Here is a 42,618-nt window from a genome sequence, read left to right on the forward strand (position 1 = left end):
TCGTGCGGCGCGTGGTGGTGGAGCACGATGCTGGCTCCCATCCGGGCGAGCCGCGCGGCGACGGCGAACCCGATGCCCGCACGGCGTCCGGCACCCGTGACGAGCGCGGTCCGGCCGGACAGCGTCGATGTGCTCATCGGACCATCGTCGCAGCGGACCTGCTGAGGCTTCCCGCGATGTCCAGCAGCGCGCGGTTGAACGCCACCGGATGCGTCAGTGAGACCAGGTGCGTCGCCCGGGGGATCAGGACGAGGCGGCCGTCGCGTGCCGCCCGCAGGAACCGCCGCTCGTGGATCCGGAAGTGGTCGCGGCTGCCGTTGACGAACCAGACGGGGACGCCGATCGCGCGGATGTCCCGCTCGGTGTCCACCCCTGCCATCGCGGTCAGTCCCGGCACCATGACCTCGACGGCGACGCCGCCTGCCGTGAGGTCGACGTACCCCTCCGGCGGGAGGAGGCGGCGCGAGAGGGTGTCACTGAGGCGGGCACCGCCGTCGGGCAGCCGCGCGATGACCTCCGCCGTCCGGCGGTACAGGGCCAGGCCGACACCGCGGGGCTGGGTGCAGCAGGAGGCGGCGAGCACCCCGGCGGGCCTGGAGCTCGGCCGGGCCGCCCAGTGCAGGGTGAGGTAGCCGCCGAGCGAGATGCCGGCCACCAGGACAGGACCGTGGTCGGAGAGCTCCTCGGCGGCCCGGTCGATGACCTCCATCGCCGCGTCGACCGTGAAGTCCGTGCCGCGGCGGGTCCCGTGCCCGGGCAGGTCCGGCGCCAGGGCGGGGATGCCGGCCCGCCCCAGGGCTGCCATCTGCTGCCGCCAGATCGTCGACGCCCCGCGGATGCCGTGGACGAGGACGACGGCGCCGGACATGCGCTCAAGGGTACGTGCCGTCAGCGGCCCAGGTTCTGGAACTGCCGGACCGCCAGCGGGAGGAAGATCGCCATGATCACCGCCGGCCAGACGAGGGCGCCGCCGATCGCGTGCTCGGCGATCCAGTAGCCGCCGGCCGCGGCATCCACCCCCGGGGTGTGGAAGAGCTCGCGGATCGCGCCTGCGGTCGAGGAGACCGGGTTCCAGGCGGCCACGGCCCCCAGCCACCCGGGCATCATCTCCGGCGGGGCGAACACGGAGGAGATGAAGCCGAACGGGAAGGCGACGGCGAACAGGCTGCCCGCGGCCTCGGTGTTCTTCAGCAGCAGACCGAGGTAGATGCCGATGAAGATCAGCGCCAGACGCAGCCAGAGCAGGAGGGCGAACGCGGCGAGCGTCTCGGCCAGGGTGCCACCGGGGCGCCAGCCCACGACCAGGGCGATCGCGACGATCACCGCGAGGTCGAGCACGGCCTGGATGATGTCGGCCAGGCCCCGGCCGGTGACGACGGCGGAGGAGGACATCGGCATGGACCGGAACCGGTCCATGAAGCCCTTCTCCTTGTTGAGAGTCACCGCGAACGCGGTGTTCATGAACCCGAACGCCACGGTCATGGCGAACATGCCGGGCATGGCGTAGTCGATGTACCCCACGCCGGCGCCCATGCCGGTCACGTCCATGGCGCTGCCGAAGACGTAGACGAACATCAGCACCATGACCACGGGCATCCCGAGCTGCCAGGCGAAGGTGGACGGTTGACGCAGCAGGTGCGTGAACTCCTGGAGCACGATGGTCCAGCAGTCGCGGGCGGCCCATCGCATGCGGCTGACCAGGGTGTCGTCGTGCGGCTGTGCCAGTGCGGCGGTGGTCATCGGGTCTCCTCGGGCACGGCGGATGCTGGTGCGGCGGCAGGCGTCGGCGCCGATGTGGACGGGGGCGCCGGCTCCGGGCGTTGCCCGGTGAGCTGCAGGAAGGCCTCGTCGAGCGTGGGGCGCCGCAGCCCGATGTCGGCCACGTCCAGTCCCGAGGACCGCAGCTCGGCGGCGACCTCGGTCAGGGCACGGACGCCGTCGGGAACCGGCGCGCCGACCGTGCTCGCGGTCTCGTCCACGATCGGGTCGGCCGTGGCCACCCCCGTCACGAGCCGGGCGACCGCGCCGAGATCGGCGGGGTCCGCGACGACGATCTCGAGGCGCTCGTCCCCGATGCGGCGCTTGAGACCGGCGGGCGTGTCCTCGACGAAGTTCCGGCCGTGGTCGATGACGCTGATCCGGTCGCAGAGCTGGTCGGCCTCGTCGAGGTAGTGGGTGGTGAGCAGGACCGTGGTGCCGGCGGCGGCGAGCTCCCGGATGGCCTGCCAGACCTCGCGACGGCCGGCGGGGTCCAGGCCGGTGGTCGGCTCGTCGAGGAAGAGCACGGCAGGGGCGAGGATCATGCTGGCCGCGAGGTCGAGCCGGCGCCGCATGCCGCCGGAGAACGTCTTCGGCGCACGGTCGGCGGCGTCGGCGAGGCTGAACTGCTCGAGGAGCTCGTCGGCACGGCGCCGCGCAGCGGCCTTGTCGAGCCGGAACAGCCGGCCGAACATCGTGAGGTTCTGCCGCGCGGTGAGCAGGTCGTCGACGGTGGTCTGCTGGCCGGTCAGGCCGATGACCCGGCGCACATGGCGTGGGGCGGCGGCGACGTCGTGCCCGACGACGTGGGCGCGGCCCCCGTCTGGCCGGGTGAGCGTGGTGAGGATACGGACCGTCGTGGTCTTGCCCGCGCCGTTCGGGCCGAGCAGTCCGTGGACGGTGCCGCGGGGGACGGCGAGGTCGACGCCGTCGAGGGCGAGCTTGTCGCCGTATCGCTTGGTGAGCCCTTCAGCCTCGACGGCGAGCCCGGACGGGGTGGGGGGCACGGGAACCTCCTGGGTACGGTGTACGCACCAATCTAGCGCACACTGTACGCAGTAGGCAAGTAGCATGTGCCTGATGAGTGAGGGGAACGAGCAACCGCATCCCGGCCGCACCGTCGTGGACGCGGCGCGGCGCGGGCTTGCGCAGGACGGCGGCGAGCAGTCGGAAGCGGGCTCCCGCGAGCAGGAACGGGTCACGCGCAGTCTCGAGCTGCTGTGGTACGGGTTGCCCCAGCTGTCCAAGGGGCCGCGGCGAACGCTGACGCTCGAGCGGATCGTCGAGACCGCCATCACGATCGCGGACGCCGAAGGGCTGGACGCGCTGTCCATGCGCCGGCTCGCGCGCGACCTCGACGTGGGCACCATGTCGCTCTACCGGTACGTCCCCGACAAGGCAGTGCTGCTCGACCTCATGCTCGACCGACTCAGCGAGCCTGGCGCCGCCCGGACGGACTTCGCGGGCAAGCACTGGCGCGAGGTCCTGGAGCTGAACGCGATCGGGACACGCGAGCTGTATCTCGCCCATCCCTGGCTGATGCAGGTGAACTGGACACGGCCGGTGCTCGGCCCGAGCAGCATCGCCGGGCTGGATCTGGTCATGTCCTACCTGGCCGACCTGCCGATGAGCGACCAGGAGCGGATGATGATCGTCTCCACCGTCGACGGGTACGTCACCGGTGCGGCGCGTCAGGAGATCCAGTACAACGCCACCGCGGCGGAGGCGGGGCTGAGCGACGAGGAGTTCTGGTCCGCGCAGCTGCCCTTCCTCGAGCGAGCGATGAACTCCGGCGACTATCCGACGATGGCCGAGATGTCCGAGGACACCTTCGACGTCGGGTGGGAGCAGTCGTTCCGGTTCGGGCTGGAGTTGCTGCTGGACGGCTTGGAGCGCGAGATCGAGCGCCGCCGCGACTGATCCTGTCCCCGCGCACGCCCGCGAACGCCGGCCGCCGCGTCCCTGGCAGGCGCCGAGCTCCCGGGACGTTCGCCTGACGAGCACGAGGGCCCGGACCTGACGGTCCGGGCCCTCGGCGTTCCTCGACGCGCGATCAGCTGCGCGGCTGGGCCTCGCCCTCGTCCGAGTCGGTGGCCTGCTGCTCGTCACCGGCGTCGGTCGCCTCGGCGGACTCATCCTGGGAGTCCTGCTCGGCGGTCTGCTCGACCTCCTCGGGCGACTCGGCGGACTCCGCGGACGCCGCCGACTCCTCGGACGCGGCCGACTCCCCGGAAGCGGCCGACTCCTCGGCCTGCGCGTCCGCAGCCGGCTCGCTGGCGGCGGCGCGCTCGGCGGCCTTCTCGGCCTCCCGCACGGTCGCCTGCTTCGGGCTGACCGGCTCGAGCACGAGCTCGATGACGGCCATCGGCGCGTTGTCGCCCTTGCGCGGGCCGACCTTCGTGATGCGGGTGTAGCCGCCGTTGCGCTCGGCGAACTTCGGCGCGGTCTCCTCGAAGAGCTCGGCCACCACGTCCTTGCGACGCACGGTCGTCAGCACCTTCCGGCGGGCGGGCAGGTCACCACGCTTGGCGAGGGTGATGAGCTTCTCCGCCACCGGCTGCAGCCGCTTGGCGCGGTGCTCGGTGGTGGTGATCTTCTTGTGCTCGAACAGTGCGGTGGCCAGGTTGGCCAGCATCAGCCGCTCGTGCGCGGGGCTGCCACCGAGACGTGGCCCCTTGGCGGGCGTGGGCATGATTACTCCTGGTAGATGGGTCGGGCGAGGTCGGTGCTGGGATCAGCCGCGCTGCTCGTCGCTGAACTGGATGTCGCCGTAGGCGTCGTCCCCCTCCTCGACGCCGGTGACGGCGGCGAGGTCGAAGTCCGCGGGGCTGTCCTTCAGGCCGAGGCCGAGACCCGCCAGCTTCTCCTTGATCTCCCCGATGGACTTCGCGCCGAAGTTGCGGATGTCCAGCAGGTCGGCCTCGGATCGCGCGACCAGCTCGCCAACCGTGTGGATGCCCTCGCGCTTGAGGCAGTTGTAGGAGCGGGACAGCAGTCCGAGGTCCTCGATCGGCAGTGCCAGATCCTGGGCGAGCGCGGCGTCCGTCGGCGACGGGCCGATCTCGATGCCCTCGGCCTCGACGTTGAGCTCGCGCGCGAGCCCGAAGAGCTCGACGAGCGTCTTGCCGGCCGAGGCGAGCGCGTCACGCGGGGCGATCGCGTTCTTCGTCTCGACGTCGACGATGAGCTTGTCGAAGTCGGTGCGCTGCTCGACGCGCGTGGCCTCGACCTTGTAGGTGACCTTCAGGACCGGGGAGTAGATCGAGTCGACCGGGATCCGGCCGATCTCGGAGTCGGCGCTCTTGTTCTGCACCGCCGAGACGTAGCCGCGACCGCGCTCCACCGTCAGCTCGATCTCGAGCTTGCCCTTGTCGTTGAGGGTCGCGATCTGGTGGTCCGGGTTGTGGATCTCCACCCCCGCGGGCGGGGTGATGTCGCCGGCGGTGACGACGCCAGGGCCCTGCTTGCGCAGGTACATCACGACGGGCTCGTCGTTCTCCGAGGAGACGACGATGTCCTTGATGTTGAGGATGACCTCGGTGACGTCCTCCTTGACCCCCTCGACGGTGGAGAACTCGTGCAGCACGCCGTCGATCCGGATGGAGGTGACGGCGGCGCCGGGGATGGAGGACAGCAGCGTGCGGCGCAGCGAGTTGCCGAGGGTGTACCCGAAGCCGGGCTCGAGCGGCTCGATGACGAACCGGGAACGGTAGTCGGAGACGACCTCTTCGGTCAGTGCGGGGCGCTGGGCGATGAGCACTTGATGGATCCTTTCAGCCGACGTCCGCTATATGACGTCGTGGCGAGGACCTACCGGCCTCGGTCCGACCGGCAGGGTGGTGCGGGGTGCGACGGGGCGCGCGGCGCCGTCGGGCTCAGACGCGGCGGCGCTTGGGCGGGCGGCAGCCGTTGTGCGCCTGCGGGGTGACGTCCTGGATCGAGCCCACCTCCAGGCCCGTGGCCTGGAGCGAACGGATCGCGGTCTCGCGGCCCGAACCGGGGCCCTTGACGAAGACGTCGACCTTCTTCATGCCGTGCTCCTGCGCCCGGCGTGCGGCCGCCTCGGCAGCCAGCTGCGCGGCGAACGGGGTCGACTTGCGCGAGCCCTTGAAGCCGACCTGGCCCGAGGAGGCCCAGGCGATGACGGCGCCAGCCGGGTCGGTGATGGAGACGATCGTGTTGTTGAAGGTGCTCTTGATGTAGGCGTGGCCGTGGGAGACGTTCTTGCGCTCCTTGCGGCGCGGCCTGCGCGCCGCCGTGGTGGCCGTGCGGGTCTTGGGGGGCATGCTGGTGAACTCCTAGGTCGTCGGTCCGCTCGGTGTCTGTGCCGACCCGGTTCTTCGGGCGGCACCCAGGGCGAGGCCCTGGCGAGCGACTACTTCTTGCCGGCCTTCTTCTTGCCGGCCACGGTGCGCTTCGGGCCCTTGCGGGTGCGCGCGTTGGTCTTGGTGCGCTGCCCGTGCACGGGCAGGCCACGGCGGTGGCGCAGGCCCTGGTAGCAGCCGATCTCCACCTTGCGGCGGATGTCCGCGGCGACCTCGCGGCGGAGGTCACCCTCGACCTGGAAGTTGCCCTCGATGTAGTCGCGCAGCGCGACGAGGTCGTCGTCCGACATGTCCTTGACACGAAGGTCAGGGCTCACGCCGGTGGCGGCGAGCGCCTCGGCCGCACGGGTGCGGCCGACGCCGTAGATGTAGGTGAGTGCGACCTCGAGGCGCTTCTCGCGCGGGAGGTCGACGCCGGAAAGACGTGCCAACTTTGACTCCTGTTGTGGGTCGGAGGTCCTCCGCACCACCCTCCCTCGCGGGCCCCGGCCTCCGAACCGGGGGTGGCGACCGATGCCGGCCGCTGGTGGTACGCGGTGCCGGGGCGCTGCTCCCGGCGGGTCAGGTCTGGGCTAGTCGCTCAGCCCTGGCGCTGCTTGTGACGAAGGTTGTCGCAGATGACCATCACACGGCCGTGACGACGGATCACCTTGCACTTGTCACAGATCTTCTTGACGCTCGGCTTGACCTTCATGTTTCCTCCGCCGCCGCGTGACCCGGGCCCCGGGCGGCGGCAGTGTTCGCGTGCGGTTACTTGTAGCGGTAGACGATCCGACCTCGGGTGAGGTCGTACGGGCTCAGCTCGACGACGACCCGGTCCTCGGGGAGGATCCGGATGTAGTGCTGACGCATCTTGCCCGAGATGTGGGCAAGGACCTTGTGGCCGTTGCTCAGCTCCACGCGGAACATCGCGTTGGGCAGTGCCTCGACGACACTCCCCTCGATCTCGATGACGCCGTCCTTCTTCGCCATTACTCCCGCTCAGGTTGGTGGTTGCGACAGGTGATGGCTCACCGCGCGCAGTTCCGTCACGAGAGCCTGCGTAGGCAGATTCGGGTGCGGACGTCGAGCACGTGAGGCCATGCCCAGCGATCTATCCTACGCCATCGCCCGGCTGGGCGGTACCAGCGGGCCGGTGACGGGAGTCACCCACCCGGCAGCAGACCCAGTAGCCGGGCACGCTCCAGCGCCGCGGTCCGCGAGTGGACGCCGAGCTTCCGGTAGATGCTACGCACCTGGGTCTTGACGGTGCTCTCCGAGACGAAGAGCCGCCGCGCGACGACCGGCAGCGGGCGGTCCGACGCGAGCTCGCGGAGCACCGCCTTCTCGCGCAGGCTCAGCGGCTCGACCCTGGCGACCTCGGGGAACGGGAAGGCCGTGTGCGCGCCGTCCAGCCGCGCCAGCACGTCCGGTCCACCCGGCAGCTCACCCAGCACCTCCTCCAGGTCGTGCCGCGGGACGAGGACGAGCGGTCGCATCAGCCCCGTCCGCTCGGCCAGGCCGAGCGCGAGGTGGGCAGCCTCTCGGGAGAGCGCCCGGTCCCCCGTCCGGTGCGCCGCCACGGCCCGGACGACGGCGAGCTTGAACGCGGCCCGCGGCCGCACCGGCGCGAGGGCGAACGCCTCGCCAGTCAGCTCGAGGGACCCGGCGTCGTCCCCGGTGTACAGCGCGAGGCGGGCCGTGGCGGCCCGGACCAGGTCGTGCGCGGCGTACCCCGCCCGTTCCACCGTGCGGCGGGCCCGGCTGAGCTGCTCGGTCGCGATGCACAGGTCGACGGCGGTGACCGTCAGCAGGCCGCCCGCCATGGGTGGCCAGGAACTCGCCAGGGACGCGTACTCCTCGAGCTCGGCGAGCACGTCGACGGCCACGCCGTCCGGACCGCCGAAGAGCAGCGTGCGGTTGGCACGTCCGTACACCCCGAGGGTCTCGAGCCAGCGCAGCGCATCCGGGAGCGGCGGGGCGACGACCTCGGGGACGTCCTCGAGCCGGTCCAGCGCGGCGAGCGCCGGCAGCACGCCGGTCGCGAGGGCCTCGAGCGGCCCGGGCGTGCCCTCGACCCGGGTGTCCCGCATCCGCTCCAGCCAGGCGTCGGCGGTGCGCGCGTGCCCGAGGAGCAGGGCCGCTAACGCGACCCCGGCCGTCGCCTCACGGGCCTCCTCGCCGCCCGAGGGGTGGCGGGCGGCGTCGAACCAGGCGCGGCAGGCCCGCACCGCGTCCGCCTGGCCCAGCAGCACATGGCCGAGCCGCAGCAGCATGGCCGGTGCGTCACCGCCGGCGAGAGGCCCGAGGCCAGGGGCGGCGTCGGTCGGCAGGCCGGACTGCAGAGCCTCGACGAACCAGCGCGGCGGGTCCTCGGCGGCCACGTGGCGCAGCGCGAACGTGGTGCTGCTGGTGTCGAGCGCCGTTGTGGGGATGGCCCGCAGCGCGGTCCGCAGCCTGGACCCTCCGTCCCGGACGAGGTCCGGCCACGCCCCCTCCACGACCTCGGCCACCAGATCGGTCCGCTGGGTGGCAAGCGCGTGCTCGAGCGCGTCGTCGGGCCGGCCCTGGGCGAGCGCCGCACGGGCCGCCTCGGCACTCAGCAGCCGGTATCTGCCCGGGTCCTCCTCGCGCAGGAGCAGCCGTACGGCTGCGCGCAGCAGCGCCGGCTGCGTCACCGAGCCGTCCGGCTGCCGGCGCAGCAGGCCCCATCGCACGAGACGGCCGACGGCGTGCGCGACGTGGACGGCCGAGGGTTCCAGGAGCCGCTCGACCTCCTCCGGCGTGACGCTCTCGTGCAGGGCCGTCGCGAGCAGCACGTCTCCGTGGTCGGAGGCGGCGAGCACGACGCGGAGGTACTCGGCGAGCGCCTCCACGTCCACGACGATCTCGCCGTCGACGTCCAGGCGGGCCGCCGGCAGCGCGACGCGGACCAGGGCCGGCCATCCGCCGAGGTCGTCCGCCAGGCGGGCGACGGCGTGGTCCGGGAGGGAGCTGCCGGTCGCCGCGGCGAGAGCGGCCGCCGAGGCCGGCGAGAGCGCGAGGTCGCCCGCCTCGAGCACCACGCCCTCGGGCGCGGCGGCCCGCGCGAGGCTCACCGCGGGTCTGTCCGACCGGGTCAGCAGGACGATCCGGAGCCCCTCGTGGCTTCGGGCCAGCTCGACGAGCTCCTCGTCGACGTCGAAGTCACGGACGCGGTCGTAGCCGTCGACCACCACGACGAGCGGGCGCCGGCCGGCCACCGCGTGCACGAGCTCGACCGCCTGGCCGTCCGTCCGCCCGCCCGCGCTGCTCACGCCGTCCTGGACGGCGGCACCGGCGACGGCCATCAACAGCTCGGTCCAGAACGCCTCGCTGCCGACGGAGCCGGAGAGGGAGATCCACACCACGTCGTGGTGCGGGACGTCCGGGCGCTGCAGCCAGGCGGAGACGGTGGCGGTCTTGCCGTACCCGCGCGGAGCGTGCACGACGACGAGCGAGGGCAGCCCCTGCAGGGCTGCGGCGGCACGCTCGGTGGCCGCGAACCCCGCGGGGACCCGAGGCAGCCCCTTGCCCCGCGCCATGCTGACGCGGGCCGCGCCGTTCACCTCACCCCTCCGGGTCGCCGGTGGGCGCGGCGGCGCCGTCGAGCTCGGCGGCCCGTCCGAGGGCTGCCGTCCTGTTCGTCACGCCGAGCTTGGCGTACACGCTCCGCAGGTGCGACTTGACCGTGTTGACCGACACGCCCATCGCCTCCGCGACCGGGACCGGGCCGCTGTGGTGGCGCAGCGCGCGGAGAACCTCCTGCTCACGCGGGGTGAGCAGGGTCCCGAGGGCGGTACGGGGCCGCTCCCGGACGGGACGGTGGTGCTGCGGCCAGAGCGCGAGGGTCGCGCGGTCCCCGGCCGCCAGAGCCACGAACGTGCCGTGGTCGAGCACGAGGAGGGGGCGCCGCTGCCCGGAGGCCTGCGCCACGCGGATCGCCTCGGTGAACGCCGCAACTGCGGCAGCCGGCTCGCCGAGCGCGTCGTGCGCACCCGCCAGCACCAGGCGCAGACGCATGGAGGCGCGGCGCGAGAGACCCGGTTGCCGCAGCGCGTCGCGTGCCGTCAGGACGGCCTCGCGGTGGTTGCCGACACGGAACGCCACGTGGGCGTGCGTGTCGAACGTCAGGGTGTTCCGTGGGAGCGTCCGAGCCACGTAGCGGGCCTGCTCGTCGAGCCCGCCGGCGAGCAGCACGTCCACCTCGGCGGCCTGCAGCGACATCTCGGCGAAGCGGCCGCGCGGCAGGTAGTGCCGGGCCGCGCGGAGCCGGGCCGCCCACCGGGTCGCCTCGACCGCGCCGCCCGAGACGGCGGCGTGCGAGGCCTCGAGGAGCACCGTGCAGGCCCACATCTCGTCCCGGCGGGCTCGCTCGCCCATCGCGCCGACCGCCGCGGCGGCCTCGGGTGCGAGGCGGTCGACGGCGATCATCGCCGTCACCAGCCGCTCCCACGCGTGCAGCGACTCGTCGCCCGGCAGCCGACCGTCGGGCCGCAGCGAGGGGTCGTCGAGCCACGCGCTCGCGAGGTCCAGGTCACCGGCGACGGCATGGGTGCCGACGATCGCCAGGGTCGCGAGCGCGGCCAACGGTGCGCCGTACGGATCCTGCTGCGAACGGGTGCGTGCCCGGCCGAAGGCGTAGTGCGCCGTCGGGAAGTCGCCGGTCAGCAGCGCGGCGACTCCCCACTGCATGAGGGCGTAGGTGGTCTCGTCCGTGCCCGCCCGCTCCGGGGCGAGCTCGGCCGTGATGCCCCGTAGGTCCCCGGCCGGCCAGCGCAGCTCCAGGGCACGGGCGTCAACCGGTGCGCGGGCGACCTCCTCGACGACGACGCGGGCGCGCGGGCAGCGCGCGGCGTCCCCGGCCGGCATGGTGCGGATCACCTCGACGAGAGCGTCGCGGTGCGCGGTGACGAGGTCGTCCCAGTACTCCCGGAGGACCCGCTCGACGCTCGCGAGATCACCGGCGGCGACGGCGTGGCGGAGCGCCGCGACCACGTCGCCACCGCGCAGCGCGCGGTCCATGACGATCGTGTGCGTCCGCCGCAGCTCGTCCGGCTGGTTCTCCGCGAAGAGGCGGACCAGGGCCTCGCGCATGAGCGGCGGGTAGGAGAAGACGTGCCGACCGTTCCGCAGCTCCTCGCGGAGAAGTCCCGAGGCGCGCACCTCTCGCAGGACGTGCAGCGCCGCTCCCCGGACGAGGGCCTCGGCCAGCTCGGCGTCGAAGGTCTCCGGCACCGCCGTGCGGAGCACGAACTCCTGCAACGCGGGGTCGCGCAGGTCGTTCCAGACGCTGCCGAGGTAGTCGTCGGCGACCTCGGGCGTGACGGTGCCCCCCGTGGTGCCCAGGCGGGTGAGGACGCTGCGGATCACTGCCGGCCAGCCGCCGAACCCCTCGACGAGCCGGTCGGCCTCGCCGGCGCCGAGGTCGGCACCGAGCAGTGCGGCCAGCTGCCGGACCTGGTCCGGTCGCATGCGAAGCTTCTCCGGGCACAGCAGCACCAGGTCCACGGACAGGCTGCCGGTCGTCTCGATCGGCCGCACGGTCCGGGTGGCGACCACGAGGCTGACCTGGTCGTTGCGGCGGACGAGCTCGACGAGGTCCTCGTCGGGCTCCGCCCCGGGCGCGCTACCGGCCCGGTGGAAGTCGTCGATGACGACGGTCAGCGGCGCGGTCCGCCGCGCGAGGTGGGCCAGCGCCCGGGAGCGTGAGGTACCCGGCTCCGTCGAACCGTCGCCGGTCAGGGCCTCCTCGAGCAGGAACCAGAACCGCTCGACGTCGCGGCACTGCGGGGTCAGCGCGAGGCGGACCACCTGGCCGGTGGGGCGCCGGGACTGGAGCCAGGTGTCCAGGAGGGTGGTCTTGCCGTAGCCGCGCGGTCCACGGACGACCGTGAGCGGCGCCTGCTCGGCCAGCAGGTCGACGAGTGCGTCGTTGACGACGACGGCCTGGCCGCGGCGTTGCCGGAGATCGGTGGGCACGGCTGTGGTCACGTGTCAGGGCCCCTCGCTGGTGCGGGTCCCCCTGCCCGGTCCACGCTACAAGCGCGCCGTCGCGCGCCTGGCGGTTTTGACCCGGAATCTTGCGGTCCGCGGGCTTCAGGACTCCGCGAGGGAGGCCACCGTCAGGCCTCGTTCCGCCAGGGCGCCGGCCCCGCCGTCGGGTGCCGTGAGAACCCAGACGCCGTCCTCGAGGACGGCGACCGTGTGCTCGACGTGTGCGGCGCGCGAGCCGTCCACCGTGACGACCGTCCAGTCGTCCTCGAGGACGCGGTTCTCCGGCCCGCCGGCGGCGAGCATCGGCTCGATCGCGAGGCACATCCCGGGCCGCAGCCGCGGCCCCCGATCGCGGGTCCGGTAGTTCACGACGTCCGGCGGCTGGTGCATCGCCGTGCCGATACCGTGGCCGACGTACTCGCGCACGATCGAGAACTCGCCCCGCCCCTCGGCGGCCGCGGACTCGACGACGGTCTCGACCGCGTCGCCGACCACGCCGAGCCGCTCCCCCGTCGCCACCGCCGCGACGGCCGCCCACATGGCCTCCGCGGTGACGTCCGCGAGCGCCTGGGAGGCCGCGTCGGGGGTGCCGACCACCACCGAGAACGCGGCGTCGCCGTGCCAGCCGTCGACGACGGCACCGCAGTCGAAGGAGACCAGGTCGCCGTCGGCGATCACCCGTTCCCCCGGGATGCCGTGCACGATCTCCTCGTTCACGGAGATGCACACGTGGGCGGGATAGCCGTGGTAGCCGAGGAAGTTGGACTCGGCCTCGGCCTTCCGGAGCACGCCGGCGGCGACGTCGTCGAGCTGCGCCGTGGTCATGCCCGGCTCGACGGCGGCACGCAGGGCGGCGTGGATGTCCGCGACGACCAGCCCGGCGCGCCGCATGGCGCGGACCTGGTCGGGGCTCTTGTACTCGATGCGCTCGCGGCCGAACACCGTGCGCTCAGCCCTGCTCGCGGTCCCCGCGGGAGAGGGCGCCCATGATGCGGTCGGTGACCTCGTCGGGGCTGCCGACACCGTCGACGCGGACGAGCAGGCCGCGCGTGTCGTAGGTCTGCGCGAGTGGTGCGGTCTGCTCGGCGTAGACCTCGAGCCGGCGGCGGATCACCGACTCCGTGTCGTCGCTGCGGCCCTGCTCCCGGGCCCGCTTGAGCAGACGGTCGACGACCTCGTCGGTGTCGGCCTCGATCGCGACGACGACGTCGAGCGTGGCGCCGGAGGCGGCGAGGATGTCGTCGAGCTCCGCGACCTGCTCGGCGGTGCGCGGGTAGCCGTCGAGGAGAAAGCCCTGGGCCGCGTCCGGCTGGCCGAGACGGTCCCGGACCATCGCGTTGGTGACCTCGTCCGGCACGTACTCGCCGGCGTCCATGTAGCGCTGCGCGCGCTGTCCGAGCTCGGTCTGCTCGGCGACGTTCGCGCGGAAGATGTCGCCGGTGGAGATCGCCGGGACGCCGAGCCGCTCGCTGACACGTGCGGCCTGCGTGCCCTTGCCTGCTCCCGGGGGGCCGAGGAGGACGAGGCGTGCGCTCATCTGAGGAACCCTTCGTAGTGACGCTGCTGGAGCTGGGAGTCGATCTCCTTGACGGTCTGCAGACCGACGCCCACGACGATGAGGATGGAGGTGCCGCCGAAGGCCATCATCTGCTGGGTGATGCCCATCTGGGCGAAGACCACCGTCGGGATCAGGGCCACGAGCGTCAGGTAGATCGCGCCCACCGTCGTGATGCGGGTCATCACGTACTGCAGGTACTCCGCCGTCGGGCGGCCGGCCCGGATGCCGGGAATGAACCCGCCGTAGCGCTTCATGTTGTCCGCGACCTCCTCCGGGTTGAAGGTGATCGAGGTGTAGAAGAACGCGAAGAACAGGATCATCACGGCGAACAGCGCGAGGTACAGCGGTGCCGACGGGTCGGCGACGTTCGTCAGGATCCAGCGGACCCAGCCCGAGGACTGCTCGCCGAACTGGGCGGCCAGCGTCGGCAGCGCCAGGATCGAGGACGCGAAGATCACCGGGATCACGTTCGCCATGTTGATCTTGATCGGGATGTACGTGGAGGAGCCCCCGTACATCCGGCGGCCGACCATCCGCTTGGCGTACTGCACCGGGATGCGGCGCTGGCTCTGCTCCACGAACACGATGAGCAGGGTGATCAGCAGGATGAGGCCGATCATGGCGAGGAACCGCCCGACGCCGCCGTCGGACTCGAGGATGGAGCCGAAGGCCGAGGGGAAGGAGGCGGCGATCGAGGTGAAGATCAGCAGCGACATGCCGTTGCCGACGCCGCGCTCGGTGATGAGCTCACCGAGCCACATGATCAGCGCCGTGCCGGAGGTCATCGCGATGATCGTGATGATGAGGTTCAGCGGGGACTCGTCGGGGATCGGCGGCGTGGCGCAGCCCGGGAAGAGCTGGGTGTTGGCGACCGTGACGATGACCGAGGACTGCAGGATCGCCAGGAAGATGGTCAGGTAGCGGGTGTACTGCGTGAGCTTGGACTGCCCCGACTGACCTTCTTTGTGGAGCTCGTCGAACTTCGGGATCACCACGCGCATCAGCTGCACGATGATGCTGGCGGTGATGTACGGCATGATGCCGAGCGCGAAGATGCTCAGCTGCAGCAGTGCGCCACCGCTGAACAGGTTCACCATGCCCAGCAGGTCGGCGGTCCCGCCGGCCTCGAGGCACTGCTGGACGTTGCGGTACGACACCCCGGGGGCCGGGATGAACGTGCCGAGGCGGAACAGCGCCATGATGCCCAGCGTGAAGAGCAGCTTGCGCCGCAGGTCAGGCGTCCGGAACGCCTGCACGAATGCGCCGAGCACACTTCCTCCTGCTGATCGGGCCTCTCGGTCACCGGCCGTCGGGGGCCGCACGAGAAGGACGGGCCGCCTGCGAACGGGCCGCAGGTCAGCCTACGCGATACGCAAGCGGGCGGCCCGACCCTGATCAGGTGTCGGACCGCCCGCCTGAGCTCACTCGGCGGAGATGGACCCGCCGGCGGCTTCGATCTTCTCCTTGGCCGACGCGGACCACGCGTCGACGGTGACCTCGAGCTTCACGTCGAGCTCACCGGTGCCGAGGACCTTCACCGGCTGGCCGGCGCGGACCGCGCCCTTGGCCGCGAGGTCCTCGCGGGTGACGGCGCCACCCTGCGGGTACAGCGCACCGAGCTTGTCCAGGTTGACCACCTGGTACTCGGTGCGGAACGGGTTCTTGAAGCCGCGGAGCTTCGGCAGCCGCATCTGCAGCGGCATCTGCCCGCCCTCGAACCCGGCCGGGACCTGGTACCGGGCCTTGGTGCCCTTGGTGCCGCGTCCCGCGGTCTTGCCGCGCTTGCCGCCCTCACCGCGCCCGGCGCGGATCTTGGTGGACTTCGCGCCGGGAGCCGGCCGCAGGTGGTGCACCCGCAGGGCGGGGCCCACAGCTGCGCCGTCCGAGCTCTGCTCGGCGTTCGTGGAGTCAGCCATCAGTCGACCTCCTCGACGGTGACGAGGTGCGCCACCGTCGTGATCATGCCGCGGACCTCGGGGCGGTCCTCACGCACGACCGACTGGCCGATGCGCTTCAGGCCGAGGGTGCGCAGCGTCTCGCGCTGGTTCTTCTTGCCGCCGATCGCGGACCTGGTCTGGGTGACCTTGAGCTGCGACATCACGCACCTGCCCCGACCGGAGCGGACGCGTTCGCCGCATTCTCGTTGTCCTCGCGCTCCTTGGCCTCGCCCTCGGCGCGCTGACGCAGCAGCGACGCCGGAGCCACGTGCTCGAGCGGCAGACCGCGCCGCGCGGCGACGGCCTCCGGCTGCTCGAGCTGCTTCAGGGCGGCCACGGTGGCGTGGATGATGTTGATCGCGTTCGACGACCCGAGCGACTTCGTCAGGATGTCGTGGATGCCGGCGCACTCCAGGACGGCGCGGACCGGTCCACCCGCGATCACACCGGTACCCGGCGAGGCCGGACGCAGGAAGACGATGCCTGCGGCGTCCTCGCCCTGCACGGTGTGCGGGATGGTGCGGGCGATCAACGGCACCCGGAAGAAGTTCTTCTTCGCGGCCTCCACGCCCTTGGCGATGGCGGCCGGCACCTCCTTCGCCTTGCCGTAGCCGACACCCACGGTGCCCTCGCCGTCGCCGACGACGACCAGCGCGGTGAAGCTGAAGCGACGCCCGCCCTGGTGGACCTTGGCAACACGGTTGATCGTGACGACGCGCTCGATGTACTGGTTCCGGTCATCGCCCCGGCGACCGTCGCGGCGCCCGTCCCGGCCGCCCTGGCGGCCGCCGTCACGACGGTTGCCGCCCTCGCGGTTCTCGCCGGAGCCGGCGGCCGAGCCGCCGCTCCTGCTTCGCTGCGGTGCAGCCATCAGATCTTCCTCTGCTCTCGTACGTCCTGCTTCACAGGGCCAGACCGCCCTCGCGGGCGCCCTCCGCCACGGCCGCGACGCGCCCGTGGTACTTGTTGCCGCCACGGTCGAAGACCACGGAGTCGACTCCGCCGGCCTTCGCCCGCTCGGCGACGAGCTCGCCGACCTTGCGGGCCTTGGCGACCTTGTCGCCGTCGTCCGCGCGAAGGTCGGCCTCGAGCGTGGACGCCGAGACCAGCGTGCGGCCGGTGGTGTCGTCAACGAGCTGGGCGACCATGTGGCGGGAGGAGCGGGTGACGACGAGGCGCGGCCGCTCGGCGGTGCCGGTGATGCGCTTGCGCACCCGCAGGTGACGACGGGCCCGGGCAACTCGCTTGCCCTTCCCCTGAACGGTGACAGCCATCGCTTACTTACCAGCCTTCCCGACCTTGCGCCGGATCTGCTCGCCGGCGTAGCGCACGCCCTTGCCCTTGTACGGCTCGGGCCTGCGGATCTTGCGGATGTTCGCCGCGACCTCACCGACGAGCTGCTTGTCGATGCCGGAGACGGAGAACTTCGTCGGGCCCTGCACCTGGAAGGTGATGCCCTCGGGTGCCGTGACCGAGACCGGGTGGGAGAACCCGAGCGCGAGCTCCAGGTCCTGGCCACGGGCCTGGACGCGGTATCCGGTGCCGACGATCTCCAGCTCCTTGGTGTACCCCTGGGTCACCCCGGTGACGAGGTTCTGGATCAGGGTGCGGGTGAGCCCGTGGAGGGAGCGCGACTCGCGCTCGTCGTCCGGGCGGTTCACCACGATGGCGCCGTCCTCGTCGCGGGCGACGGTGATCGGGGCCGCGACGGTGTGGGACAGGGTGCCCTTGGGGCCCTTGACGGTCACGGCCTGGCCCTCGATGGTCACGTCCACCCCGGACGGGACGGTGACGGGGAGCTTACCGATTCGAGACATCAGTCATTCTCCTTTCGTCACCAGACGTAGGCGAGGACTTCCCCGCCCACACCCTTGTTCTGTGCCTCCCGGTCGGTCAGCAGGCCGGAGGAGGTGGACAGGATCGCCACCCCCAGGCCGCCGAGGACCTTGGGCAGGTTCGTGGACTTGGCGTACACGCGCAGACCCGGCTTCGAGACGCGCCGGACGCCGGCGAGCGAACGCTCCCGGTTCGGCCCGAACTTCAGGTCGAGCGTGAGCTTCTTGCCGACCTCGGCCTCCTCGACGGACCAGCCGGCGATGTAGCCCTCGGCCTTCAGGATCTCGGCGATGTTCGCCTTGAGCTTCGAGTACGGCATGGACACCGACTCGTGGTACGCCGAGTTGGCGTTGCGCAGACGGGTCAGCATGTCTGCGATGGGATCGGTCATGGTCATCGGGCGTCAGCCCTTCCTCGCCGTGGTTTCCTCGCGGGACCTGCGGCGTAGTGGTTTACCAGCTGGACTTGGTCACGCCGGGGAGCTGGCCGGCCAGGGCCATCTCGCGCAGGCAGATGCGGCACAGGCCGAACTTCCGGTACACGGAGTGCGGGCGGCCGCAGCGCTGGCAGCGGGTGTAGGCACGCACGCCGAACTTCGGCTTCCGGTTGGCCTTCTGGATCAGAGCGGTCTTCGCCATCAGTTCTCCTTGAACGGGAAGCCCAGGCGACGCAGCAGCGAGCGCCCCTCGTCGTCGGTCGTGGCCGAGGTGACGATGGTGATGTCCATCCCGCGCACCCGGTCGATCTTGTCCTGGTCGATCTCGTGGAACATCGACTGCTCCGTGAGGCCGAACGTGTAGTTGCCGTGGCCGTCGAACTGCTTGGGCGACAGACCCCGGAAGTCGCGGATGCGGGGCAGCGCGAGCGAGAGCAGCCGGTCCAGGAACTCCCACATGCGGTCGCCACGGAGGGTGACGTGCGCGCCGATGGGCTGCCCCTCGCGCAGCTTGAACTGCGCGATGGACTTCTTGGCCTTGGTCACCGACGGCTTCTGGCCGGTGATGATGCTCAGGTCGCGGATGGCGCCCTCGATGAGCTTGGAGTCCCGAGCGGCGTCGCCCACGCCCATGTTGACCACGATCTTGGTCAGGCCGGCGACCTGGTGCACGTTGGCGTGCCCGAACTCCTCACGGAGGGCCGGGAGGACCTCGTCGCGGTACCGCTGCCTCAGGCGCGGCTTCGGAGTGGTCTCGGTGGCGGTGCTAGTCATCTCAGATGTCCTTACCGGAGCGCTTCGCCACGCGGACCCGCATGGTGCGGGTGCGTCCGTCGCGCTCGACCTGCTCGGTGCGGTAGCCGACGCGGGAGCCCTTCTTGGTCTCCGGGTCGACGACCATCACGTTGCTCACGTGGATGGGGGCCTCGACGGTCTCGATGCCACCGGTGCGGCTGCCGCGGGAGGACTGCCCCACCTTGGTGTGCTTCGTCGCCCGCTGGACACCCTCGACGACGATGCGGTCGGAGTCCTTGTGGACCTCGAGCACACGTCCCTGCTTGCCCTTGTCGCGTCCGGCGATGACGACCACGAGGTCGCCCTTCTTGATCTTCGCCATCAGAGCACCTCCGGCGCCAGAGAGATGATGCGCATGAACCTCTTGTCGCGCAGCTCGCGGCCGACCGGGCCGAAGATGCGGGTCCCGCGCGGGTCGCCGTCGCCCCGGAGGATGACGGCGGCGTTCTCGTCGAACTTGATGTACGAGCCGTCCGGGCGCCGGCGCTCCTTGGTGGTGCGCACGACGACCGCCTTGACGACGTCGCCCTTCTTGACGTTGCCGCCCGGGATGGCGTCCTTGACGGTGGCGACGATCTGGTCGCCGATGCCGGCATAGCGCCGACCGGAGCCGCCGAGCACACGGATGCAAAGGATCTCCTTCGCACCGGTGTTGTCGGCGACCTTCAGCCGCGACTCCTGCTGGATCACTGGATTCTCCTTGTCGACCTGGTTCTCGCTTCCGCGAGCCTTGGTGAACTCGTTGCTGGTTCTCGCTTCCGCGAGTCCTGATGAACTTGTCTCGGTCTCACGCGTTCGCGAGCCTTGGTGACCTTCTCTCGCCACCGACCGGCCGAGAGGCCAACCGGCTCACGACGAGAGTCGATCTCGGGACGGAACCACACATACGGACCCGTACCCGCTGGAAGTGCTACTTGGCCTTCTCGAGGATCTCGACCACGCGGTAACGCTTGGTGGCCGAGAGCGGCCGGGTCTCCATGATGCGGACGAGGTCCCCGACGCCGACCTCGTTCGACTCGTCGTGCGCCTTGACCTTCTGGGTGCGGCGGATGACCTTGCCGTACAGGGCGTGCTTGACGTGGTCCTCGACCTCGACGACGACGGTCTTGTCCATCTTGTCGCTGACCACGTAGCCGCGGCGCACCTTGCGGAAGTTCCGCTCGGTGACCTGCTCGGCGGTCGCCTCGCTGGTGGCGTTCTCGCTCACTGGTTCCTCACTCCTCGGTGCTCGGCGCGGTGCGGATGCCGAGCTCGCGCTCGCGCACGATGGTGTAGATCCGGGCGATGTCGCGGCGCACGGCCTTGAGTCGGCCGTGGTCCTCGAGCTGGCCCGTGGCAGCGGAGAACCGCAGGTTGAACAGCTCGGCCTTGGCCTTCTCCAGCTCCTGGGCGAGACGGTCGTCGTCCATCCCGTCCAGGTCGACCGGCATGAGGCCCTTGGTCCCGATGGCCATCAGCCCTCACCACCTTCACGAGCAACGAAACGAGTCTTCATCGGAAGCTTGTGCTGGGCGCGGGACATGGCCTCGCGCGCCAGCTGCTCGTCGACACCGGCCAGCTCGAACATGACCCGGCCCGGCTTGACGTTGGCGACCCACCACTCCGGGGAACCCTTGCCGGAACCCATGCGGGTCTCGGCCGGCTTCTTCGTGAGCGGACGGTCGGGGAAGATGTTGATCCAGACCTTGCCGCCTCGCTTGATGTGGCGCGTCATGGCGATACGGGCGGCCTCGATCTGCCGGTTGGTGACGTACGCGCCCTCGAGGGCCTGGATGCCGTAGTCACCGAAGTTGATCGAGGTGCCACCCTTGGCCACGCCGCGGCGCGAGGGGTGGTGCTGCTTGCGGTGCTTGGTCCGCCGGGGGATGAGCACGGCTCAGGCCTCCGTTCCGGTCTGTGCCGACGCCTCGGCGGTCGGGGCGGGGGCCCCGGCGCTCTCGGCAGGAGCGGCCTGCTGCTGGCGGGACTCGCCACCACGGCCCTCGCGGCGGGGGCCACGGCCCCGGCCACGCGGCGCACGCGAGGCGGAGTCGGCCTGCTCGCGGGCGTACTCCTTCTCGGTCACGTCACCCTTGTAGATCCAGACCTTCACGCCGATGCGACCGAAGGTCGTGCGGGCCTCGAAGAACCCGTAGTCGATGTTGGCGCGCAGGGTGTGCAGCGGGACGCGACCCTCGCGGTAGAACTCCGAGCGCGACATCTCCGCGCCGCCGAGACGGCCGGAGCACTGCACCCGGATGCCCTTGGCGCCCGCACGCTGCGCGGACTGCATGCCCTTGCGCATCGCGCGGCGGAAGGAGACGCGGCTCGCCAGCTGCTCGGCGATGCCCTGGGCGACCAGCTGGGCGTCCACCTCGGGGTTCTTCACCTCGAGGATGTTCAGCTGGACCTGCTTGCCCGTGAGCTTCTCGAGCTCGCCGCGGAGGCGGTCGGCCTCCGAGCCGCGACGCCCGATGACGATGCCGGGGCGCGCGGTGTGCAGGTCCACGCGCACACGGTCCCGGGTGCGCTCGATGTCGACCTTGGAGATCCCGGCGCGCTCGAGACCGGCGGACATCAGACGACGGATGGCCACGTCCTCGCGCACGTAGTCGCGGTAACGCTGCCCCTCCTTCGTGCTGTCGGCGAACCAGCGGGAGCGGTGATCGGTGGTGACACCGAGCCGGAACCCGGTCGGGTTGACCTTCTGACCCATCAGCGGGCCCTCCCCTTCGTTCCGGCGGCCGACTTCCCGGCCGCGCCAACGGTCTGGCGTTCACCGACGACGACGGTGATGTGGCTGGTGCGCTTGAGGATCCGGCTGGCCCGGCCCTGGGCACGCGGACGGAACCGCTTCAGGGTGGGCCCCTCGTCGACGTACGCCTCCAGCACCACGAGCCCGGACTCGTCGAACGCCTCGCTGGCCTGGTCGGCCTTCACGCGGGCGTTGGCGACGGCGCTCTCGACGACCTTGCGGACGGGCTCGGCCGCCGTCTGCGGGGCGAACCGCAGCACGGAGACGGCCTCCTCGACCCGCTTGCCGCGGACGACGTCCACGATCCGGCGCGCCTTCTGGGGCGTGACGCGCACGAATCGCGCCTGCGCCTTGGCTTCCATGTTCTCTGCCTAACTTCTCGTCTCGGGCCGCGCGCCTCAGCGGCGGCGGGCCTTACGGTCGTCCTTGTCGTGCCCGCGGTAGGTGCGGGTGGGAGCGAACTCTCCGAGCTTGTGACCGACCATCGACTCGGTGACGAAGACCGGCACGTGCTTGCGGCCGTCGTGCACCGCGAACGTGTGTCCCAGGAAGTCGGGCGTGATGACCGACCGGCGGGACCAGGTCTTGATGACGTTCTTCGAGCCCTTCTCGTTCTGAGCGTCCACCTTCTTCTGCAGGTGGTCGTCGACGAAGGGGCCCTTCTTCAGACTGCGCGGCATGACTCTCCTCAGCGCTTCTTGCCGGTCCGGCGACGGCGCACGATGAGCTGGTCGCTGGGCTTGTTCGGACGACGGGTACGACCCTCGGGCTTGCCCCAGGGGCTCACCGGGTGACGGCCGCCGGAGGTCTTGCCCTCGCCGCCGCCGTGCGGGTGGTCCACGGGGTTCATGACGACACCCCGGACGGTCGGACGCTTGCCCTTCCACCGCATGCGGCCGGCCTTGCCCCAGCTGATGTTCGACTGCTCGGCGTTGCCGACCTCGCCGACCGAGGCGCGGCAGCGAGCGTCGACGTTGCGGATCTCGCCGGAGGGCATCCGCAGCTGGGCGAACCTGCCTTCCTTCGCGACCAGCTGGACCGACGCGCCGGCCGAGCGGGCGATCTTGGCGCCGCCGCCCGGGCGCAGCTCGATGGCGTGCACCACGGTGCCGACCGGGATGTTGCGCAGCGGCAGGTTGTTGCCGGGCTTGATGTCGGCACCGGGGCCGTTCTCGATCCGGTCGCCCTGCTTGAGGCGGTTCGGCGCGAGGATGTACCGCTTCTCGCCGTCGGCGTAGTGCAGCAGCGCGATCCGGGCGGTGCGGTTCGGGTCGTACTCGATGTGCGCGACCTTCGCCGGCACGCCGTCCTTGTCGTGACGACGGAAGTCGATCACGCGGTACGCGCGCTTGTGGCCACCGCCCTTGTGCCGGGTGGTGATCTTGCCGGAGGAGTTGCGGCCCCCGGACTTCGAGAGCGGACGGACCAGCGACTTCTCCGGGGTGGTCCGGGTGACCTCGACGAAGTCGGCCACGGACGAGCCACGGCGGCCCGGCGTCGTCGGCTTGTACTTACGGATTCCCATGGATCTCGATCCTTGATCTCGCGGCGCCGGCGTCAGCCGGCGACCTCGCCGAAGATGTCGATGGAGCCCTCGCGCAGCGTGACGATCGCGCGCTTGGTGTCCTTGCGCTTACCGATGCCGAACCGCGTGCGACGGGCCTTGCCCTTGCGGTTCGCGGTGTTCACCGAGGCGACCTTGACGTCGAAGATCTTCTCGATCGCGTTCTTGATCTCGGTCTTGTTCGAGCGGGGGTCGACCTCGAAGGTGTACTTGCCCTCGTCGATCAGGCCGTAGCTCTTCTCGGAGACGATCGGCTTGACGATGATGTCCCGGGGGTTCTTGGACGCCTCGACGCTCACTTCTCCTCCTCCTCGACCGTCTCGGCCGACACGGTCTTGCGCCCCTCGAGGAACGCCTGCAGCGCACCGGAGGTGAACACGACGTCGTCGTTGACCAGCACGTCGTACGTGTTGAGCTGGTCGGCCCAGAGCAGGTGCACGCTCGGGACGTTCCGCAGGCTCAGGGCGCCTCGCTCGTCGCCGCGCTCGAGCACCACGAGGGCGGTGCGCTCACCGACGACGTTGCGCAGGGTGGCCAGCGCATCCTTGGTCTTCGGGGTCTCGCCAGGGACGAGCTCGGAGACGACGTGCACGCGGCCGGCGCGGGCGCGGTCAGAGAGGGCACCGCGCAGGGCGGCGGCCTTCATCTTCTTCGGGGTCCGCTGGCTGTAGTCACGCGGCTGCGGGCCGTGGACGGTGGCACCGCCGGCGAACTGCGGCGCACGGACCGAGCCCTGCCGGGCGCGACCGGTGCCCTTCTGGCGGTAGGGCTTCTTGCCACCGCCGCGGACGTCGCCGCGCGTCTTGGTGGCGTGCGTGCCCTGCCGGGCGGCAGCCTGCTGCGCCACGACGACCTGGTGGATCAGCGGGATGTTGGTCTGCACGTCGAACACCTCGGCGGGCAGCTCGGTCGAACCGGCCTTCTCGCCCTTGGCGTCCAGGACGTCAACGGTCTGCGTGGTGGCCATCTCACGCCCCCTTCGCGGCGGTCTTGACCACGACGACGCCGCCCTTGGGGCCGGGAACGGCACCCGTGAGGAGCAGCAGCCCCTTCTCGGCGTCGACGGCGTGGATGGTGAGGTTCTGGGTGGTCTGGCGGACGTTGCCCATCCGGCCGGCCATCCGCAGGCCCTTGAACACGCGCGACGGCGTCGCGGCGCCGCCGATCGAGCCCGGCTTGCGGTGGTTGCGGTGCGCACCGTGCGAGGCGCCGACGCCGGCGAAGCCGTGCCGCTTCATGACACCGGCGGTGCCCTTGCCCTTGGTGGTGCCGACGACGTCGACGGCCTGGCCGGCCTCGAAGACGTCGACCGCGAGCTCCTGGCCGGGCTGGTACTCCTCGGCGTCGGAGGTGCGGACCTCGGCGACGTGGCGGCGCGGGGTGACCTCGGCCTTGGCGAAGTGACCCTTGAGCGGCTGGGTGACCTTGCGCGGGTCGATCTGGCCGGCGGCGAGCTGGACAGCGTTGTAGCCGTCGGTCTCGGCGGTCCGGACCTGGGTGACGACGTTCGTGCCCACCTTCACGACGGTGACGGGGATGAGACGTCCCGCGTCGTCCCAGACCTGGGTCATGCCCAGCTTGGTGCCGAGCAGCGCCTTCACGGCGCGTTCGGTAGTCGTAGTCATGGCAGGTGTCCTCAGAGCTTGATCTCGATGTTGACGTCCGCCGGCAGGTCGAGACGCATGAGCGAGTCGACAGCCTTGGGAGTCGGGTCGACGATGTCGATGAGACGCTTGTGGGTGCGCATCTCGAAGTGCTCGCGGCTGTCCTTGTACTTGTGGGGCGAACGGATGACGGTGAAGACGTTCTTCTCCGTCGGCAGCGGCACCGGGCCCACGACCGTCGCACCAGCGCGGGTCACCGTGTCGACGATCTTGCGCGCCGAGCTGTCGATGACCTCGTGGTCGTAGGACTTGAGCCGGATGCGGATCTTCTGTCCCGCCATGGCGTCGTCTAACCTCTCTCGTACCGCTACCGGGACCGACCCCCGCGCTCGGGCGTGTCGCAGATCTCGACACGCTCCAGCCCGGACAATCGGAACGGGTTGGTCGTTCTCTCGTGTGCGCGCTGCGAAGGTCGATCATCTCGCTGCGGCGCAGGACCCCTGGAGCTCGGTGCCCCAGGCAACCGGACCAGTCTGCCAGAGCGGGGCCCCGCTTGGCCAGTCGCGGCCCCTCCCCCCGGGTGAGGTCTCGGTCACGAATGCTGCAGAACTGGCGCGCGCACCGATCCCGGCATGGTGCTCGACGGGTCCAGGCGTTGGCTGTTCCGCACGTTTGGACCCATCAGCGGCCCAGCAGCATCGCAACCTGGTCGAACGGGTCCCGCTCGGACCTCCTCGTCCGCGCCGTCTGAGCGACGCCGTGCCTGCCTCCGATCGTGTGCCAGAGCGCGCGCTACTGCGCGCATCTTGGCCCAACGTTCGTCGGGCGAGGGTGCCGCTACGGGCCGCGCGGGGAGGCCGATGTGTCGGGGACCGCAAGCCACGAATGCCGTCGCCACCCAGCACGAGGGCCCGGCAGCAGACGCTGCCGGGCCCTCGCGGGTGCCGGGGTCAACCCCGGCGGGTGATCACTTGAGGATCTTGGTGACGCGGCCGGAGCCGACGGTGCGGCCACCCTCGCGGATGGCGAAGCCGAGGCCCTCCTCCATGGCGATCGGCTGGATGAGCTCGACCGTCATCTCGGTGTTGTCGCCCGGCATGACCATCTCGGTGCCCTCGGGCAGCGTGATGACGCCCGTGACGTCGGTGGTCCGGAAGTAGAACTGCGGACGGTAGTTCGAGTAGAAGGGGTTGTGACGACCGCCCTCGTCCTTGGCCAGGATGTAGACCTGACCCTCGAACTGCGTGTGCGGGGTGATCGAGCCCGGCTTGCAGATGACCTGGCCGCGCTCGACGTCCTCGCGACGGGTGCCGCGCAGGAGCAGGCCGACGTTCTCGCCGGCGTCCGCGGTGTCCAGGATCTTCCGGAACATCTCGATGGCCGTGACCGTGGTCCGCTGCTTGTCCTCGCGGATACCGACGATCTCGATCTCCTCGTTGACCTTCAGCTGGCCACGCTCGACACGGCCGGTGACGACGGTGCCGCGACCGGTGATCGTGAAGACGTCCTCGATCGGCATGAGGAACGGCTTCTCGATGTCACGGACCGGGTCCGGGATGTTCTCGTCGACGGCCTCCATGAGCTCCTCGACGGACTTGACCCACTCGGCGTCGCCCTCGAGCGCCTTGAGCGCCGAGACCTTGATGACCGGGACGTCGTCGCCGGGGAAGTCCTGGCTGGAGAGCAGCTCGCGGACCTCCATCTCGACGAGCTCGAGGATCTCCTCGTCGTCGACCATGTCGGCCTTGTTGAGCGCGACGAGCAGGTACGGCACGCCGACCTGGCGGGCCAGGAGGACGTGCTCACGGGTCTGCGCCATCGGACCGTCGGTGGCGGCGACCACGAGGATCGCGCCGTCCATCTGGGCGGCACCCGTGATCATGTTCTTGATGTAGTCGGCGTGACCGGGAGCGTCGACGTGCGCGTAGTGACGCTTGTCGGTCTGGTACTCGACGTGCGAGACGTTGATCGTGATGCCGCGCTGCTTCTCCTCCGGCGCGTTGTCCACCTTGTCGAACGGGGTGAACTCGTTCAGGTCCGGGAACTTGTCGGCCAGCACCTTGGAGATCGCGGCAGTCAGCGTCGTCTTGCCGTGGTCGACGTGACCGATGGTGCCGATGTTGACGTGCGGCTTGGTCCGCTCGAACTTGGCCTTCGCCACTGGTGTCCTCCTGGGACTCGGGTAGTTTCTCAGCTCTGGCAGGTGCTGGGCCCTGCCGGGGCGGAGTGATCCTACGGGTCGGGTTGTCGGTTTCTTGCAGGGTCGACCTGTGGGACTACTCGCCCCGGGTCTTCTTGATGATCTCCTCGGCGACGTTCCGAGGAACCTCCGCGTAGCTGTCGAACTGCATCGTGTACACCGCACGACCCTGGGTCCGGGACCGCAGGTCGCCGACGTAGCCGAACATCTCGGACAGCGGCACGAGTGCGCGAACGACCTTGACGCCGCTCGCGTCCTCCATCGACTGGATCATGCCACGGCGGGAGTTGAGGTCGCCGATGACGTCACCCATGTAGTCCTCGGGAGTACGCACCTCGACGTCCATCATCGGCTCGAGCAGTGCCGGGTCGGCCTTGCGGACGCCCTCCTTGAGCACCATCGAGCCGGCGATCTTGAAGGCCATCTCGGACGAGTCGACGTCGTGGTACGCGCCGTCGGTGAGGATGGCCTTGACGCCCACCATCGGGTAGCCCGCGAGGACACCGTTCTGGAGCGCGTCCTGGATGCCCGCGTCCACGCTCGGGATGTACTCGCGCGGGATGCGGCCACCGGTGATCTTGTTCTCGAACTCGTAGAGCTCGCCCTCGGCGGTGTCGAGGGGCTCGAAGGTGACCTGCACCTTCGCGAACTGGCCGGAACCACCGGTCTGCTTCTTGTGGGTGTACTCGACCTTCTCCACCGGCCGGCGGATGGTCTCCCGGTAGGCGACCATCGGCGCACCGACGTTCGCCTCGACCTTGAACTCGCGCTTCATGCGGTCCACGAGGATGTCGAGCTGGAGCTCGCCCATCCCGCCGATGACGGTCTGGCCGGTCTCCTCGTCCAGGCGGACGGTGAAGGTCGGGTCCTCCTCGGCCAGCTTCTGGATGGCCGTGCCCAGCTTCTCCTGGTCGCCCTTGGTCTTCGGCTCGATGGCCACGTGGATGACCGGGTCCGGGAACGTCATCGACTCGAGAATGATCGGCGAGTCCTGGGCGCAGAGGGTGTCACCGGTGGTGACGTCCTTGAGCCCGATGAACGCGTAGATGTGGCCCGCGTGGGCCTCCTCGACCGGGTTCTCCTTGTTCGAGTGCATCTGGAAGAGCTTCCCGATGCGCTCCTTCTTGCCCTTGGTCGAGTTCAGCACCTGTGCGCCCTGCGCCACCTTGCCGGAGTAGACCCGGACGTAGGTGAGCCGGCCGAAGAACGGGTGCGTGGCGACCTTGAAGGCGAGCGCGGAGAACGGCTCGGTCTCGTCGGCGTGCCGCTCGAGCGCCTCGTCCTCGTTCCCGACGGCGTGGCCCTGGACGGCCGGGACGTCGAGCGGGGAGGGGAGGTAGTCGATGACCGCGTCGAGCAGCGGCTGGACGCCCTTGTTCTTGAACGCGGAGCCGCAGAAGACCGGGTAGGCCTCGCCGGCGACGGCGAGGGCGCGCACGCCCTTCTTGATCTCCGCCTCGGTCAGCTCCTCGCCACCGAGGTACTTCTCGAGCAGCTCCTCGTCCGCCTCGGCCACCTTCTCCAGCAGCGCGGTGCGGTACTCATCGGCCTTGGCCTGCAGGTCGGCGGGGATGTCCTCGACCTCGTAGTCCTCACCGATCTTCACCTCGCCGCGCCAGGTCAGCGCCTTCATGCGGACCAGGTCGATGACGCCCTGGAAGTCGCTCTCGGCGCCGATCGGCAGCTGCATGACGAGCGGCTCCGCCTTGAGGCGGTCCTCGATCGTCCGGACGGTGAAGAAGAAGTCGGCGCCGAGCTTGTCCATCTTGTTGACGAAGCAGATGCGCGGGACCTCGTACTTGTCCGCCTGGCGCCACACGGTCTCCGACTGGGGCTCCACGCCCTCCTTGCCGTCGAACACGGCGACGGCGCCGTCGAGCACGCGCAGCGACCGCTCCACCTCGACGGTGAAGTCGACGTGACCCGGCGTGTCGATGATGTTGATCTGGTTGTTCTTCCAGAACGTCGTGGTCGCGGCGGAGGTGATGGTGATGCCGCGCTCCTGCTCCTGCGCCATCCAGTCCATCGTGGCGGCGCCGTCGTGGACCTCACCGATCTTGTAGTTGATCCCGGTGTAGAACAGGATCCGCTCGGTGGTCGTGGTCTTGCCGGCATCGATGTGCGCCATGATGCCGATGTTGCGGACCTTGGTCAGGTCGGTCAGCACGTCCAGTGCCACGTGAGGCTCTCTTCGCTCGTGTCGTCTATGAGGTCTGCCGCCGAGAATCGGTCGGCGATAACGGGTCGCTCAGCCGTCGCCTGCCTGGACTACCAGCGGTAGTGCGCGAAGGCGCGGTTGGACTCGGCCATCCGGTGGGTGTCCTCACGGCGCTTCACCGCGGCACCGAGGCCGTTGGAGGCGTCGAGGATCTCGTTCATGAGCCGCTCGGTCATGGTCTTCTCGCGACGCGTGCGGGCGTAGTCGACCAGCCAGCGCAGCGCCAGCGTGGTCTGCCGCACGGGCCGCACCTCCACCGGCACCTGGTACGTCGCGCCACCGACGCGGCGGGAGCGGACCTCGAGCGAGGGCCGGACGTTCTCCAGCGCGCGCTTGAGGACCACGGCCGGGTCGGACTGGGTCTTGTCACGCACGCCCTCGAGGGCGCCGTAGACGATCCGCTCGGCGGTCGACTTCTTGCCGTCCTGGAGCACGCGGTTGACCAGCTGGGTCACGACCGGCGAGCCGTAGACGGGGTCGACGACGAGGGGACGCTTGCGGACCGGGCCCTTGCGCGGCATTACTTCTTCTCCTTCTTCGCGCCGTAGCGGCTGCGAGCCTGCTGGCGGCCCCGGACACCCTGGGTGTCGAGCGCGCCGCGGACGATCTTGTACCGGACGCCCGGCAGGTCCTTCACACGACCGCCGCGCACGAGCACGATGGAGTGCTCCTGCAGGTTGTGACCGACGCCGGGGATGTAGGCGGTGACCTCGATGCCCGAGGACAGGCGCACACGAGCAACCTTCCGGAGTGCCGAGTTCGGCTTCTTCGGGGTGGTCGTGTAGACGCGGGTGCACACCCCGCGGCGCTGCGGGCTGCCCTTGAGGGCCGGCGTCTTGGACGCACCGGCCTTGACGCTACGGCCCTTGCGGACCAGCTGCTGAATGGTGGGCACTACATCTCCGTCTCGGGTCTTGTGTACTTCGTGTTGTGCGGGAAACCTGTGCTGCTTGCCCGGAGGTCGGACCCGCCGGGGCGGCGAGAACGACCGGCACTGCCCCCGCTGTCGGGCGTGTCGTCCAGCTGAGCGGCATTCTGCCCGGCACCGTGGAAGGTGGGCCCGCCGCCTGCTGCTGGCGTTGACGCCGGCGGCTCCGCCCAGCCACGCTGGTCACCCAGCGGCGTGAGAGGCGCACGCACGAGGGCCCGTGGTCGCGGGCACCGCCGACCAGCGTACTCTGCCGCGGAATCGCGCGTCAAAGGGCCGCTGGGCCTCGCGAGCGTGGCGTGCGCCACCCTCCCTGCGCAGGTCGGGCGGCAGCCGCGGGGCCGGGGAGCACGGTCGCGCACGACCCGCTCCCCGGCCCCGCCGGGACTGCCCTGCGTCAGCGGAACTCCAGCCCGTAGGTGTCCGACCCGAAGTCGAGGTCGTCCAGCAGGATCGACTCGTCCCGGCTCCCCGCCGGGGCGAAGTCGATGTCGCTGTAGCCCATGCGGCTGAACGCCTGCTGCTTGGCCTCCTCGGTGGGCTCGACCACCACGTCGCGGTACCGGGGCAGGCCGGTGCCGGCGGGGATGAGCTTTCCGAGGATGACGTTCTCCTTGAGCCCGAGCAGCGGGTCGCGCCGCGAGGACATGGCGGCCTCGGTGAGCACCTTGGTCGTCTCCTGGAAGGATGCCGCCGAGAGCCACGAGTCGGTGGCCAGCGACGCCTTGGTGATGCCCATGAGCTCGGGCCGGCCGGAGGCGGGGGTGCCGCCCTCGGAGACCACGCGGCGGTTCTCCTGCTCGAACCGGCTGCGCTCCATGAGCTCGCCGGGCAGCAGGCGGGAGTCGCCGGAGTCGAGCACCGTGACGCGCCGCAGCATCTGGCGGACGATGACCTCGATGTGCTTGTCGTGGATGTCCACGCCCTGCGAGCGGTAGACCTCCTGGACCTGCTCGACAAGGTGCTTCTGCGTGGCGCGAGGCCCGAGGATCCGCAGGACCTTCTTCGGGTCGACGGCACCCGCGATGAGCTGCTTGCCGACGGCGACGTGCTCGCCGTCCTCGACCAGCAGGCGGGCACGCTTGGTGACCGGGTACACCGCGTCGTCCTGACCGTCGTCACGGACGACGACGATCTTCCGGGCGCGCTCGGAGTCATCGATCTTGACCCGGCCCGCGGCCTCGGCGATCGGGGCCTCGCCCTTGGGGGTGCGGGCCTCGAACAGCTCCTGGACACGCGGCAGACCCTGGGTGATGTCCTCCGTGGAGACGGCACCACCGGTGTGGAAGGTCCGCATCGTCAGCTGCGTGCCCGGCTCACCGATGGACTGTGCGGCGATGATGCCGACGGCCTCGCCGATGTCCACCAGCTTGCCGGTGGCCAGCGAGCGGCCGTAGCACTTCGCGCACGTGCCGACGGCGGACTCGCAGGTGAGCACCGAGCGGATCTTGACCTCGGTGACCCCGCCGTCCACGAGCTTGGCGATGAGCACGTCACCGACGTCGGCGCCCGCCTCGGCGAGCACGTTGCCGTCCGCGTCCTTGACGTCCTGCGCGAGCGTCCGGGCGTAGACGCTGGTCTCGACCTCGTCGGTACGCACCAGGTTGCCCTGGGAGTCCGCCTCGGCGATCGGCAGGGTCAGGCCCATGCGGGTGCCGCAGTCCTCCTCGCGGACGATGACGTCCTGCGAGACGTCCACCAGACGCCGGGTGAGGTACCCGGAGTCGGCGGTCCGCAGCGCCGTGTCGGCCAGCCCCTTGCGGGCACCGTGCGTGGCGATGAAGTACTCCAGGACCGACAGGCCCTCGCGGTAGTTGGAGGTGATCGGCCGGGGCACGATCTCACCCTTCGGGTCCGCGACCAGACCACGCATACCGGCGATCTGGCGGACCTGCATCCAGTTACCACGGGCGCCGGAGGAGACCATCCGGAAGACGGTGTTCCGCTCCGGGAAGTTCTCGCGCATCGCGGTGTCGACGTCGTCCGTGGCACGGGTCCACAGGTCGATGAGCTCCTGACGGCGCTCGTCGTCCGTGATCAGACCCATGTCGTACTGCTCCTGGATCTTGGCCGCCTCGCCCTCGTACCGGTCGAGGATCTCGGTCTTCGCCTCGGGAGCCACGACGTCGGAGATCGCGATGGTCATGCCCGACCACGTCGCCCACCGGTAGCCGGCCTCCTTGAGCGCGTCGAGGCTGGCCCCGACGTCGACCTTCGGGTACCGCTCGGCCAGGTCGTTGACGATGGTGCCGAGCACCTTCTTGTCGGCGACGTAGTTGATGTACGGGTAGTCCGCCGGGAGCAGCTCGTTGAACAGCGCCCGACCGAACGTCGTCTCCAGCACCACGGGGGAGCCCTCGGTCCAGTCCTCGGGCGCGCTCCAGTCGGTCGGCGGGACGAGCTCCTCGAACCGGATCTTCACCGCGGCGTTGATGTCCAGCTCGCCGCGGTCGAACGCCATCTGCGCCTCGGCGGGCGAGGAGAACACGCGCCCCTCCCCCTCGGCACCCGACCGCTCGGCGGTCAGGTGGTGCAGGCCGACGATCATGTCCTGGGAGGGCATGGTCACCGGGCGGCCGTCCGACGGCTTGAGGATGTTGTTCGAGGACAGCATGAGGATGCGGGCCTCGGCCTGCGCCTCCGCGCTCAGCGGCAGGTGCACGGCCATCTGGTCGCCGTCGAAGTCCGCGTTGAAGGCGGCGCACACGAGCGGGTGCAGCTGGATGGCCTTGCCCTCGACGAGCTGCGGCTCGAACGCCTGGATGCCCAGGCGGTGCAGCGTCGGGGCGCGGTTGAGCAGCACCGGGTGCTCACGGATGACCTCGGAGAGCACGTCCCAGACCTGCGGCCGGGACCGCTCGACCATCCGCTTGGCCGCCTTGATGTTCTGCGCGTGGTTGAGGTCCACGAGCCGCTTCATGACGAAGGGCTTGAAGAGCTCGAGCGCCATCTGCTTGGGCAGGCCGCACTGGTGCAGCTTGAGCGTCGGGCCGACCACGATGACCGAACGGCCGGAGTAGTCGACGCGCTTGCCGAGCAGGTTCTGCCGGAACCGGCCCTGCTTGCCCTTGAGCATGTCGGAGATCGACTTCAGCGCACGGTTGCCCGGGCCGGTGACCGGACGCCCGCGGCGCCCGTTGTCGAACAGCGCGTCCACGGACTCCTGGAGCATCCGCTTCTCGTTGTTGACGATGATCTCCGGCGCGCCGAGGTCGAGCAGACGCTTGAGGCGGTTGTTCCGGTTGATGACCCGGCGGTACAGGTCGTTCAGGTCGCTCGTCGCGAACCGGCCACCGTCGAGCTGCACCATCGGGCGCAGGTCCGGCGGGATGACCGGGACGCAGTCCAGCACCATGCCCAGCGGCGCGTTGCCGGTGGTGAGGAACGCGTTGACGACCTTCAGACGCTTCAGGGCACGGGTCTTGCGCTGCCCGGTGCCGGTGGCGATGACCTCGCGCAGGGCCTCGGCCTCGCCCTCCAGGTCGAAGTTCTCCAGACGCTTCTGGATGGCCTCGGCCCCCATGGCGCCCTTGAAGTAGATGCCGTAGCGGGAGACGAGCTCGCGGTAGAGCAGCTCGTCACCCTCGAGGTCGCCGACGGTGAGGTTCTTGAACCGGTCCCAGACGCGCTCGAGCCGCTCGAGGTCCTGCTCGGACCGCTTGCGAAGCTGGGCCATCTCGCGCTCGGCGGACTTGCGCAGCTTGTCACGCGCGTCCGCCTTGGCGCCGGAGGCCTCGAGCTCGGCGAGGTCGGCCTCGAGCTTCTGCGCGCGCGCCTCGATGTCGACGTCGCGGCGCTGCTCGAGCTGCTTCTTCTCCGCGTCGATCTCGTTCTGGAGCGACGGCAGGTCCTCGTGCCGGCCCTCCTCGTCGACCTCCGTGATCATGTAGGCCGCGAAGTAGATGACCTTCTCGAGGTCCTTGGGCGCGAGGTTGAGCAGGTACCCCAGGCGCGAGGGCACGCCCTTGAAGTACCAGATGTGGGTGACGGGGGCGGCGAGCTCGATGTGGCCCATCCGCTCACGGCGGACCTTGGAGCGGGTGACCTCCACGCCGCAGCGCTCGCAGATGATGCCCTTGTAGCGCACGCGCTTGTACTTGCCGCAGGCGCACTCCCAGTCCCGGGTCGGGCCGAAGATCTGCTCGCCGAACAGGCCGTCCTTCTCCGGCTTCAGGGTGCGGTAGTTGATGGTCTCCGGCTTCTTGACCTCACCGTGCGACCACTCACGCACGTCGCCCGCGGTCGCGAGCGAGATGTGCAGCTGGTCGAAGACATTGACGTCGAGCAAGGGTTCCTACTTCCGATCGGTAGAACACCGTGTACAGCTTGTTGGTTGGATGGACTGCGAGGCTGCGGGGCCCGTTGTTCTCGGGGGCGCCGCCGACCGTGTCCGTGGCCGGCGACGCCGCTCCGACGCGCCCCGGCGCCCTACAGCTCGTCGACGCTGCTGGCGTCCGGACGGCGCGAGAGGTCGATGCCGAGCTCCTCGGCGGCCCGGTACACCTCGTCGTCGGCGTCCTTCAGCTCGATGGCGTTGCCCTCGGCGTCGAGCGCCTCGACGTTCAGGCACAGCGAGCGCATCTCCTGGATGAGCACCTTGAAGGACTCGGGGATGCCCGGCTCCGGGATGTTCTCGCCCTTGACGATGGCCTCGTAGACCTTCACGCGGCCGGTGACGTCGTCCGACTTGATGGTCAGCAGCTCCTGGAGGGCGTAGGCCGCTCCGTACGCCTCGAGGGCCCACACCTCCATCTCGCCGAACCGCTGGCCGCCGAACTGGGCCTTACCGCCCAGCGGCTGCTGCGTGATCATCGAGTACGGGCCGGTCGAGCGCGCGTGGATCTTGTCGTCGACCAGGTGGTGCAGCTTCAGGATGTACATGTAGCCGACCGAGATCGGGTCCGGGAACGGCTCGCCGGACCGGCCGTCGAACAGCCGGGCCTTGCCGTCCGTGCTCACCAGCCGCTCGCCGTCACGGCTCGGGTTGGTGTGCTCGAGCAGCCCCTGGATCTCCTCCTGGTGGATGCCGTCGAAGACGGGCGTGGCCACCGGGGTGCCGGGCTCGCCGACCAGGGCCTCCTTCGGGAGGGTCTTGGTCCACTCCTCCGCGGCCTTGGCGGCGGCGGAGACGTCCCAGCCCTGCGCGGCGATCCAGCCGAGGTGCAGCTCGAGCACCTGACCGACGTTCATGCGGCCGGGCACGCCGAGCGGGTTGAGGATGACGTCGACCGGGGTGCCGTCCGGCAGGAACGGCATGTCCTCGACCGGCAGGATCTTGGAGATGACGCCCTTGTTGCCGTGGCGGCCGGCGAGCTTGTCACCGTCCGTGATCTTGCGGCGCTGCGCGATGTAGACGCGGACCATCTGGTTCACGCCCGGGGGCAGCTCGTCACCCTCCTCCTCGGAGAACTCGCGGATGCCGATGACGATGCCGGACTCACCGTGCGGGACCTTCAGCGAGGTGTCGCGGACCTCACGGGCCTTCTCACCGAAGATGGCCCGCAGCAGCCGCTCCTCGGAGGTCAGCTCGGTCTCACCCTTCGGGGTGACCTTGCCGACGAGGATGTCGCCGGAGCTGACCTCGGCGCCGATGCGGATGATGCCGCGCTCGTCGAGGTCGGCCAGCACCTCCTCGGAGACGTTCGGGATGTCCCGGGTGATCTCCTCGGCGCCCAGCTTGGTCTCGCGGGCGTCGACCTCGTGCTCCTCGATGTGGATCGAGGTGAGGACGTCGTCCTGGACGAGGCGCTGGGAGAGGATGATCGCGTCCTCGAAGTTGTAGCCCTCCCAGGACATGAACGCGACGAGGAGGTTCCGGCCGAGCGCGAGCTCGCCCTCGTCCGTGGCGGGGCCGTCGGCCAGGACGGACCCGACCTCCACGCGCTGCCCCTCGTCGACCAGCACGCGCTGGTTGTAGGAGTTGCCCTGGTTGGACCGGCGGAACTTGGCGACCCGGTAGGTCTGGTTCGTGCCGTCGTCGCCCGCGACGTGGATCGTGTCCGCGGATACCTCGGTGACGACGCCGGGCTTCTCGGCCACGATGACGTCACCGGCGTCGACGGCGGCCCGCCGCTCCATCCCGGTGCCCACCAGCGGGGCCTCGCTGCGCAGCAGCGGCACGGCCTGCCGCTGCATGTTGGCACCCATGAGGGCGCGGTTGGCGTCGTCGTGCTCGAGGAACGGGATCATCGCGGTCGCGACCGACACCATCTGGCGGGCCGAGACGTCCATGAAGTCGATCTCGTCGACGGCGACCAGCGCGGGCTCGCCGCCGGTGAGGCGGCACAGCGCCTGGTCCTCGACGAACTTCCCCTTGTCGTCCAGCGGCGCGGAGGCCTGCGCGATGACGTGGCGGTCCTCGTCGTCGGCGGTGAGGTAGACGACCTCGTCGGTGACGCGGCCGTTCTTCACCACGCGGTACGGGGTCTCGACGAACCCGAAGGCGTTGATCCGGGCGAACGTCGCGAGCGAGCCGATGAGACCGATGTTCGGCCCCTCCGGGGTCTCGATCGGGCACATGCGGCCGTAGTGCGACGGGTGGACGTCACGCACCTCCATGCCGGCGCGGTCACGGGACAGACCGCCCGGGCCCAGCGCGGACAGACGCCGCTTGTGCGTCAGGCCGGCCAGCGGGTTGTTCTGGTCCATGAACTGCGACAGCTGCGAGGTGCCGAAGAACTCCTTGATCGAGGCCACCACGGGGCGGATGTTGATCAGGGTCTGCGGGGTGATCGCCTCGACGTCCTGGGTCGTCATCCGCTCGCGGACGACGCGCTCCATCCGGGACAGGCCGGTGCGGACCTGGTTCTGGATGAGCTCACCGACCGCACGGATACGGCGGTTGCCGAAGTGGTCGATGTCGTCCGTCTCGACGCGGATCTCGGTGGACTCGCCGTTCCGGGTGCCCGTGATCCCCTCCTCACCCTTGTGCAGGGCCAGGAGGTACTTGATCGTGGCGGTGACGTCCTCCAGGCGCAGGACGGACTCGCTCAGGTCGGTGGACAGGCCGAGCTTCTTGTTCAGCTTGTACCGGCCGACCTTCGCCAGGTCGTAGCGCTTGGGGTTGAAGTAGTAGTTCTCCAGCAGCGTGCGACCGGCCTCGACGGTCGGCGGCTCGCCCGGGCGAACCTTGCGGTAGATGTCGAGCAGGGCCTCGTCCTGGGTGTGGACGCTGTCCTTCTCGAGGGTCTCCAGCAGCACCGGGAAGTCGGCGAACTCGTCGCGGATCTCGCCCTCCGTCATGCCCAGGGCACGCAGGAACACGGTGACGGACTGCTTGCGCTTGCGGTCGATGCGCACACCGACGGCGTCGCGCTTGTCGATCTCGAACTCGAGCCAGGCGCCGCGGCTCGGGATGACCTTCGTGGTGAATACGTCCTTGTCCGACGTCTTGTCCGGGGTGCGCTCGAAGTACACACCCGGGGAGCGGACGAGCTGGGAGACGACGACGCGCTCGGTGCCGTTGATGATGAAGGTGCCGCGCTCGGTCATGAGCGGGAAGTCACCCATGAACACGGTCTGCGACTTGATCTCGCCGGTCGTGTAGTTGACGAACTCGGCGGTGACGAACAGCGGAGCGGCGTAGGTGAAGTCCTTCTCCTTGCACTCCTCCGGGGTGTACTTCGGCGGCTCGAAGCGGTGGTCGCGGAACGACAGCGACATGGACTGGCCGAAGTCCTCGATCGGGGAGATCTCGGCGAAGATCTCCTCCAGCCCGGACGTCGTGTTGATGTTGTTGTCGCCGCTGGCGGCTGCGGCCTCGACGCGCGCCCGCCAGGCGTCGGCACCGAGGAGCCAGTCGAAGCTCTCCGTCTGGAGGCTGAGGAGGTCTGGGGCCTGGAGCGGCTCCTGAATCTTGGCGAACGAGACGCGACGGGATGCCGTACGGTTCGCGATAGCGTCAGCAGTGGGTGCGGAAGAGGTGCGCGAGGCAGCCAAAGGGGGTCCTTCCCTGCGAGTGGGGTGCACGCTGCACTGATCGCCTGGGGACCAGCCGGGGCCCGGCCGGGGACGGGACGATCCTGAGGACAGGCAGAGTCAGCGCAAAGCGTCAGCATACCGGTTGGAGCGTGCCGAGTCCAACCGGTCGGGCAGCACGGACGAGGCCCGCACCACAGCGGTGCGGGCCTCGTCCGTCAGACGGGCACCGGTCCGGCCGGCGCGGCCGACGGACCGGTGGGAGTCACTTGAGGGTGACGGTGGCGCCGGCGCCCTCGAGGGCCTCCTTGGCCTTGTCGGCCGTCTCCTTGTTGGCGCCCTCCAGGACCGGCTTGGGCGCGCCGTCGACGAGGTCCTTGGCCTCCTTCAGGCCGAGGGAGGTCAGGGCGCGCACCTCCTTGATGACCTGGATCTTCTTGTCGCCGACGGACTCGAGGATGACGTCGAACTCGTCCTTCTCCTCCTCGGCCTCGGCGCCACCCTCGCCACCACCGGCGGCCGGGGCGGCGGCACCGGCAACGGCGACGGGGGCGGCAGCGGTGACCTCGAAGGTCTCCTCGAACTGCTTCACGAACTCGGAGAGCTCGACGAGGGTGAGCTCCTTGAAAGCGTCGATGAGCTCGTCGGTGGTGAGCTTCGCCATGGGGCGTTCCTTCCTGATCGTCCTGCTACGCGAGCAGAGGGTGTGGTGGTGTGCCGTGCCTGTCCGGGTGGCCGGGTCAGGCGGCGGCGGCCTGCTTCTCGCGCAGGGCCTCGACGGTGCGCGCAGCCTGGGTGAGCGGCGCGTTGAAGACGTAGGCGGCCTGGTACATCGCCGCCTTGAAGGCTCCGGCTGCCTTGCCCAGCAGCACGTCGCGGGACTCCAGCTCGGCAAGCTTGGTGACGTCCGCGGCGGAGAGCTTGCTGCCCTCCAGGACGCCGCCCTTGATGACGAGCTGGTTGTTCGCCTTGGCGAAGTCACGCAGCGACTTGGCCGCGTCGACGGGCTCGCCCGTCACGAACGCGATCGCGGTCGGTCCGGAGAGCTCGTCCGCGATGTCCTCGAGGCCGGCCTCCTTCGCCGCGATGGCGGCGAGCGTGTTCTTCACGACGGCGTAGCTGGCGTTACCGCCGAGCGAGCGGCGCAGCTCCATGAGCTGGGAGACGCTGAGCCCGCGGTACTCGGTGAGCATGACGGCGTTCGCCGCACGGAACTGCTCCGTGAGCTCGGCGACCGCAGCCGCCTTGTCAGGCCTCGCCATGGCCCTCCCTTCCGGTCGTGACGCGCGGTCGGTGGGCCCGGGAACGACAAGAGCCCCGCGCGCAGGCACGGGGCTCACAGAGACGTCCGGAGGGGCGTCGTCGAGCTCGTTCACCTGCGCAGGCTCCGCGATCGCGGACTTGGCCCCGTAGGACGGGAGACCGGCGGTCTTTGGCGAGGCACCACTCTATCCGCACGGCCCGTCCGGGACAACGCGTGCGCGTCCGCCACCGACGTGCCCTTCGCCACATCCCGCCCCGGGCAACGCGGAGGGGCCGCCCGGGCCGGCGGCAAGGTACCTCAGAGCACTCCCGGGCCCGAGACGCCCGCAGAAGATGCGGCAGATGCCCGATCCGTCCTCATACCTCAGGGCCCGAGTCTGGAATCACCAGCCAGGCACGAGCAGCACGGAGGACATCATGGACCCGAACCTGTACTTCGAGGTGTACCGCCAGCAGGAGGCCGAGCTCGAGCTCGAGCTGCGCCGCCGGCTCGACATGGACTCGCGGCCGCAGGACGTGGTCCGCCTGCGCGACAGGTTCCGCGCGTGGTGGGCGCCGATCCGGCGTCAGGGCGCCGCACCGGCTCGCGCGATTCCCTGAGCTCGCGGCACCGGCCGGGCGAGGTCGGCGCGTGGTCCGGCGGCGGGGCCGCGCGCCGGCCCCCGCCTGGCACGATGACGCCATGCAGCTGTCTCGTGCGGGTCTCGTGGGTCGCGGACCGGAGCTGACGGCGCTACGGGACTTGAGCGGGGCGGCGCTGGGTGGCGCCGGCGGCACGGTCGTCCTCGCGGGCGACGCCGGGATCGGGAAGACGCGGCTCGTCGAGGAGCTGCTCGCGGGCTACGGGGAGACGCCGGACGCACCGCTCGTCGTGCGTGGCCAGTGCGCGGCGTCCGGGGCCGGCCCGGTGCCCTACGCCGGGCTCGACGGGCTGCTGCGTGACGCCGTCGCCGGCCTCGGTCCCGAACGCACGCTCCGGGCGGCGGGTCCAGCGGCGGACGCGCTCGGGGTCCTCTCCCCCAGCCTGGTCGCCGTCCGCCCGGGTGTCGACACGGGCCGCGTCCCCGAGGCCCTGGTGGAGCTGTTCGTCTCGCTCGCCGCGGAGCACCCGCTGGTGGTGCTGCTCGAGGACCTGCACTGGTCCGACGACGTCACCCGCACCACGTTCTCGCGCCTGGCACGCACCGTGACCGGCCGGTCCCTGCTCGTGCTGGGCACGTACCGGACGGACGACGTCGACCGCCGGCACCCGCTGCGGACCACCCTCGCGGAGCTGGAGCGCGCGCGGCTCCTCGCCCGCGTCGACCTCGGCCGGCTGGCCGAGGACGAGGCCGCCGAGCTGGCGCGGTCGCTGGTCGGGCGCGATGCCATCGGGGTCGACCTGGAAGGTCTCGTCGAGCGGAGCGAGGGCGTGCCGTTCTACGTCGAGGAGCTGGCGTCCGCCGTCGGCGGGGCGATGCCCGACTCGCTGCGGGACCTGTTGCTGCTGCGGTACTCCCAGCTCTCCGCCGAGGCCCAGGAGTTCTGCCGCACCGTGGCCTCCGCCGGGCAGCACGCGTCCTACGACCTGCTGACCGTGGCGCTGGGTGCAGACCGGCTGGCGGAGACCGAGCCTGCCGCCCGGGAGGCCACCGAGGCCCAGGTGCTGCGGGCCGACGCGGACGGCTATCGCTTCCGGCACGCCCTCGTGCAGGAGGCGGTCGCCGCCGAGCTGCTTCCCGGGGAGCGACGGCGGCTCCACGCGGCCTACGCACAGGCCCTGGAGAGCGAGCCGCAGACGATCGCCGTGCTGGCGGAGATCGCGGACCACTGGTGGCACGCCCGGGTGCTGGACAGGGCGCTCGTCGCCGCGGTGTCGGGTCAGGCGGCGGCCGAGACGGACGCCGCGACGTCGACGGCGCTGACGCTCGGCGAGCGCGCACTGGACCTGTGGGAGGCGGTGCCGGACCCGGAACGGGTCGCGGGAATCACGCACGCCGAGCTGCTCCGCCGCGTGGCCCAGACGTCCCACAGCGCGGCCAGGTCCGACCGGGCGCTCACCCTGGCGCGGCAGGCCCTCCAGGAGTGGCCGGCCGACGACCGCAGCGGCCAAGCACACCTGCTCGGCCTGGTCAGCTGGTTCGCCTCACGCACGGGCGACACCGAGGCGAACGGCTATCTCGAGCGCGCGCTCGAGGTCATGCCCGAGACAGACCAGGCCGGCCGTGCCGAGCTGCTACTCCTCAAGGCCCGCAGCGCCATGCTCGCCGGCAGGAGCGCCGAGGCGGTCGAGGCCGCCACCACGGGGTACGAGGCGGCCGTGGCGGTCGGCGACACCGCGACGGCGTCGATGCTCGTCAACATGCGGGCGCTCAGCCGCATCAACGACGGCGACCTCGACGCCCGGCACGACCTCGAACGGGCGCGCGACCTCGCCGGGGACGCCTGGAGCGCCTTGAGCCGGTACTACACGAACGCGTCGGACACCTACCTGAAGCTGGGCGAGTTCCACCGCGCCCTCGAGCTGGCGGAGGAGGCCTCCGAGATGGCCCGACGCCGCGGTGCCGGGTGGGGGCCGCGGGCCATGCTCGAGGGCAACGCGGCCGAGGCGATGCTCGGCCTCGGGCGCTGGGACGAGGCGGACGCCTGGTACGAGCGGTCGGTGCCGCTGATCGCGCCGAGCACCTTCGCGGTCTTCGTGCACGAGCGCTGGACCTGGTTGACGTACTGGCGCGGGGACGTGGACCGCGCGCAGGCGATGGCCCGGTCGCACCGCCAGGGGTGGATGCAGCACGGCCGCAGCGAGATGCAGATCCGGTCGCGTTCGGCCACCACGCTCGCCGAGCTGGCCCTGGCCCGGGACGACCTCGACGACGCACTGACGATCGTCGCCGCGGTGACCGACCCTGAGCTTCTGGCCGGGCCGTACGTCCTGCCCGTGGCGGGCGTGGCGGCCAAGGTGCTCGCCCGCGCACGAACCACCGGCGGCGACGTCGACGTCGAGCCGTACCGGGCCGCGCTGGAGCGGACGGCACGGTGGCCGACCTACCCCGTGTGGGCGGCCCTCTTCGCGGCCGAGCTGGGCGAAGGGCCCTGGTCCGCGGTCGCCGACGCCGACGGTCCGGCGCACCTGCGGCCGTACGCGTTGCTCCGGGAGGGTCAGCGACGGCTGGACGACGGCGATCGCGCCGGCGCCCGAGATCTCCTGACCGCGGCGCTCGAGGCAGCGACGGCCATCGGGTGCGGCCTCGTGGCCCGGGAGGCGCAGAGCGTGCTCGCCGGTCTCGGCGGGAGCCAGCAACGCCGCGCCGACGCGGCCGGGCACGAGCTCACCGACCGCGAGCGTCAGGTGCTCGAGCTGGTGGCGGAGGGCTTGTCGAACGGGCAGATCGCCGAGCGGCTGTTCATCAGCCGGAAGACCGCGTCCGTCCACGTCTCGGCGATCCTGCGCAAGCTGGGTGTCTCCAGCCGCACCGAGGCGGCCGTGCTCGCACGCTCGGACCGGACCGGCTGAGCCCGCGCCAGCAGACTCCTCCCCGGACCGACGACGGCGGGCCGGCACCCCCCCCGTG

The 42,618-nt window shown here is 70.6% G+C and carries 47 protein-coding genes (1 of these 47 running past the window's edge); 3 read left to right on the forward strand and 44 right to left on the reverse strand.

All coding sequences use genetic code 11. From position 1 onward, the window contains the following. The 4 genes in view from ACFQQL_RS15740 to ACFQQL_RS15755 are tightly spaced (at most 20 nt apart) and all read right to left on the reverse strand, a layout consistent with a single transcriptional unit that may run on beyond the window. Positions 1-137, reverse strand: partial view of an SDR family oxidoreductase gene (locus tag ACFQQL_RS15740; protein ID WP_382396088.1) — the 5' portion only. Its footprint begins 670 nt before the window's first position; the window shows 137 of its 807 coding nt (coding positions 1-137); it begins with the start codon at positions 135-137; the stop codon falls past the left edge of the window. Continuing rightward, on the reverse strand, positions 134-868 hold the full coding sequence (locus ACFQQL_RS15745; RefSeq protein ID WP_382396090.1) for an alpha/beta fold hydrolase: 735 nt from the start codon (positions 866-868) through the stop codon (positions 134-136). The genes ACFQQL_RS15740 and ACFQQL_RS15745 overlap by 4 nt, the downstream gene beginning before the upstream one ends. A 20-nt stretch (positions 869-888) precedes the next feature. Next, positions 889-1,740 carry an ABC transporter permease gene (locus tag ACFQQL_RS15750; RefSeq protein WP_382396092.1) on the reverse strand — a complete coding sequence of 284 codons (852 nt, stop codon included), beginning with the start codon at positions 1,738-1,740 and terminating at the stop codon, positions 889-891. Then, the gene (locus tag ACFQQL_RS15755) at positions 1,737-2,765 is read right to left on the reverse strand and encodes an ATP-binding cassette domain-containing protein (RefSeq protein WP_382396094.1); all 1,029 of its coding nucleotides are present in this window, start codon (positions 2,763-2,765) and stop codon (positions 1,737-1,739) included. Before ACFQQL_RS15755 ends, ACFQQL_RS15750 begins: the two co-directional genes overlap by 4 nt. Positions 2,766-2,838: 73 nt before the next feature. Between ACFQQL_RS15755 and ACFQQL_RS15760 the strand changes: the two genes are divergently transcribed. After that, on the forward strand, positions 2,839-3,678 hold the full coding sequence (locus ACFQQL_RS15760) for a TetR/AcrR family transcriptional regulator (RefSeq protein WP_382396096.1): 840 nt from the start codon (positions 2,839-2,841) through the stop codon (positions 3,676-3,678). Positions 3,679-3,811: 133 nt separating this feature from the next. Here ACFQQL_RS15760 and rplQ read toward each other — a convergent pair whose 3' ends face one another. The 40 genes from rplQ to rplJ form a co-directional block, all read right to left on the reverse strand. After that, positions 3,812-4,450 (reverse strand): 50S ribosomal protein L17, encoded by a 639-nt coding sequence (rplQ, locus tag ACFQQL_RS15765; protein WP_382396098.1) that lies wholly within the window; start codon positions 4,448-4,450, stop codon positions 3,812-3,814. 42 nt (positions 4,451-4,492) lie between these two features. Further along, on the reverse strand, positions 4,493-5,518 hold the full coding sequence (locus tag ACFQQL_RS15770; RefSeq protein WP_382396100.1) for a DNA-directed RNA polymerase subunit alpha: 1,026 nt from the start codon (positions 5,516-5,518) through the stop codon (positions 4,493-4,495). Positions 5,519-5,633: 115 nt separating this feature from the next. Next, the gene (rpsK, locus tag ACFQQL_RS15775; protein WP_382396102.1) at positions 5,634-6,044 is read right to left on the reverse strand and encodes a 30S ribosomal protein S11; all 411 of its coding nucleotides are present in this window, start codon (positions 6,042-6,044) and stop codon (positions 5,634-5,636) included. An 89-nt stretch (positions 6,045-6,133) separates the two neighbouring features. Continuing rightward, the gene (gene rpsM / locus ACFQQL_RS15780; RefSeq protein ID WP_382396103.1) at positions 6,134-6,514 is read right to left on the reverse strand and encodes a 30S ribosomal protein S13; all 381 of its coding nucleotides are present in this window, start codon (positions 6,512-6,514) and stop codon (positions 6,134-6,136) included. A gap of 149 nt (positions 6,515-6,663) precedes the next feature. Further along, a complete protein-coding gene (gene rpmJ / locus ACFQQL_RS15785) occupies positions 6,664-6,777 on the reverse strand; it encodes a 50S ribosomal protein L36 (protein WP_003956441.1) in 114 nt (37 codons plus the stop codon). A gap of 56 nt (positions 6,778-6,833) precedes the next feature. Beyond that, complete coding sequence (gene infA, locus ACFQQL_RS15790) at positions 6,834-7,055, reverse strand: translation initiation factor IF-1 (RefSeq protein WP_043501486.1); 222 nt, start codon at positions 7,053-7,055, stop codon at positions 6,834-6,836. Between the two features lie 173 nt (positions 7,056-7,228). Further along, a complete protein-coding gene (locus ACFQQL_RS15795) occupies positions 7,229-9,649 on the reverse strand; it encodes a LuxR C-terminal-related transcriptional regulator (protein WP_382396107.1) in 2,421 nt (806 codons plus the stop codon). 1 nt (position 9,650) lies between these two features. Then, positions 9,651-12,074 (reverse strand): helix-turn-helix transcriptional regulator, encoded by a 2,424-nt coding sequence (locus ACFQQL_RS15800; RefSeq protein ID WP_382396108.1) that lies wholly within the window; start codon positions 12,072-12,074, stop codon positions 9,651-9,653. A gap of 105 nt (positions 12,075-12,179) precedes the next feature. Then, on the reverse strand, positions 12,180-13,019 hold the full coding sequence (gene map, locus ACFQQL_RS15805) for a type I methionyl aminopeptidase (protein WP_382396109.1): 840 nt from the start codon (positions 13,017-13,019) through the stop codon (positions 12,180-12,182). A 7-nt stretch (positions 13,020-13,026) separates the two neighbouring features. Next, on the reverse strand, positions 13,027-13,614 hold the full coding sequence (locus tag ACFQQL_RS15810; RefSeq protein ID WP_382396110.1) for an adenylate kinase: 588 nt from the start codon (positions 13,612-13,614) through the stop codon (positions 13,027-13,029). Continuing rightward, entirely contained in the window at positions 13,611-14,906 is a 1,296-nt protein-coding gene (gene secY / locus ACFQQL_RS15815) for a preprotein translocase subunit SecY (RefSeq protein ID WP_382396111.1), read from the reverse strand. Before secY ends, ACFQQL_RS15810 begins: the two co-directional genes overlap by 4 nt. A 150-nt stretch (positions 14,907-15,056) precedes the next feature. Next, positions 15,057-15,551, reverse strand: a complete 495-nt coding sequence (rplO, locus tag ACFQQL_RS15820) for a 50S ribosomal protein L15 (RefSeq protein WP_382396112.1) — start codon at positions 15,549-15,551, stop codon at positions 15,057-15,059. After that, positions 15,551-15,733 carry a 50S ribosomal protein L30 gene (gene rpmD / locus ACFQQL_RS15825; RefSeq protein WP_382396113.1) on the reverse strand — a complete coding sequence of 61 codons (183 nt, stop codon included), beginning with the start codon at positions 15,731-15,733 and terminating at the stop codon, positions 15,551-15,553. The genes rplO and rpmD overlap by 1 nt, the downstream gene beginning before the upstream one ends. Then, positions 15,733-16,443 carry a 30S ribosomal protein S5 gene (gene rpsE / locus ACFQQL_RS15830; RefSeq protein WP_382396114.1) on the reverse strand — a complete coding sequence of 237 codons (711 nt, stop codon included), beginning with the start codon at positions 16,441-16,443 and terminating at the stop codon, positions 15,733-15,735. Before rpsE ends, rpmD begins: the two co-directional genes overlap by 1 nt. A 31-nt stretch (positions 16,444-16,474) precedes the next feature. Beyond that, positions 16,475-16,846 (reverse strand): 50S ribosomal protein L18, encoded by a 372-nt coding sequence (gene rplR, locus ACFQQL_RS15835; RefSeq protein WP_382396115.1) that lies wholly within the window; start codon positions 16,844-16,846, stop codon positions 16,475-16,477. Positions 16,847-16,849: 3 nt separating this feature from the next. Further along, entirely contained in the window at positions 16,850-17,389 is a 540-nt protein-coding gene (rplF, locus tag ACFQQL_RS15840; protein ID WP_382396116.1) for a 50S ribosomal protein L6, read from the reverse strand. A 17-nt stretch (positions 17,390-17,406) separates the two neighbouring features. Beyond that, positions 17,407-17,805, reverse strand: a complete 399-nt coding sequence (gene rpsH / locus ACFQQL_RS15845) for a 30S ribosomal protein S8 (protein WP_382396117.1) — start codon at positions 17,803-17,805, stop codon at positions 17,407-17,409. Between the two features lie 55 nt (positions 17,806-17,860). Beyond that, positions 17,861-18,046 (reverse strand): type Z 30S ribosomal protein S14, encoded by a 186-nt coding sequence (locus tag ACFQQL_RS15850; protein WP_122824914.1) that lies wholly within the window; start codon positions 18,044-18,046, stop codon positions 17,861-17,863. After that, positions 18,046-18,618, reverse strand: coding sequence for a 50S ribosomal protein L5 (gene rplE, locus ACFQQL_RS15855; protein ID WP_382396118.1), 573 nt, complete (start codon positions 18,616-18,618; stop codon positions 18,046-18,048). Before rplE ends, ACFQQL_RS15850 begins: the two co-directional genes overlap by 1 nt. A 1-nt stretch (position 18,619) precedes the next feature. Then, positions 18,620-18,961 (reverse strand): 50S ribosomal protein L24, encoded by a 342-nt coding sequence (gene rplX / locus ACFQQL_RS15860; RefSeq protein ID WP_382396119.1) that lies wholly within the window; start codon positions 18,959-18,961, stop codon positions 18,620-18,622. Continuing rightward, positions 18,961-19,329 (reverse strand): 50S ribosomal protein L14, encoded by a 369-nt coding sequence (gene rplN, locus ACFQQL_RS15865; protein ID WP_382396120.1) that lies wholly within the window; start codon positions 19,327-19,329, stop codon positions 18,961-18,963. The genes rplX and rplN overlap by 1 nt, the downstream gene beginning before the upstream one ends. Positions 19,330-19,549: 220 nt before the next feature. Then, positions 19,550-19,846: a 30S ribosomal protein S17 gene (rpsQ, locus tag ACFQQL_RS15870; protein ID WP_382396121.1), complete on the reverse strand. Its 297-nt coding sequence runs from the start codon at positions 19,844-19,846 to the stop codon at positions 19,550-19,552. Between the two features lie 7 nt (positions 19,847-19,853). Further along, positions 19,854-20,093 carry a 50S ribosomal protein L29 gene (rpmC, locus tag ACFQQL_RS15875; protein ID WP_382396122.1) on the reverse strand — a complete coding sequence of 80 codons (240 nt, stop codon included), beginning with the start codon at positions 20,091-20,093 and terminating at the stop codon, positions 19,854-19,856. After that, positions 20,093-20,512: a 50S ribosomal protein L16 gene (rplP, locus tag ACFQQL_RS15880; RefSeq protein WP_382396123.1), complete on the reverse strand. Its 420-nt coding sequence runs from the start codon at positions 20,510-20,512 to the stop codon at positions 20,093-20,095. Before rplP ends, rpmC begins: the two co-directional genes overlap by 1 nt. A gap of 3 nt (positions 20,513-20,515) precedes the next feature. Beyond that, complete coding sequence (gene rpsC, locus ACFQQL_RS15885) at positions 20,516-21,334, reverse strand: 30S ribosomal protein S3 (RefSeq protein ID WP_382396124.1); 819 nt, start codon at positions 21,332-21,334, stop codon at positions 20,516-20,518. Next, a complete protein-coding gene (rplV, locus tag ACFQQL_RS15890; RefSeq protein ID WP_382396125.1) occupies positions 21,334-21,735 on the reverse strand; it encodes a 50S ribosomal protein L22 in 402 nt (133 codons plus the stop codon). Before rplV ends, rpsC begins: the two co-directional genes overlap by 1 nt. A 36-nt stretch (positions 21,736-21,771) precedes the next feature. After that, positions 21,772-22,053: a 30S ribosomal protein S19 gene (gene rpsS, locus ACFQQL_RS15895; protein ID WP_382396126.1), complete on the reverse strand. Its 282-nt coding sequence runs from the start codon at positions 22,051-22,053 to the stop codon at positions 21,772-21,774. A gap of 8 nt (positions 22,054-22,061) precedes the next feature. Next, positions 22,062-22,898 (reverse strand): 50S ribosomal protein L2, encoded by an 837-nt coding sequence (rplB, locus tag ACFQQL_RS15900; protein ID WP_382396127.1) that lies wholly within the window; start codon positions 22,896-22,898, stop codon positions 22,062-22,064. A gap of 32 nt (positions 22,899-22,930) precedes the next feature. Continuing rightward, positions 22,931-23,236, reverse strand: coding sequence for a 50S ribosomal protein L23 (rplW, locus tag ACFQQL_RS15905; RefSeq protein ID WP_382396128.1), 306 nt, complete (start codon positions 23,234-23,236; stop codon positions 22,931-22,933). Beyond that, positions 23,233-23,904 (reverse strand): 50S ribosomal protein L4, encoded by a 672-nt coding sequence (gene rplD, locus ACFQQL_RS15910; RefSeq protein WP_382396129.1) that lies wholly within the window; start codon positions 23,902-23,904, stop codon positions 23,233-23,235. The genes rplW and rplD overlap by 4 nt, the downstream gene beginning before the upstream one ends. A gap of 1 nt (position 23,905) precedes the next feature. Beyond that, complete coding sequence (gene rplC, locus ACFQQL_RS15915; RefSeq protein WP_382396130.1) at positions 23,906-24,562, reverse strand: 50S ribosomal protein L3; 657 nt, start codon at positions 24,560-24,562, stop codon at positions 23,906-23,908. A gap of 11 nt (positions 24,563-24,573) precedes the next feature. After that, on the reverse strand, positions 24,574-24,882 hold the full coding sequence (gene rpsJ / locus ACFQQL_RS15920; RefSeq protein WP_043498203.1) for a 30S ribosomal protein S10: 309 nt from the start codon (positions 24,880-24,882) through the stop codon (positions 24,574-24,576). Positions 24,883-25,508: 626 nt separating this feature from the next. After that, on the reverse strand, positions 25,509-26,702 hold the full coding sequence (tuf, locus tag ACFQQL_RS15925) for an elongation factor Tu (protein WP_382396131.1): 1,194 nt from the start codon (positions 26,700-26,702) through the stop codon (positions 25,509-25,511). A 115-nt stretch (positions 26,703-26,817) separates the two neighbouring features. Further along, a complete protein-coding gene (gene fusA / locus ACFQQL_RS15930; protein ID WP_382396132.1) occupies positions 26,818-28,920 on the reverse strand; it encodes an elongation factor G in 2,103 nt (700 codons plus the stop codon). 89 nt (positions 28,921-29,009) lie between these two features. Continuing rightward, entirely contained in the window at positions 29,010-29,480 is a 471-nt protein-coding gene (rpsG, locus tag ACFQQL_RS15935) for a 30S ribosomal protein S7 (RefSeq protein WP_382396133.1), read from the reverse strand. Further along, the gene (rpsL, locus tag ACFQQL_RS15940; RefSeq protein WP_345215101.1) at positions 29,480-29,854 is read right to left on the reverse strand and encodes a 30S ribosomal protein S12; all 375 of its coding nucleotides are present in this window, start codon (positions 29,852-29,854) and stop codon (positions 29,480-29,482) included. The genes rpsG and rpsL overlap by 1 nt, the downstream gene beginning before the upstream one ends. 430 nt (positions 29,855-30,284) lie before the next feature. Then, positions 30,285-34,175, reverse strand: coding sequence for a DNA-directed RNA polymerase subunit beta' (locus ACFQQL_RS15945; RefSeq protein ID WP_382396134.1), 3,891 nt, complete (start codon positions 34,173-34,175; stop codon positions 30,285-30,287). A gap of 140 nt (positions 34,176-34,315) precedes the next feature. Then, positions 34,316-37,825: a DNA-directed RNA polymerase subunit beta gene (rpoB, locus tag ACFQQL_RS15950; RefSeq protein ID WP_382396135.1), complete on the reverse strand. Its 3,510-nt coding sequence runs from the start codon at positions 37,823-37,825 to the stop codon at positions 34,316-34,318. Positions 37,826-38,069: 244 nt separating this feature from the next. Then, a complete protein-coding gene (gene rplL / locus ACFQQL_RS15955; RefSeq protein ID WP_382396136.1) occupies positions 38,070-38,468 on the reverse strand; it encodes a 50S ribosomal protein L7/L12 in 399 nt (132 codons plus the stop codon). 76 nt (positions 38,469-38,544) lie between these two features. Beyond that, positions 38,545-39,066: a 50S ribosomal protein L10 gene (gene rplJ / locus ACFQQL_RS15960; protein WP_382396137.1), complete on the reverse strand. Its 522-nt coding sequence runs from the start codon at positions 39,064-39,066 to the stop codon at positions 38,545-38,547. Positions 39,067-39,484: 418 nt separating this feature from the next. On the opposite strand from rplJ, the gene ACFQQL_RS15965 reads away from it, so the two are divergent. Both ACFQQL_RS15965 and ACFQQL_RS15970 read left to right on the forward strand, forming a co-directional pair. Next, the gene (locus ACFQQL_RS15965; RefSeq protein WP_382396138.1) at positions 39,485-39,667 is read left to right on the forward strand and encodes a hypothetical protein; all 183 of its coding nucleotides are present in this window, start codon (positions 39,485-39,487) and stop codon (positions 39,665-39,667) included. 82 nt (positions 39,668-39,749) lie between these two features. Further along, on the forward strand, positions 39,750-42,560 hold the full coding sequence (locus tag ACFQQL_RS15970; protein WP_382396139.1) for a helix-turn-helix transcriptional regulator: 2,811 nt from the start codon (positions 39,750-39,752) through the stop codon (positions 42,558-42,560). Positions 42,561-42,618: the final 58 nt, after the last annotated feature.

Source organism: Georgenia alba (assembly GCF_042665525.1).
Taxonomy (GTDB): domain Bacteria; phylum Actinomycetota; class Actinomycetes; order Actinomycetales; family Actinomycetaceae; genus Allobogoriella; species Allobogoriella alba.

Coding starts and splice junctions, on each gene's coding strand:
- ACFQQL_RS15745 (WP_382396090.1), bottom strand. CDS start 868: ATGTCCGGCGCCGTCGTCCTCGTCCACGGCATCCGCGGGGCGTCGACG.
- ACFQQL_RS15750 (WP_382396092.1), bottom strand. CDS start 1,740: ATGACCACCGCCGCACTGGCACAGCCGCACGACGACACCCTGGTCAGC.
- ACFQQL_RS15760 (WP_382396096.1), top strand. CDS start 2,839: ATGAGTGAGGGGAACGAGCAACCGCATCCCGGCCGCACCGTCGTGGAC.
- rplQ (WP_382396098.1), bottom strand. CDS start 4,450: ATGCCCACGCCCGCCAAGGGGCCACGTCTCGGTGGCAGCCCCGCGCAC.
- rpsK (WP_382396102.1), bottom strand. CDS start 6,044: ATGCCCCCCAAGACCCGCACGGCCACCACGGCGGCGCGCAGGCCGCGC.
- rpmJ (WP_003956441.1), bottom strand. CDS start 6,777: ATGAAGGTCAAGCCGAGCGTCAAGAAGATCTGTGACAAGTGCAAGGTG.
- infA (WP_043501486.1), bottom strand. CDS start 7,055: ATGGCGAAGAAGGACGGCGTCATCGAGATCGAGGGGAGTGTCGTCGAG.
- ACFQQL_RS15810 (WP_382396110.1), bottom strand. CDS start 13,614: ATGAGCGCACGCCTCGTCCTCCTCGGCCCCCCGGGAGCAGGCAAGGGC.
- rplO (WP_382396112.1), bottom strand. CDS start 15,551: ATGGCTGACTCCACGAACGCCGAGCAGAGCTCGGACGGCGCAGCTGTG.
- rpmD (WP_382396113.1), bottom strand. CDS start 15,733: ATGTCGCAGCTCAAGGTCACCCAGACCAGGTCCGCGATCGGCGGCAAG.
- rpsE (WP_382396114.1), bottom strand. CDS start 16,443: ATGGCTGCACCGCAGCGAAGCAGGAGCGGCGGCTCGGCCGCCGGCTCC.
- rplR (WP_382396115.1), bottom strand. CDS start 16,846: ATGGCTGTCACCGTTCAGGGGAAGGGCAAGCGAGTTGCCCGGGCCCGT.
- rplF (WP_382396116.1), bottom strand. CDS start 17,389: ATGTCTCGAATCGGTAAGCTCCCCGTCACCGTCCCGTCCGGGGTGGAC.
- rpsH (WP_382396117.1), bottom strand. CDS start 17,805: ATGACCATGACCGATCCCATCGCAGACATGCTGACCCGTCTGCGCAAC.
- ACFQQL_RS15850 (WP_122824914.1), bottom strand. CDS start 18,046: ATGGCGAAGACCGCTCTGATCCAGAAGGCCAACCGGAAGCCGAAGTTC.
- rplE (WP_382396118.1), bottom strand. CDS start 18,618: ATGACTAGCACCGCCACCGAGACCACTCCGAAGCCGCGCCTGAGGCAG.
- rplX (WP_382396119.1), bottom strand. CDS start 18,961: ATGGCGAAGATCAAGAAGGGCGACCTCGTGGTCGTCATCGCCGGACGC.
- rpmC (WP_382396122.1), bottom strand. CDS start 20,093: ATGGCCATCGGGACCAAGGGCCTCATGCCGGTCGACCTGGACGGGATG.
- rpsC (WP_382396124.1), bottom strand. CDS start 21,334: ATGGGTCAGAAGGTCAACCCGACCGGGTTCCGGCTCGGTGTCACCACC.
- rplV (WP_382396125.1), bottom strand. CDS start 21,735: ATGGAAGCCAAGGCGCAGGCGCGATTCGTGCGCGTCACGCCCCAGAAG.
- rpsS (WP_382396126.1), bottom strand. CDS start 22,053: ATGCCGCGCAGTCTGAAGAAGGGCCCCTTCGTCGACGACCACCTGCAG.
- rplB (WP_382396127.1), bottom strand. CDS start 22,898: ATGGGAATCCGTAAGTACAAGCCGACGACGCCGGGCCGCCGTGGCTCG.
- rplD (WP_382396129.1), bottom strand. CDS start 23,904: ATGGCCACCACGCAGACCGTTGACGTCCTGGACGCCAAGGGCGAGAAG.
- rplC (WP_382396130.1), bottom strand. CDS start 24,562: ATGACTACGACTACCGAACGCGCCGTGAAGGCGCTGCTCGGCACCAAG.
- rpsJ (WP_043498203.1), bottom strand. CDS start 24,882: ATGGCGGGACAGAAGATCCGCATCCGGCTCAAGTCCTACGACCACGAG.
- rpsG (WP_382396133.1), bottom strand. CDS start 29,480: ATGCCGCGCAAGGGCCCGGTCCGCAAGCGTCCCCTCGTCGTCGACCCC.
- rplL (WP_382396136.1), bottom strand. CDS start 38,468: ATGGCGAAGCTCACCACCGACGAGCTCATCGACGCTTTCAAGGAGCTC.
- rplJ (WP_382396137.1), bottom strand. CDS start 39,066: ATGGCGAGGCCTGACAAGGCGGCTGCGGTCGCCGAGCTCACGGAGCAG.
- ACFQQL_RS15965 (WP_382396138.1), top strand. CDS start 39,485: ATGGACCCGAACCTGTACTTCGAGGTGTACCGCCAGCAGGAGGCCGAG.
- ACFQQL_RS15970 (WP_382396139.1), top strand. CDS start 39,750: ATGCAGCTGTCTCGTGCGGGTCTCGTGGGTCGCGGACCGGAGCTGACG.